The 57671-nt window shown below is 52.6% G+C and carries 57 protein-coding genes, 2 pseudogenes and 2 riboswitches (2 of these 61 cut by a window edge); of the genes and pseudogenes, 36 read left to right on the top strand and 23 right to left on the bottom strand.

Translation table 11 applies throughout. The features are described 5' to 3' along the window. The 3 genes from VMX96_03895 to VMX96_03905 all read left to right on the top strand — a co-directional run. A protein-coding gene (locus VMX96_03895; protein HUU63046.1) for a site-specific integrase crosses the window boundary here: on the top strand, positions 1-248 show its final stretch. The gene continues 349 nt to the left of window position 1, outside the view; only the last 248 of its 597 coding nucleotides appear in the window; the start codon falls outside the window, past its left edge; its stop codon occupies positions 246-248. Positions 249-317: 69 nt separating this feature from the next. After that, positions 318-1352, top strand: coding sequence for a hypothetical protein (locus VMX96_03900; GenBank protein ID HUU63047.1), 1035 nt, complete (start codon positions 318-320; stop codon positions 1350-1352). Between the two features lie 307 nt (positions 1353-1659). Further along, a complete protein-coding gene (locus VMX96_03905; GenBank protein HUU63048.1) occupies positions 1660-2043 on the top strand; it encodes a hypothetical protein in 384 nt (127 codons plus the stop codon). 37 nt (positions 2044-2080) lie between these two features. Here the strand turns inward: VMX96_03905 and VMX96_03910 are convergent, their stop codons facing one another. The 4 genes from VMX96_03910 to VMX96_03925 all read right to left on the bottom strand — a co-directional run bounded on the left by VMX96_03910 (position 2081) and on the right by VMX96_03925 (position 4669). Continuing rightward, positions 2081-2275: a hypothetical protein gene (locus tag VMX96_03910; protein ID HUU63049.1), complete on the bottom strand. Its 195-nt coding sequence runs from the start codon at positions 2273-2275 to the stop codon at positions 2081-2083. Positions 2276-2534: 259 nt separating this feature from the next. Continuing rightward, entirely contained in the window at positions 2535-3011 is a 477-nt protein-coding gene (locus tag VMX96_03915) for a hypothetical protein (GenBank protein HUU63050.1), read from the bottom strand. 205 nt (positions 3012-3216) lie between these two features. Next, positions 3217-3690: a hypothetical protein gene (locus VMX96_03920; GenBank protein HUU63051.1), complete on the bottom strand. Its 474-nt coding sequence runs from the start codon at positions 3688-3690 to the stop codon at positions 3217-3219. Positions 3691-3943: 253 nt separating this feature from the next. After that, positions 3944-4669 (bottom strand): hypothetical protein, encoded by a 726-nt coding sequence (locus VMX96_03925; protein ID HUU63052.1) that lies wholly within the window; start codon positions 4667-4669, stop codon positions 3944-3946. 461 nt (positions 4670-5130) lie between these two features. Here VMX96_03925 and VMX96_03930 point away from each other — a divergent pair, with 461 nt between their 5' ends. Together VMX96_03930 and VMX96_03935 are read left to right on the top strand one after the other, a co-directional pair. Then, positions 5131-5271, top strand: a complete 141-nt coding sequence (locus tag VMX96_03930) for a DUF5679 domain-containing protein (GenBank protein HUU63053.1) — start codon at positions 5131-5133, stop codon at positions 5269-5271. Between the two features lie 257 nt (positions 5272-5528). After that, the gene (locus tag VMX96_03935) at positions 5529-6023 is read left to right on the top strand and encodes a hypothetical protein (GenBank protein HUU63054.1); all 495 of its coding nucleotides are present in this window, start codon (positions 5529-5531) and stop codon (positions 6021-6023) included. A gap of 349 nt (positions 6024-6372) precedes the next feature. Here the strand turns inward: VMX96_03935 and VMX96_03940 are convergent, their stop codons facing one another. From VMX96_03940 to VMX96_03960, 5 genes are all read right to left on the bottom strand, one after another. Continuing rightward, complete coding sequence (locus VMX96_03940; protein HUU63055.1) at positions 6373-7929, bottom strand: lamin tail domain-containing protein; 1557 nt, start codon at positions 7927-7929, stop codon at positions 6373-6375. A 133-nt stretch (positions 7930-8062) separates the two neighbouring features. Then, positions 8063-8770, bottom strand: a complete 708-nt coding sequence (locus VMX96_03945) for a hypothetical protein (protein ID HUU63056.1) — start codon at positions 8768-8770, stop codon at positions 8063-8065. Positions 8771-8878: 108 nt separating this feature from the next. Continuing rightward, positions 8879-9139 carry a hypothetical protein gene (locus tag VMX96_03950; protein HUU63057.1) on the bottom strand — a complete coding sequence of 87 codons (261 nt, stop codon included), beginning with the start codon at positions 9137-9139 and terminating at the stop codon, positions 8879-8881. An 87-nt stretch (positions 9140-9226) separates the two neighbouring features. Then, positions 9227-9385 carry a hypothetical protein gene (locus VMX96_03955; protein HUU63058.1) on the bottom strand — a complete coding sequence of 53 codons (159 nt, stop codon included), beginning with the start codon at positions 9383-9385 and terminating at the stop codon, positions 9227-9229. A gap of 39 nt (positions 9386-9424) precedes the next feature. Beyond that, a complete protein-coding gene (locus VMX96_03960; GenBank protein ID HUU63059.1) occupies positions 9425-11374 on the bottom strand; it encodes an NHL repeat-containing protein in 1950 nt (649 codons plus the stop codon). A 526-nt stretch (positions 11375-11900) separates the two neighbouring features. Here VMX96_03960 and VMX96_03965 point away from each other — a divergent pair. The 8 genes from VMX96_03965 (at position 11901) to VMX96_04000 (ending at position 17794) form a co-directional block, all read left to right on the top strand. Further along, positions 11901-12023: a hypothetical protein gene (locus tag VMX96_03965; protein ID HUU63060.1), complete on the top strand. Its 123-nt coding sequence runs from the start codon at positions 11901-11903 to the stop codon at positions 12021-12023. A 215-nt stretch (positions 12024-12238) separates the two neighbouring features. Beyond that, positions 12239-12646 carry a hypothetical protein gene (locus tag VMX96_03970; protein HUU63061.1) on the top strand — a complete coding sequence of 136 codons (408 nt, stop codon included), beginning with the start codon at positions 12239-12241 and terminating at the stop codon, positions 12644-12646. 233 nt (positions 12647-12879) lie between these two features. Beyond that, positions 12880-13107, top strand: coding sequence for a helix-turn-helix domain-containing protein (locus tag VMX96_03975; protein ID HUU63062.1), 228 nt, complete (start codon positions 12880-12882; stop codon positions 13105-13107). A gap of 54 nt (positions 13108-13161) precedes the next feature. After that, on the top strand, positions 13162-14760 hold the full coding sequence (locus VMX96_03980; protein HUU63063.1) for a recombinase family protein: 1599 nt from the start codon (positions 13162-13164) through the stop codon (positions 14758-14760). A 169-nt stretch (positions 14761-14929) separates the two neighbouring features. After that, positions 14930-15091 (top strand): lmo0937 family membrane protein, encoded by a 162-nt coding sequence (locus tag VMX96_03985; protein ID HUU63064.1) that lies wholly within the window; start codon positions 14930-14932, stop codon positions 15089-15091. Positions 15092-15148: 57 nt separating this feature from the next. Further along, on the top strand, positions 15149-15289 hold the full coding sequence (locus VMX96_03990; GenBank protein HUU63065.1) for a DUF3096 domain-containing protein: 141 nt from the start codon (positions 15149-15151) through the stop codon (positions 15287-15289). 281 nt (positions 15290-15570) lie between these two features. After that, complete coding sequence (gene uvrB / locus VMX96_03995) at positions 15571-17538, top strand: excinuclease ABC subunit UvrB (protein HUU63066.1); 1968 nt, start codon at positions 15571-15573, stop codon at positions 17536-17538. Between the two features lie 118 nt (positions 17539-17656). Beyond that, positions 17657-17794, top strand: a complete 138-nt coding sequence (locus VMX96_04000) for a hypothetical protein (GenBank protein ID HUU63067.1) — start codon at positions 17657-17659, stop codon at positions 17792-17794. Between the two features lie 6 nt (positions 17795-17800). On the opposite strand, the gene VMX96_04005 is transcribed toward VMX96_04000, so the two are convergent. The 6 genes from VMX96_04005 to VMX96_04030 all read right to left on the bottom strand — a co-directional run bounded on the left by VMX96_04005 (position 17801) and on the right by VMX96_04030 (position 24560). Then, a complete protein-coding gene (locus VMX96_04005) occupies positions 17801-19624 on the bottom strand; it encodes an acetyl-CoA carboxylase carboxyltransferase subunit alpha/beta (GenBank protein HUU63068.1) in 1824 nt (607 codons plus the stop codon). A gap of 25 nt (positions 19625-19649) precedes the next feature. Next, positions 19650-21950: a DNA translocase FtsK gene (locus tag VMX96_04010; protein HUU63069.1), complete on the bottom strand. Its 2301-nt coding sequence runs from the start codon at positions 21948-21950 to the stop codon at positions 19650-19652. Positions 21951-22034: 84 nt separating this feature from the next. Beyond that, complete coding sequence (locus VMX96_04015; protein ID HUU63070.1) at positions 22035-22607, bottom strand: uracil-DNA glycosylase; 573 nt, start codon at positions 22605-22607, stop codon at positions 22035-22037. 29 nt (positions 22608-22636) lie between these two features. Further along, positions 22637-23002, bottom strand: coding sequence for a sulfite exporter TauE/SafE family protein (locus VMX96_04020; GenBank protein ID HUU63071.1), 366 nt, complete (start codon positions 23000-23002; stop codon positions 22637-22639). 15 nt (positions 23003-23017) lie between these two features. Beyond that, positions 23018-23392, bottom strand: coding sequence for a sulfite exporter TauE/SafE family protein (locus tag VMX96_04025; GenBank protein ID HUU63072.1), 375 nt, complete (start codon positions 23390-23392; stop codon positions 23018-23020). 436 nt (positions 23393-23828) lie between these two features. Further along, complete coding sequence (locus tag VMX96_04030) at positions 23829-24560, bottom strand: hypothetical protein (GenBank protein HUU63073.1); 732 nt, start codon at positions 24558-24560, stop codon at positions 23829-23831. Positions 24561-25162: 602 nt separating this feature from the next. Then, positions 25163-25266, top strand: a riboswitch (TPP riboswitch). A 128-nt stretch (positions 25267-25394) separates the two neighbouring features. Here VMX96_04030 and thiC point away from each other — a divergent pair. The 10 genes from thiC (at position 25395) to VMX96_04080 (ending at position 34454) form a co-directional block, all read left to right on the top strand. Then, positions 25395-26690 (top strand): phosphomethylpyrimidine synthase ThiC, encoded by a 1296-nt coding sequence (gene thiC / locus VMX96_04035; GenBank protein ID HUU63074.1) that lies wholly within the window; start codon positions 25395-25397, stop codon positions 26688-26690. Between the two features lie 36 nt (positions 26691-26726). Continuing rightward, positions 26727-27521, top strand: a complete 795-nt coding sequence (locus VMX96_04040; protein ID HUU63075.1) for a sulfide-dependent adenosine diphosphate thiazole synthase — start codon at positions 26727-26729, stop codon at positions 27519-27521. Between the two features lie 13 nt (positions 27522-27534). Continuing rightward, positions 27535-28785 (top strand): competence/damage-inducible protein A, encoded by a 1251-nt coding sequence (locus tag VMX96_04045; protein HUU63076.1) that lies wholly within the window; start codon positions 27535-27537, stop codon positions 28783-28785. Positions 28786-29313: 528 nt separating this feature from the next. Continuing rightward, a complete protein-coding gene (locus VMX96_04050; GenBank protein ID HUU63077.1) occupies positions 29314-30015 on the top strand; it encodes a hypothetical protein in 702 nt (233 codons plus the stop codon). A gap of 98 nt (positions 30016-30113) precedes the next feature. Then, on the top strand, positions 30114-30302 hold the full coding sequence (locus tag VMX96_04055; protein HUU63078.1) for a helix-turn-helix domain-containing protein: 189 nt from the start codon (positions 30114-30116) through the stop codon (positions 30300-30302). A 53-nt stretch (positions 30303-30355) separates the two neighbouring features. After that, a complete protein-coding gene (speD, locus tag VMX96_04060; protein HUU63079.1) occupies positions 30356-30829 on the top strand; it encodes an adenosylmethionine decarboxylase in 474 nt (157 codons plus the stop codon). Positions 30830-30977: 148 nt separating this feature from the next. Beyond that, positions 30978-32000: a deoxyhypusine synthase family protein gene (locus tag VMX96_04065; GenBank protein HUU63080.1), complete on the top strand. Its 1023-nt coding sequence runs from the start codon at positions 30978-30980 to the stop codon at positions 31998-32000. Then, positions 31997-32884 (top strand): agmatinase, encoded by an 888-nt coding sequence (gene speB, locus VMX96_04070; GenBank protein HUU63081.1) that lies wholly within the window; start codon positions 31997-31999, stop codon positions 32882-32884. Before VMX96_04065 ends, speB begins: the two co-directional genes overlap by 4 nt. A 178-nt stretch (positions 32885-33062) precedes the next feature. Beyond that, positions 33063-33251 carry a hypothetical protein gene (locus tag VMX96_04075; protein HUU63082.1) on the top strand — a complete coding sequence of 63 codons (189 nt, stop codon included), beginning with the start codon at positions 33063-33065 and terminating at the stop codon, positions 33249-33251. A gap of 84 nt (positions 33252-33335) precedes the next feature. Further along, positions 33336-34454, top strand: a complete 1119-nt coding sequence (locus tag VMX96_04080) for a site-2 protease family protein (GenBank protein ID HUU63083.1) — start codon at positions 33336-33338, stop codon at positions 34452-34454. On the opposite strand, the pseudogene VMX96_04085 reads toward VMX96_04080, so the two are convergent. Together VMX96_04085 and VMX96_04090 are read right to left on the bottom strand one after the other, a co-directional pair. After that, positions 34444-35322, bottom strand: a pseudogene (locus VMX96_04085) (ADP-ribosylglycohydrolase family protein). The gene VMX96_04080 and the pseudogene VMX96_04085 sit on opposite strands and share 11 nt — an antisense overlap. A gap of 445 nt (positions 35323-35767) precedes the next feature. Beyond that, complete coding sequence (locus VMX96_04090; GenBank protein HUU63084.1) at positions 35768-39787, bottom strand: PAS domain S-box protein; 4020 nt, start codon at positions 39785-39787, stop codon at positions 35768-35770. Between the two features lie 296 nt (positions 39788-40083). Then, a riboswitch (cyclic di-GMP riboswitch) is annotated at positions 40084-40173 on the bottom strand. A gap of 850 nt (positions 40174-41023) precedes the next feature. On the opposite strand from VMX96_04090, the gene VMX96_04095 reads away from it, so the two are divergent. The 5 genes from VMX96_04095 (at position 41024) to trxB (ending at position 45444) form a co-directional block, all read left to right on the top strand. Beyond that, positions 41024-42184: a M20 family metallopeptidase gene (locus VMX96_04095; GenBank protein HUU63085.1), complete on the top strand. Its 1161-nt coding sequence runs from the start codon at positions 41024-41026 to the stop codon at positions 42182-42184. Then, positions 42171-43145 (top strand): acyl-CoA dehydratase activase, encoded by a 975-nt coding sequence (locus VMX96_04100; GenBank protein HUU63086.1) that lies wholly within the window; start codon positions 42171-42173, stop codon positions 43143-43145. The genes VMX96_04095 and VMX96_04100 overlap by 14 nt, the downstream gene beginning before the upstream one ends. Before the next feature lies 1 nt (position 43146). Further along, the gene (gene plsX, locus VMX96_04105) at positions 43147-44121 is read left to right on the top strand and encodes a phosphate acyltransferase PlsX (protein ID HUU63087.1); all 975 of its coding nucleotides are present in this window, start codon (positions 43147-43149) and stop codon (positions 44119-44121) included. Positions 44122-44136: 15 nt separating this feature from the next. Then, positions 44137-44463, top strand: a complete 327-nt coding sequence (gene trxA / locus VMX96_04110) for a thioredoxin (GenBank protein ID HUU63088.1) — start codon at positions 44137-44139, stop codon at positions 44461-44463. 75 nt (positions 44464-44538) lie between these two features. Further along, complete coding sequence (gene trxB / locus VMX96_04115) at positions 44539-45444, top strand: thioredoxin-disulfide reductase (protein HUU63089.1); 906 nt, start codon at positions 44539-44541, stop codon at positions 45442-45444. Positions 45445-46616: 1172 nt separating this feature from the next. On the opposite strand, the gene VMX96_04120 is transcribed toward trxB, so the two are convergent. The 5 genes from VMX96_04120 to VMX96_04140 form a co-directional block, all read right to left on the bottom strand. Continuing rightward, a complete protein-coding gene (locus tag VMX96_04120) occupies positions 46617-46877 on the bottom strand; it encodes an acyl carrier protein (GenBank protein HUU63090.1) in 261 nt (86 codons plus the stop codon). Positions 46878-46881: 4 nt separating this feature from the next. Beyond that, positions 46882-47355 carry a transcription antitermination factor NusB gene (gene nusB / locus VMX96_04125; GenBank protein ID HUU63091.1) on the bottom strand — a complete coding sequence of 158 codons (474 nt, stop codon included), beginning with the start codon at positions 47353-47355 and terminating at the stop codon, positions 46882-46884. A gap of 76 nt (positions 47356-47431) precedes the next feature. Further along, positions 47432-48364 carry an ACP S-malonyltransferase gene (fabD, locus tag VMX96_04130; protein HUU63092.1) on the bottom strand — a complete coding sequence of 311 codons (933 nt, stop codon included), beginning with the start codon at positions 48362-48364 and terminating at the stop codon, positions 47432-47434. 30 nt (positions 48365-48394) lie between these two features. Then, the gene (gene rpmF / locus VMX96_04135) at positions 48395-48586 is read right to left on the bottom strand and encodes a 50S ribosomal protein L32 (GenBank protein HUU63093.1); all 192 of its coding nucleotides are present in this window, start codon (positions 48584-48586) and stop codon (positions 48395-48397) included. Between the two features lie 51 nt (positions 48587-48637). Further along, positions 48638-49114 (bottom strand): DUF177 domain-containing protein, encoded by a 477-nt coding sequence (locus tag VMX96_04140; GenBank protein ID HUU63094.1) that lies wholly within the window; start codon positions 49112-49114, stop codon positions 48638-48640. A 126-nt stretch (positions 49115-49240) separates the two neighbouring features. Between VMX96_04140 and VMX96_04145 the strand changes: the two genes are divergently transcribed. The 7 genes and pseudogenes from VMX96_04145 (at position 49241) to VMX96_04175 (ending at position 56420) form a co-directional block, all read left to right on the top strand. Further along, a complete protein-coding gene (locus VMX96_04145) occupies positions 49241-50464 on the top strand; it encodes a homocitrate synthase (GenBank protein HUU63095.1) in 1224 nt (407 codons plus the stop codon). Between the two features lie 227 nt (positions 50465-50691). After that, positions 50692-51849, top strand: coding sequence for an acyl-CoA dehydrogenase family protein (locus tag VMX96_04150; GenBank protein HUU63096.1), 1158 nt, complete (start codon positions 50692-50694; stop codon positions 51847-51849). Continuing rightward, complete coding sequence (locus tag VMX96_04155) at positions 51846-52625, top strand: electron transfer flavoprotein subunit beta/FixA family protein (GenBank protein ID HUU63097.1); 780 nt, start codon at positions 51846-51848, stop codon at positions 52623-52625. The genes VMX96_04150 and VMX96_04155 overlap by 4 nt, the downstream gene beginning before the upstream one ends. A gap of 734 nt (positions 52626-53359) precedes the next feature. Next, positions 53360-53587: pseudogene (locus VMX96_04160) on the top strand (GIY-YIG nuclease family protein). Between the two features lie 427 nt (positions 53588-54014). Further along, positions 54015-55202 carry an FAD-binding protein gene (locus VMX96_04165; GenBank protein HUU63098.1) on the top strand — a complete coding sequence of 396 codons (1188 nt, stop codon included), beginning with the start codon at positions 54015-54017 and terminating at the stop codon, positions 55200-55202. 127 nt (positions 55203-55329) lie between these two features. After that, a complete protein-coding gene (gene tsaA / locus VMX96_04170) occupies positions 55330-55791 on the top strand; it encodes a tRNA (N6-threonylcarbamoyladenosine(37)-N6)-methyltransferase TrmO (GenBank protein ID HUU63099.1) in 462 nt (153 codons plus the stop codon). Then, positions 55761-56420 (top strand): endonuclease III domain-containing protein, encoded by a 660-nt coding sequence (locus tag VMX96_04175; protein ID HUU63100.1) that lies wholly within the window; start codon positions 55761-55763, stop codon positions 56418-56420. Before tsaA ends, VMX96_04175 begins: the two co-directional genes overlap by 31 nt. Before the next feature lie 9 nt (positions 56421-56429). Here VMX96_04175 and rsmG read toward each other — a convergent pair whose 3' ends face one another. After that, positions 56430-57164, bottom strand: a complete 735-nt coding sequence (gene rsmG, locus VMX96_04180) for a 16S rRNA (guanine(527)-N(7))-methyltransferase RsmG (GenBank protein HUU63101.1) — start codon at positions 57162-57164, stop codon at positions 56430-56432. Positions 57165-57436: 272 nt separating this feature from the next. Here rsmG and VMX96_04185 point away from each other — a divergent pair, with 272 nt between their 5' ends. Beyond that, positions 57437-57671, top strand: the 5' end (the start) of a protein-coding gene (locus VMX96_04185) for a 3-oxoacyl-[acyl-carrier-protein] synthase III C-terminal domain-containing protein (GenBank protein HUU63102.1). The gene runs 1184 nt beyond the window's last position; only the first 235 of its 1419 coding nucleotides appear in the window; the start codon lies at positions 57437-57439; its stop codon lies off the right edge, out of view.

Raw genomic sequence — 57671 nt, forward strand, 5'->3', positions numbered from 1 at the left:
GCTTAACTAGAACCAGGATATGGCAGATAGTTCAGAAGCTAGGCAGAGATGCAGGGATACCTCATGTTTACCCCCACGCTCTGAGGAGCACAGCAGCCACTATCATGGCCTATAAAGGAGTATCGGGACCCACGCTACAGTACGATTTCGGATGGGCTAGGTTGAGCAGTGCTGAGGAGTATGTCAAGTCAGACATGAAGCGCGCCCTGAATGAAACCAGGGAGATATATCAAAAGGAGAGTGTGTAGGATGTAACATTGTATATAGGAATGTTAAAACTGAACGTGATAAAGGGGAGTTTTGAATAGGGGGATTATATGACAGTAGAACAGTTAGTGAAACTCATCAACGAAGTATGCGGTCTGGTCGAAAAGTGGGCTAAAGCATGTATATATTACACGATGGCAACTCACAAACTAGCACTCATAGATTGGATGCCTGCGCTACAGCTATTAGCACCACCAGGATCAGGGAAAACCGAGCTCATGAAAGTTTTAGGGCGTATTTGTTATCGCCCACATTGGATTGCATGTTACGACAAAATGACCAGCGCAACGCTTAGAAACGAGTTAGAAAAGGCAAAGAAACGGACTGCTCTTATCGAGGAAGCCGACTTGTATCCGAATAGGACAGAGTTGGAGCGGTATCTAATTAATAGAGCAAGCACAGCTACATCTGCTCTCTCAATCACTCAGCAAAAGGCGACCTCTGCAGGGGCTATAAGATGGGTCACAAGCAAATTATACATACCGGGAGCTACTATCATACACGACAGGCACGGCCTTGACGATTTGGCATCCGAGCGGAGGGCTATTGTCGTAAATATCAGGAAACAGAAAAGGGGAACCTTTCTAAAGCCAGACGCGACGCAATTGAAAAACTTATCACTACCGGCCTTTGATTATGGCACCATCCCATCTGAATTTCATTCGCCAGAGACGACAGGTAGCGGGTTGGATACGTGGGAACCGTTGATAAGGATTGCCAGCTATTTAAAAGACGATTCATGGCTTCAATGGGTATGGAATGAGGTTGCTGACTTCAATGAACGCCTTGCCGATGGGAATCAGTACGAGCTAGAAATGACGGTTTTTAAGGCTGTCATTGGAGCCTTCAATAAGAACACAGGAATGCTGATGGTAAAAGACCCACTGCCTCTGAAAGATGTTACCGAAATTGTCAAAGAAGAATTCCCTTGGGTCAAGGGGAAAACTGTAGGTACAACACTGCGGAAACTCGGTTTTCATAAGGATGATTTTAGGACTATAGGTGGCAATACAAAACTAATCACGACGGCTGAACAGTTGAAGGAGATAGCTAAGGAGATTGGCTATCAGGATGACCAATTATGAGAATATTAGAAAATGCCGAAAAAATATGTATATATACAGATATATATAGTTTTATTCTCATATTCTCATGCAAAGGAGTGAACAGTGAAACGAATAGTATGGGGCTGCGAAGTTTGCCACAAGGAAGCAGAAGGAGCTAGCCCCCCGCCTGGATGGATCGAGACTTCATTTTGGGATAGAAAAGCTGAAAAATACCGGCGACAGGCTTTCTGTTCGAACGAATGCGCAATCCAGTGGCTCTCCAACAACCAGGAAAGACTGAGGTCGAGAGGATAACCAGAGCCAAGAATTCGAAGAAGGCATTAGTATGAGACTGCTGATTATTAGCCCTGAAAAGTTCGCTGCCGAGTTCAATCAGGTAGTGCCCGGCGCATATCGGAGCATAACGGTTCAAGATATCCGAGACCTGACTGAGTGTGGCCTGATTGGCAAATATGGTTATTATGGGCGTGCAGATTTGGAAACTGTCAGGGCTGTCCTTCAGTATGAGCAACTGAGGCAGAATCGCCAGAAAAAAGACGAAATCAGGGACAGTAACGGTGCCATTCACTGCCGTCGGTGCGGAACACTATTAACCGCTAAACCTAATGGCAAGAGGGGAAGACCAAGCGAGTACTGCACTGATTGTGAACCTTTTCGAGGAAGAGAGCGGAACAGGAAATGGCAAAGAAAAATGCTAGCATTGCGGTGAGTAATGCGGATTTTCAGACCACTTAATGACACTAATTCTAAGCCTCCTTCTTAGTCTGCTTTGAGAATCTCGCTACCCACTTACGACTGAGCTCCCATCCGTGATTCTCAAGCCCTTCGTATTCCCAACCCTCATGCTCAGCCTTGGCAATTACTTTAGCCAAATCCTTTTCGTTAACATGGCCTGACCACCACCTTTTCTTCACCGGGACATGTTTGACCTTCTTTGGCACAATTCACCCCCTTATCGGTGAGATCTTGAAGCTTAACAGCATCGGTTGTACTTTAAACACATTCGTCGCTAACTGTCAAGAAAACGTGATATTAGGAGCGAGAACAGCTATCAAGCTCTAGGACGCGGCGCTGGCATGATGCGGCATGTAGGACAAGTAGGAAAGCCTAGAGATTGTGCAGAGGTATACCAGGTCGGTTACCTTTGAGGATAGCCTGAAGTTTTATAAGCCACCGTTGGAGTGAAAGAGTGCTATAACATCATTTGCAATCTTGTAGTATTTCATCCTTATATGTAAACACAAAACTCCTCACGCTTTGAAGTTCAGGGTCTTGAATATCGCCAATTTTTTTCTGTAGTCTTTTGTCTTGCAGCATGTCCTCAATGCTTACTACAACTTCAGGAGTCGCCTCTGTTAGCCACCACTTTATATAGTCCAAAATATTATGTAGATACCAAGCTCTTACGAACTCTTGACCTTTTTGTCGTAGGAATTTAAGCTGGATTGCTCTGATATTCTTATCAGTTCTACTAGAGTCATGTCTTGTGAAATCAGCCGCAGTCATGCTAGTGGGTCTACCTTTACTATAAATCCTAGCGTCCGACTCCATCTCACAAAAATTTATATACTCCTGACATTTCTTAGGAAAATCTATGAGATTATTAATGAAACTGGAGATTTCACTCGGTATTCCCATTCGTTCAGCCCATTTATCATGGATTTTCCATTCAGGCATTTTAATCTCCTATTCCTTAGCGCTTATTGATAGCCAAGTTTGTTTATTGCGACGATACTCTGATAGGACTTGCTAGTCAATAAAATGTTAATAACAGAGGGGCCACACATTCTCGGATAGCCCCCTGTAATCCGCCGCGCTAGTCTTAGATTGCCTTACAATGGACTCCTATCAGCCAATTTCTAAGCCGACTACTATAAGTGTGCTAGATTGGTTCAGTTGATGCTGTTCCTTCTGGGTTCACTTTACCCTTCCCTACCCACGCCTTTCTATAAAGATTAAAACTCAGGAATCCGTGGAACACTTGTATTTGAGGTATCCCAATATCAGCCTCAAATTCTTTTTTATTGGGACTTATTCTATTGGTGCGATGCCCCCCGTACCCCCCCATTCCCCTTTCAAATAAATCCTTAATATTAGCTGTAACCCCCTCAATATCCACATCCAGTGCATCAGCCTTTTCATCCCATCGAAACCAAAACCCTGGCAGTGACTTCTTACGAGGCTCTAACTTTGCGACAACCAGCAATCCAGTAGGTGTTATCTCATTTTCTTGACATGGCTCTAGGTTATAGTTTTCATCGCAAAGATAATCAATCTGTATATTTAATCCGAAGCACCTAAAAGCTATTCGTTCATAACCTTCACCTTCTTGTCTTGAACCTTTCCAACCACCCATGTGGCTTCCTCCTTGCACTCTTAAAATGCGCCTAGATGGACCTACTTCTTTTTTGTTGCAATTATCACATAGTTCCGTATCAATATCTTTCCATTTGCCACACTTAGGACACTTATCAAGCTCAATCTGTATTTCGGCATTACGCTACGGGTTAAGCTTTATGCCATTTGTACTAGTCTTTTGCGGTGTCTATCTAGTAAAGCAGATGGAAATTCAACGGCGTCGCGTATAAGGACTGAACGCTAGGACGGAATCATAAACGATCATTTGCCAGGCTAGCAATGAATTCCTTGAGGCGACTTGATAAAACGAGTTGTCGTTCTATCTCAGCCTCCAATTCATGCAAGCCTCGTATGTTACCGAGGGCCTCCTTTACATCTGGGTCGTCCAGATCCCCGGGTGAGGATTCAACTATCAACTTGTGGCATGTAGCCAGTATTAGAGTGGTGATGTCCTGGAAGATCTCGATGCACTTTCTGTACTCTTTCTCGTTAAAAGATACACATGAGGGACAGGATGCGCAGTCGGGTCTGCTAATGTCTGTTGCCTTGAAATTAGGGTGTAAGAAATTGTTTAATTTTCTGATCTTTTTCTGTAGATCCGCTTTGTATGTTGGATCTATTACTTTTTTGGCAAGTAGCCATGCCAATAGGAAATCCTGATCAAGGTACTCCTTCTTTCTCTTATCGTCGCTGATAAAGGCTTCGTTTCTATCTTCCTCCGGCACAACGTATCTGTCCTGTTTCGTAAATTTATTGTACTCCTCTTTTACCGTCTGTCGGGCTTTCTCATCGTCACCGGACTGTAGCAGTTTCGCGTCCCAATATAGCCCGGTCAGGAAGTTCTCTATCACCGGCCTAAAGATTTGCATTGCATTTCTATAGTGGCCAGTAAATACTAGGAGTAAAACCGCCTTCAGGTCTCTTATACACTGATTATACATTTCAAATGATAATTCATCCGAAATCTTTACTAACAACTTACAGAGACATTGAATCAGTACACCGAATTCGCATGGAAGATGAACCTTATTCTTGACTGTTGATTCGTAAAGGTAGAGCTCGCCACTCTCGTTGCTATCGACTTCGCGATAGAGATTCGTACATGGCACAACGCCACACTTCAGGCAATTGTGTCTGTTGCCACTTCTCTTTAGGATTCGCAGCCAGCTTCCCATATCACGATACCTGTGTCTACTCAATCTGAATATATAGAGGAATGCCTAATGACTGAACTTGACCTGCCTCCGATCATTATAACATTGTGGAGACTTAGTCAAACGGGAATCATTAGAGATGGTGCAGTGCTATACTCGCTCAGTCAGCTTTGAGGATAGCTTGAAGTTTTATAAGCCGCTGTTCGATATAATTTAGATACAGGTAGGCTATTGACATTACTATAGTAATCACATATGCTCCCCCACAGAAAGGCGGTGGATTAATGCAAGCATATTGTATGAAGTGCCGAAAAAAGGTGGATATCAAGGACCCGAAGTCAATCACGATGAAGAATGGCCGACCGGCCACTCAGGGCGTGTGCCCGAAATGCAACACCAAAGTATTTAGAATAGGGAAGAGTTAAAGCTGGTATTTGAGTATCTATAGTATGTAAGAAGTATGTAAGAGGCTGCGGCTGCCCGCTTTGATGATATGGTGAATCCAAGCCGTGAAAGGGGCGTTTGATAGTGCCCGCAAGTTGGCTTATAGTGCGAGTAGCCACCGTTATGTTACCAGAGAAAGAAAAACCGAAAAAGGGAAGACAATGAGCATCAGTAAGATAAGGGGATGCCTCTACAAGACAGCCCAGCTCCTGGGTGATGACTTTTGTAAGGGGGTCATATGGGATTCTTAGATGCTTATGATAATAGAAAAAGAACATTAGGAATTCGGGACAAGCAGATTCTATATAGGAATGCCAATGGAATCTGCGACAACCCTAAATGTGGTAGAAAGATTGATTTTGATGAGATGGAGGTAGGGCATAAGACGGCATTTTCAAAAGGAGGAAATATCACTCTCAAAACCGCGAAATGTCTCTGCCATCGATGTAACAAACTCCAGGGTACTGACAGTTGGGATACTTTCTTAAAGAAACAGCGAGTTATCGTTACAAACCCTAAAGCAGAAATGAAGGCCTCTTTGGCCAAATTAAAACTTGGCGAACTGAAACAACTTGCTAAGAAGCATGATGTCTCGGTCAAGGGAAAGATTGTTGAGTATTGGTTTCACGACGAGCACAAAGCTCCAACTAAGGCAGAGTATATTAACAAACTTTCAATTATTGTTACTGAAAAAGAGATAAAAACACTTTTAAAGGATAAACGGGAAACCTGACTTTCGGCACCCCTAAATAGGCTTCGCTTTGACTTCGTATCCTAGAGCGTCTCTTATTGTAAAGTAACGCTTTCATGATAGCTCCACGCTCACGGGGAAGCTACCAAACGCATCAGTAAGGCAAAAGAGCATCTGTGGACTCTCTTATTGTGAGCCAATGACGGGTGTGTAGTTCAAAATGCCATAAGATATGTCGCAGCCCATTGCGTTTGTTCAGCCTTTCTCATTTCCTGCTTCCTGCCCTTTTTGGATGCGATGATAATCCTGCGGGGGATAGCCTGTAAATAATTGCTACTGTGTGCTAAATAACAGAATGGGCCACTATGAAGACACCATAGAGCCACTGAATTCAGCAGCCAGGTGGGTAGCTCATTCTGGATACCTCGTGCAACTCTGAATCATACAGCGCCGCACAATCTGGGCTGGTATTATTCCAAATGGCCGTTCCATAACCAAAACTGAAACCTCCCCATTCTGGATGATACTCATTAGTGTAAACTCGGATAGTTTCACCAGGCCCCAGAATATAGTGAGGGAATGTAAAAGAGGGATAACCTTCATCGATGTCTTTCAATACCCACCCAAGAAGGTCTTGAGAGGCATCACCTAGGTTTTTTATCTCCACATATTCATCAGATTCTGTCTGGTAAACAACCCCGTCATAGAAGATACAAGTTATTTGAACACCAGACGTTGGAGTTGGAGTCGGCGTAGTAGAAGGTGTAGGGGTAGGTGTAATAGTTGGGGTTGGGGTTAGTGTAGGAGCGCATTCCGATACTTCATATTCAGTTCCGTCAGTTATTATGGTAATAGTGCCACACACATCTGTTCCATAAATCTCAGCACCTATCGCCTCCAAGGCCATAATAGTCTCCGAATGCGGATGCCCGTATGGATTACCTACGCCAGCCATGTATATAGCGACTTCAGGCTGGACAACATCGAGGAACGCTTGAGAGGAGGAACTATTAGACCCGTGATGTCCTACCTTGAGAATGTCAATATCGACGAGTATGCCTGCTGCTATCATGCTGGCCTCGGCTTCTTCCTCAGCATCCCCGGTAAATAAGAAGTCTATGTCGCCATAGCTCAGCATAAGGACTATGGAGTTGTTATTTATATCGTCAACCAAAGGCTCTACTGGGTGAAGCACATTAAAAATCAAGCTATCCACTGTAATAGTGTCTCCCCTCCTCGCTTCGTTGACACTAGCACCCTCAGCGTTGACCTTGGTCATAAAATCACTGTAGGTATTGGAGGTCGAGGTATCGCCATTAAGCCAGATTTCTTCGACATCGAAATCTTCCAGGACTCTAATAAGCCCACCAATGTGGTCAGCATGGGGGTGAGTAGCTATCATCACTTCAAGGCTACCATTCACGTAGTCCTCAAGATATGCTGTGACACCAGGTGATCTGCCACCCCCATCGATGAGCACCTCGGTATCGCCTAAGTCAATCAGGATGGCGTCGCCTTGGCCTACATCGATGAAGTGAACTGTCAGCGGAGTAGGTGTAGGTGTGGGTGTAGGCGTGGGTGTAGGTGTGGGAAACTCGATAATAGTCCCAACAAGGTATTGCGCTACCAGCTGTAGGTCCGCCGAATCAACTGTGCCACTGTCGTTGACATCAGCAGCGAGGAAATCATTGCCAGTCAGCGTTATTGTTCCAACTATATGCTGGGCTATTAGCTGAAAGTCTGCCGAGTCGATGATTCCGTTGCCACTGCCCAGCGGGTGAACGTCACCTTCCAGTCTTGGTGTTGATATAGGCATTGGCATTGCAGTAGTCGTAGGGGTAGGTGTTGGGGTAGGTTCTTCGTCAAACCCACCTGTAGCACCAATTGCAGCAACCCCAGCGACAGCAATTATTGAGATAGCTATTATCACAACAAGCGCAATTTTCATTGTCTATCACCTACTACTGCGGGTGTGATAATACTCTTGGGGCTAAGGGCTGTCGCACTGGGGAACTTCTGGAAATATTTGCATATTAGCCTTACTCTTCCGTACTACTAGCGTAACCTGACAGCAGGAATGACTAATCCTTTCTTATGACCCTGGCATTTGGGTAGGTGTTTTCTAATCCCTTTTTCCATTCGTAGTAGCGTTTTTCTGAAACATCAAGTTCAAACAGAACAATTATTGGTCCGTCAAAGTGTTGTCCATAACGTATGCATTTATCTGCTATAGTTACTAAATCACTTGTTCTAGTTGGCCCCTTGACTTCAATCGCAATATTGTCAACAATAATATCTGGTCGTGATGAACCCCTTTGTATTTCTATTTTAGTAGAAGGAAATTGAGCTATTAACCAACCATGCAAATCAGTTTGATAGGGAAACTCATCTCTATACTTTCTTGCTGGTGGGAATCGCTCAATAGCACCCGTTATTCTATTGATTAGTTCCTCTGCTTTAGCCTCGTCGTGTGTTCCCCACCGTTCACGTCCAAATCTATCAACGAATTTGACTAGACCCTTTTTCATTTGTTCCTGTTCATAAGCTCTCTTTTTTGCTAATAATACTTCATTCCTCTTTGCTCTATAAATACGATAAAAAACAAATACAGTTACTAATACAACGATTATGACTCCAGAGACAACAGATACTGTTACAATGTTTAGCTTTACCCACTCAATGAATGGTTGTAGTATAAATATCCATGCAAGAATACAGACAAAGATAACCCAAAATAGAATTTTCGCCCAACGTGGGAAACCTTCATCATCAAAATCGCTATTATCCATGAATTGCGGCGACCTCCTTATCTCGCCAGCTATATTAACTACCGGCAAACTTCAGGGTTAAAAGCGGTCATCTGCTTATTTCAGGTTAATGCACTTGTCTTGCTACTGTTATCGATATTCTGGAGGTGGTTCTGCCCAGCCAGTGCCTTTACATCTCTTACAACGTCTTACATCCGGGACAAATTCCCCTACATCTTTTTTGCCAGCTCCACCACAATCAGGACATTTTCTATAATTACTAGGAACACGGACTATACCGTGTCTTTTGCATATGGGGCAAGTTGCCTCTGACTCTACGAAATCTCCCTCGTATATTATCCCTGTACCGCCGCAATATCCACAAGGCCTATCTACAATCCTAGCACCCACTTAACACCTCCTCTTTTAAATAAGGAATCGCCTTACCGTAATGATTGTTATGACGGAATAGACTATATGCTGATATATCGCTTCGGCCTAGCCTGTGCTGCGCTCCAGTTTCATCTGCTTGTATCCAGCCTTGCAATCAGGGTGACGATTGCAGCCGTTTCCTGAATAGAATCCATCACGACGGGTTTCAATCTTCGTATAGCCTATCTTTACCCTTACCTTCTCTTCTTCAATAGTCACTTTCACTGTTGCCCCTCCCACTGTGCAGCATGTAAGGCCAGTGCCTTAATCTCCCCAAATAGCCTCCGTGGCTTCTACTAACGAAGCAATTGGGTCAACCACTAGCTCCCTCACAACAGTCCTCAAAAGGCTGTTTTTCGATATGAAGTCAGCCACAGGCGGGCTTGCCTGGTAGTACAACTCCACAAGTTGAGAGCCTAATGTGCTTTCAAGCAGCACTTCATCCCTGAACGCTCGGAGAGTGTCGATTTCCTTGGCTGTCGATGTGCCGTAGGCTGCGGTGGCTATGAAGCAGCCGCCTTCTTCTTCGAGAGGACTGCCGGGACCTCCCTGGTCTATGATCATGCTATCGGCAACCCACCAGTCATCCCCTAAACCGCCGTCGGTTAGGGTGATTGTGATTACGTTGTCCCCATCATCGCTGCCCATGACTATCTCATACCAGTGCGGCGTATGGTTGCCGGGGGTTGGACCGTACTTCCAGTACTGGGTCCCCACGGGGACAGGGTCGGGAAGCGTGATGGTAATATCTACCGACTGGCCTAGTGTCAGCCCCGTCACATTGAAGGAGAAGAACCCATGGGGGAAGACAATATCTGGCATAGTATCAGCCGCTTCAGGAGGTAGGTCATCTTCAGCTATGGCTGCTAGGTCTTCGATTGTGCCTGAACTAGACGAGAAGTAGGCGGTGCCTGTGCCAGTGGCTGTATCTACTGAAGTGCTAGGCGTAGGCGTTAGTGTTGGGGTGGGTGTGGGGCCGCCAGTCTGGACATACTTGATAGTAGCGTAGTCAGCAGAGTAGTAACCGCCAGTACCGACGCCATCGCTCCAGCCGGTGACGTAGACATTTCCTGAATCATCCACGGCTATGTCATAAGCCTCGTCACCATCGCTTGCGGAGCCGTCGTAACGTGCAACCCACAGCTGGTTGCCATCGCTATCGTACTTTACAGTGACGTAGTCGTCGGAGTTGGGGTAGCAAAAGCTCAAGCCGGTGACGTAGACATTTCCTGAGTCATCAACGGCTAGCGCTGTAGCCACGTCTTGACAGTATCCCGGGCCTTCGTAGCGTGCCTCCCAGAGCTCGTTACCCTCGCTATCGTACTTCACAGTTGCGTAGTCGTCGGAGCTGATGTCGCTATAGCTGAAGCCAGTGACGTAGACATTTCCTGAGCCGTCCAAGGCCAACGCATAAGGGTAGTTAAACACGCTTCCCGAGCCATTGTAGCGTGCAACCCACAGCTCGTTACCCGCGCTATCGTACTTCAAGGTTGCGTAGTCGTCGGAGCTGACGCTATTGCTCGAGCCAGTGACGTAGATATTTCCTGAGCCATCGACGGCTACATCCCGAGCTTCGTCGTTACTGTTTCCCGGGCCGTCGTAGCGTGCAACCCACAGCTCGTTACCCTCGCTATCGTACTTCACAGTAGCGTAGTCGCCGGAGCTGATGTCGCTATTGCTCGAGCCGGTGACGTAGACATTTCCTGAATCATCCACGGCTATGTCCCAAGCCTCGTCGTTATCGTTTCCCGGGCCGTCGTAGCGTGCAACCCACAGCTCGTTACCCTCGCTATCGTACTTCACAGTTGCGTAATCCTGGGACATGTCGTCACCGTAGCTGTAGCCGGTGACGTACACATTTCCTGAGCTGTCCACGGCTATGTCCTGAGGTTCCTCATCGTAGCTTGCTGGGCCGTCGTAGCGTGCAACCCACAGCTCGTTACCCTCGCTATCGTACTTCACCGTGACGTAGTCTTCGCAGGTGTCATCGCCATAGCTGAAGCCAGTGACGTAGACATTTCCTGAGTCATCAACGGCCAGCGCTGTAGCCATGTCATTATCGCTTGCCGGGCCGTCGTAGCGTGCAACCCAGGCCTCTACAGCCGTTTCATCGGCATTGGCAGCGGAGGCAGGTATTATCATAGTCAATAAAGTCACTAGAACGACCGCTAGGGCCAAACCATAAAGAGAAGTATATACATGCTTCCTAATCATCACTTCCTCCTTTAGCTTATTTTGTCTTAGGTACTACTCTGATCAAGAGCTGTCCGAGAAGAATGCGACAAGTTTTAAGCAGAATATAAAGTGAAGTTTAAATAAAAAAACCTTCAGCGATAGGCTTATACGCCCCGCTTAAAGGTTTGTTTTGGGCAAAACCATAGATTCACCATACTTCCTTATCCGATATTCTTTTGTATGTGAATCCTCAGTTTTACCCGTCTGTGGCGATTTATAAAGAAGCGCCTATGGTTAAACGCTCATAGTAACGGTAACACAAGATGCGCCATTTGTCTGTCGGGAAAGTATGTATTTTTTGTGGGGAAAGTATGTATTTATTGTTGTGGGGAAAATCCTTACAAAAATGGGGATTATTGTAGGGAGGCTTCTCATGAGGCCTGTTTCGCTATCTGGGCATGCCTTCCAAGTTTAAGAAGGCCTTGATATTCACCTGTGACAAAGCGCTAACAGAAAATAAGGGCGTGTAAAATGTATTTGAAGCTTGAAGAAAGGAGGTCAAGACATGCCAACATTGAAACATTTGGTGGAAGATGTCGAGAAGCTCGGAGCTAACCCCGAAGACATCCATATTCCTGGTGTGGTCTTCGATGATTTAGTCGAGCAGGCTGACGAACAAGAGGAGTAACCTCGATCCCTTCAATGTTGAGCCTTGCTAGCGGGCTCAGCTTAAGGGATAAAGAACTCTTTTTAGTGTTTTCACCCTTTCATACGCAATTACGATTCATTATTCGTTGAAAAACTCATTGGTTATTACATTTATGGCGTTGGAAACCACGAATTTTACATTGAAATGTTGTTATTAAACTCAATATTTATAGGAAAAGTTACTAGGAATATTAAATGTGGATACCAAAGAAATACAAAAAGAAACTGGAAAAACGATATTCTAAGACAGAAATTGGCAGAAAACAGCTGAACTTTGCCTGTGATGTCGTCTTGATCGACCGGTTTAAATTTCTGGCTGAATATCTAGAAACTCCTCTCTACACTCTTGCCGAACATGCCTTAGAGTTGGGCTTAGGTGAACTTGCAATAACCTTGCAAGACAAGGCGTTAACTGAATTTCTACAAAGGCATCTGTTGAAAGAACATCTGTTAGTGGGACAGTTAAGCCCGGTAGATAAGCATGTATCAGATAGAGTCAGGAGAATTAATAATGCACTAAAATTCCTGAAATTTGTTGAGGTGAAAGCGGGTAATCCTGAAGCTGTTGAAAAAATCATTGACCGGATTATAAAAGAAGGATAGAGAAGTCATGGCTATCTCAGAAGCAGAGGCAGCCCATTAATCCCCTAGCAGATAATCTACTCCAATGCACCTATCCTCATCGACACACCAAAGCGTTTGAGAGAAAAACACTTGACTTTGTATGGCTTTTATGTTATTATAATCTTGTGAAGTTTATTATTACATAGTGCTCACAATTAGCCTCTTGCTATGTGCTTCACATATAGTATAATATAATGGTGGAGATAGATATTATGACACCTACTCAAAAGTTCAAAAGGAAGAAGAATATACTACAGAATATGCTGTCAGTCAAGCGTATAAGTAAGAAGTACGGCTTTCACCCGAATACGGTGCGGTCATGGGTTACTCGTGATGGTTTGAAGGCTGTTAGACATGGTCCTGGGAGGAAGATTTTTATTAAGCAAGATGATGTAGAAGCGTTTATCAAGCGGTGGTATGAGATAGATGAAGGGGAATGATTTCTATATTATCCACAAAATTTTCAATAAAATTTGAGAAGGGGGTAGAGAAAAATGAAAACAGTAATATACGCACGGGTCAGCTCCCAAGAGCAGGCAGACAACAAATTCAGTATTGAAACACAAATAGAAGATTGTCAAAATCACGCCCGCCGTCAGGAGGACGTTGTCGTAAAAACCTACGTTGATATTCAGTCGGGGCGTGATGCTCAAAAGGGCAGGCTACAATTTGAGCAGATGTTAAAGGATGCCAAGGCAGGGTTGTTTGAAAAAATCATTGTTTGGCGACCTGACCGATTGTTCCGAGGCTTGACCCCAGCGGCAAAATTAGCCAAAGTTTTAGATGAAACTGATGTCGATATCGAAGGCGTGCTTCAGCCTCTAACTAGACGGACGGTTGGTTTGTGGGCATGGGTAGCTGAGCAGGACGTCGAGAGCATGACGGATCGACTCGTCAGTGGTAAACGAGCTAACGCTAGGGAAATCGGTAAATGGGGTGGTGGTTTTGTAAAGTATGGGTATCGCTACAATTGTGATAAGACGTCACCGGACTATACTGGCAAATTGGAGATAGATGAGGCTGAGGCTGGCGTTGTTCTGGGTCTTTTCCAGTGGGTGGATGAAGGAAAAACGGCTTCAAGCTGGTGTAGATGGGCAAACGAGCAAGCCATACCTACTAAGCGAAGGAGTCAGGGCTGGACACCACAAGAGGTCTCAGAAATGCTGAGGAATAGATGTTACACAGGTAGCGGAGCTTATGGGAAATTGACACGGAGAGGCAATAGGCTTGTGCCTGCTAACAATCCCGTATCTTTGAGCTATCCCCGAATTATTGACGATGACCTGTTTGAACGTGTGCAACAAAGGCTTTTAGAAAACAAACGAGGAAACCGGGGCTCAACCAGGTCAGACAGGACATATATCCTTCAGCACATGGGCCAATGTGGAGTATGTGGCGGGCGGCTATGTTGCACAACCAACGGTATGGGTTATCGGTATATGTATTGTCTCAATCAGAGGCGCTTTCCTCATATTTATCGGTGCTATAAACCTCAAAACTGGCAGTTGGACTTGATTGAAGATTACATCTGGGACGAGGTTAACGGCGTGTTGTCGGGCTATGTTAATGGGAGTTATGAGGCGCTTATTGAGCGACTTGATAATGGGCGGGATGATAGGCAGAAAGCCATAAGTAAAATTAGTGTTGAGCTAGAACACTTCCCAGTGGAAAAGCAACGAATCCTGACCATTCTGCGGAAGGGATATATCAACGAGGCAGAAGCCGAAATCCAGCTTACTGTGATAAACTCCGAAGAAGCACACCTGCAACAAGAGCTTGCTCAGGCTGAGCACCTTCAAGCCAACTCAGTTGAGGTGTGGCAAGCCTTCAAGGCTCAGCTACACGAGCTTGACCGGTTCCGCTTCTTCGGCTTCCATCATATATCCGCCGACCAGAAAAAGCAGCTACTTCTTACCTTACTCCAAGGCTTTGTATTGTTTAAGGACGGCAAACTGGAAATCAGGTTCAAGTTGCCAGTCAAAGAACAAGTAGCCGATACTATTTTAACCCTATCAAGCAATGATACCATCTTCGGTAACAATAATTATGAGGCAATTCGGACTATTGACATTTCCATAGCAAATGTTCCATAATCCACGCGCACATATGGGAAAGGAGGTGAACTGATTCAAGCATATTGCATGAAGTGCCGGAAAAAGGTGCATATTTCAGGTAAAGATGACTCTGGTGGTACTAAGCTAGCCACCGGCTGTTGTACTTGGCTGAGTTCCTGCTATTTCCGTATAATGAAAGGAGGGTGATATGCTCTGGAATTTATTAGTATTTATCGTTGTTATTCTCTTGATTTTGTGGGTGCTGGGTTTTGTCTTCTCCTTTGGGGGTGGGCTGATCCATATATTAATTGTTGTCGCAATTGTTCTCGCAATTATCTGGCTGGCACAGCGAGTGAGAGTGAGAAAGTAAAAGCATTAGAGTTGAAGCAAAACCAATACAATAATAAAAGCGGAAAGGAGATATGCTATGGAAATTACTGGTCTTGTTGCGGGAATAATCGCTATCGTTGCTGGGGTACTGATATTGATAAAACCGAAGCTTCTTAATTGGGTTGTCGCTATTTACCTCATTGTTGTTGGAGCAATTGCTGTCATAGACGCATTGTAGACACTACGTAAAACATTTTTCTTACTGATGACAGCACATAGATAACAAGTAGTATCAGGGCAATTATCACTGTAAATATCGACAGATCTACATGCTGGCGCTTATATCGCACTGTTGTCGCATGATAACATAACCTACCTTATTTCTCTATAAAAATTGCTCCCCAAAATCGTCAACCATAACCGAGCAGAACCCTCAGCAAGTAGCAGTTGCCTTTATAACCGGCCGTGGCTAAAATAGTAAGGTGAGGCCTTTGAGTCATGCCGGAGCAAGCACAAAAAATGCCCTCGTTCAAGATCGTTTCCGATTTTCGGCCTACCGGGGACCAGCCCCAGGCGGTGGACAGGCTGGTGGAGGGGCTGGAGCGCGGCTATAAGCACCAGACGCTGCTGGGCGTGACCGGCAGCGGCAAGACCTTCACCATGGCCAACGTCATCGAGCGGGTTCAAAGGCCCACCCTGGTGATGTCCCACAACAAGACCCTCGCCGCCCAGCTCGCCACGGAGTTCAAGGAGTACCTTCCCGATAACGCCGTGGAGTACTTCGTCAGCTACTATGACTACTACCAGCCCGAGGCCTATATCCCCAGAACCGATACCTATATCGAGAAGGAGAGCGATATTAATGAGGAGATCGATAAGATGCGCCACTCATCCACCAGGGCGCTCTTCACCCGAAGGGATGTTGTCATCGTGGCCTCGGTATCCTGTATCTACGGCCTGGGCTCCCCCGAAGAGTACCACGGCTTCGTGTTGAGCCTCACCAGAGGCGAAAAGAGGAATCGAGACCGCATCGCCCGCCAACTGGTTAACATGCAGTACCAAAGAAACGATATAGACTTCACCCGCGGCCGCTTCCGCATCCGCGGCGACACGCTGGAAATTCAGCCAGCATACGAGGAGCTGGCGGTCAGGGTGCAGTTCTTCGGGGATGAGCTCGAGCGCATCGTGGAGGTCGACCCGCTGACCGGCGAGCTGCTGGCGGAGCGTGACTTCGTAGAAATCTACCCGGCGAAGCACTTCGTAACCTCCCCCGACAAGATGATGGCGGCCATCGAGGACATAAAGGCGGAGCTGGAGCAGAGACTGGAGGAGCTACGGGGGCAGGGGAAGCCCCTTGAGGCGGCCAGGCTTGATGCCAGGACCAACTATGATATCGAGATGCTCCAGGAGGCGGGCTACTGCACCGGGGTGGAGAACTACTCGCGTCACCTGTCACGAAGGGCAGCGGGGAGCCCCCCCTGGACGCTGCTCGACTACTTCCCCGATGACCTCCTCCTCTTCGTCGATGAGTCGCACATGACCCTGCCCCAGGTGCGCGGCATGTATCACGGCGACCGCTCGCGGAAGGAGACGCTGGTGGAGTACGGCTTTCGCCTGCCCTCAGCGCTGGACAACCGCCCGCTTAACTTTGCAGAGTTCGCCGAGCACGTTAGTCAGGCAATCTATGTCTCGGCAACCCCCGGCCCCTACGAGTATGAGCACAGCGAGCAGATCGCGGAGCAGCTAATCAGGCCCACCGGGCTACTGGAGCCCAGCATCGAGGTCAAGCCGACAAAGGGGCAGGTCGATGACCTCATGGAGCAGATAAGGACTCGTGTGGAGCGGGGGGAGCGCTGCCTGGTAACCACCATGACCAAGAGAATGGCAGAGCAGCTCTCCGATTACCTGAAGGAGATGGGGATCAAGACCCATCACCTGCACTCTGAGATCAATACCCTGGAGCGGGTGGAGATCCTGCGCGACCTGAGGCTGGGCGTCTACGATGTGGTGGTCGGCATCAACCTGCTTCGCGAGGGGCTCGACCTTCCCGAGGTGAGCCTGGTAGCTATCCTCGATGCCGATAAAGAGGGCTTTCTGAGATCGCGCGACTCGCTGATCCAGACCATGGGGCGCGCCGCCCGCCACATCGAGGGGAACGTAATAATGTATGCAGATACCATCACCGGCTCGATGAAGGCGGCCATGGATGAGGTCTGCCGCCGCCGCAGTATCCAGCTAGAATATAACCAGGCGCATGGCATCACCCCACAGGGGATCAAGAAGGCTATCAAGGATATCACCGACCGGGTGAGGGTGGTGGCAGAGACCCGCACCCCCTATACCGCTACCCCCATACCCAGGGATGAGATGCTGCGCCTGATAAAGGAACTGGAATCTCAGATGAAAAAGGCAGCCAGGGACCTGGAGTTCGAGAAGGCGGCGCTGCTCAGGGACCGCATCGTCGAGCTGAGAAGGGATATGGAGTGAAGAGCTGCCCCGATTATATCGGGGCAGCTTTTAAAAGTCCCCCAAGATTGGGGGATTAGGGGGTTGATTGATACTATTGCAGCAGTCTCCGAATAATAACTAGAGGCTCATTTTTCCCATGAACGAAAAGACCAGGCAGGAGCGGCGCGAGAATCGCCTGCGGAAGAAACGGGAAAGGATGCCAAAGCACGGCAAGAGCCTGGCGAGAGTATATCGGGATGCTGTCCTCAAGCGGCTGAGGGGCAAGGCGAAGTAAGCGAGGCTATCCGTCCCCCGGTAACGGTTCCTTCTCCTCTTCCAGGGGAACCTCCTCCGCCCTCGAGGGGAGATACTCCTTTAACTCCTCCAGCCTCTGTGAGAGGAATTCCTGAAGCTGAGCGCTCTCCTTGGAGATGGCAACGCTCACACGAGAGCTGTAACGCCCCATAGCGCGAAACTTGTTGGAGCGCGCCCTTACCAGCCTGGCAGCAGAGACCCCTTGCACCTGAACCAGCTCATTTAAGAGAAACTTCTTGAGCTGGCGCGCTGCCTCATCGGGGGCGACATGCGCCCCTCCCCGGGGCTCAGGCACCAGCACATCCACCACGCCGAGCTTTATACAGTCCTCAGAGGTGAGCCTCAGGGCAGGGGCTACCTCATCCGCCCTGCTCGCGTCTCGATAGAGCAGGACAGCAGCCCGCTCCGGAGGGATCACCGAGAAAATGGCATTCTCCATCATGAGGGTGCGGTCGGCAACCCCGAAAGCAAGCGCCGCCTCGCTGCCCCCCTCACCAATGATGGCAGCGATTATCGGCGTGGGCAGGTCAGACATCTGGGCCAGGCATTGGGCGATAGCGCTCCCTATCCCCCGCTCCTCAGCCTCCAGCCCGGGATAAGCCCCCGGGGTATCGATTAAGGTGATAACGGGGAGCATAAACTTGGCTGCCAGGCTCATCGCCCGCTGCGCCTTGCGGAAGCCCTCAGGGTAGGGCCGCCCCGATTTCCCCTGCTCACCATGGCCCCTCTCTTGAGCGATGATCACCACCGCCTCGCCACCGATGTCCCCCAGGCCACATACCACGGATTCATCATCGCCGTAGCAGCGGTCGCCGTGAAGCTCGATAAAGCTCGTGGTAATCCTGCCAATATAGTCCAGGGAGGTGGGTCGCTCCGCATGGCGAGCTAGCTGGACGCTCTGCCATGCCGACTCGCGCTCCGGAACTATCGGGGGATAGGGTCCGAACCTCCTCCTCCGGGTCAGTCGATACTTGGAAGAGAGCAGGTCGAGCAGAATGGCCAGTAAATCACGCTGCCTGGTGCGTTCCACGATACAGTCAATCATCCCATGCCTCAGGTGAGACTCAGCGGTGTGAGAATCCGGGGGAAGCTCCCTGCCCTCGGTCTCCATCACCAGCTTTAAGGGGGCGAAGCCGATAAGGGCATGGGGCTCGGCGATGATGATGTCGGCAAGGTTGGCAAAGCTGGAATAGACCTCCCCCGTGGTGGGGTTGGTCAGCACCGATATGAAGGGAAGGCCGGCAGCATATAACTGCTTGGCTGCCGCCGACGTCTTCGCCATCTGCATCAGGGAGAGCACCCCTTCCTGCACGCGGGCACCCCCACTGGAGACCACCGCCACCAGCGGAAGCCTCTTCCTGAGGGCATGCTCAAAGGCAAGGGTCACCTTCTCCCCCACTACGCAACCCATACTCCCACCCAAAAAGCCGAAGTCCAGCACTACCAAAACCGTAAGGGTGCCCTCGATCTGGCAAACGCCGGTAACCACTGCCTCGGATAGGCCGGTCCTCTTCTGCGCATCGAATACGCGCTTCTTGTAGGAGGAATCCCCGGAGAAAGAGAGGGGGTCAAGGGATGCCAGAGAGCGGTTTATCTCTATGAAGCTGCCGCTATCTGCCAGAAGCCCTATCCGCTCGTAGGCGGGGAGAAGATAATGAAACTGGCAACCGGGACAAATGCGATAGCGCTCAAAAAGCTCGGCAGAGGTAAGATCCATTCCGCAATAGAGGCAGTTCTCTATTTCAGCCAGCACCCCTCTCTGCGCCATTTCCCGGCGCCGGCGGCTAATCCGTTCGAAAAATCCCTTCATCAATTTACCTAAAACCTCCCTTCATTCACTCCCCCTGCACCTTCCGCGACTTCCCCGGCTCCCCCGGGGCAACCACGCCCTGCTGCTCCAGGATGTCCATAATCCGCGCCGCCCGCGGGTAGCCGATGCCCAACCGCCTTTGCAGGAAAGAGGTGGAAATACTGCGATGCTCCATGGTGAGACGCTTCGCCTTCTCCAAAAGGGGGTCCTCATGGGAGACGTCGGCAGATTCCTGACCCACTTCCTGAACCAGTTGTGAGACATAGGCCTCCTGCGGTTGCTGGCTCACCCAGAAGCTTACCAGCCTCTCTACCTCGGCCTCGGTAACAAAGCTTCCCTGGAGCCGCTTCGGTTTGGGAGCATCGGGGGGCAGAAAGAGCATGTCCCCCCGACCCAGTAGCTTCTCGGCACCGCCGGTGTCCAGGACGGTACGCGAGTCCACCTGTGAGACCACCGCAAAGCTGATGCGCGCCGGAAAGTTGGCCTTTATCAGGCCGGTAACCACATCCACCGAAGGGCGCTGGGTGGCGACAATGAGATGAATGCCGGTGGCTCGAGACAGTTGGGCAAGGCGGCACAGCATGCGCTCCACCTCCTCAAGGGCGGTAGCCATCAGGTCAGCAAGCTCATCGATGACCAGCAACATGTGGGGGAATGGCCTCTCCACCCTGGGACTTTTATTATAGGCAGTAATATCCTTTGCATTCACCGCAGCCATCATCTCGTAGCGATGGTCCATTTCACGGTTGAGCCACTTCAATGCCGTCACCGCCTTCTCCCGGTCCACGATCACCGGGGTAATCAGATGGGGCACATTGCTAAACGACACCAGCTCCACCCTCTTGGGATCGACTAGGATGAGGCGCACCTCATCCGGGCTGGCAAAAAGCAGAATGGTGATGATTACCGATGTTATGCACACGCTCTTGCCACTTCCGGTGGCACCGGCGATCAAGAGGTGGGGCATCTTGACCAGGTCGGCGACCACGCTCTCCCCCGAGACCCCCTTGCCCAGGGCCAGCGGAAGCTTGGTCTTGGACCTCAGCTTTTGGAAGGGAGCGCTCTCGATAATAGCCCTCAGGCCTACCACACCAGCTATACTATTGGGCACCTCGATCCCCACCATTGCCTTCCCCGGCACCGGGGCCTCGATCTTTATCGAGGGGGCGGACAGGGCTAATGCCAGGTCATTGGCCAGGGAGGCGATGCGCTCCACCTTGACCCTGGTCTTGGAGACCTCCTCAAGGCGAACACTGATATTGCCATCCCTGTCTTTTTCCTTTATCTGCTTGAACTTGCGATCCCAGCCAGGCTCAACGCCGTACTGGGTGACGGCGGGGCCAACATTCACCTGGACTACCCTGGCCTCAACACCATAGCTCGCCAGGGCTTCCTCAATGATCCGTGTCCCCCGCTCCGTGTCCACCTGGACCGGCTCGGCCTCCGGAGCTCGCTCCAGCAGGCTGAGGGAGGGAAATTGCCATCTCCCACCCGCTTCCGCCACCCTTTCAACTGTTTCAATCTTTTCGCCCGCTGCCCCAGCTGTAGAGGGAACGGCCTCGGCTATCCTGTCCTTCTCAGGTTCACCAGCTACGGAAGGCGTCGCCTTGGGCTCAACCGCCCTGGGTGCTCCATACCCCACCCCCGCCACCGGCGCGGCGGCAGGCCTGGCTGGGCGCTGCGGCGGGGAAATCCTGGTGCGCTTCAGGGGATGACGGCGGTAAAATGCCCGGGGCCAGCATGCCAGGCGCCAGAGGTATCTATGGAGCGGATAGCGATGATAGGAATCCGCCAGAGCACGGAAAAAGCGCACGGACATGCGCCAGCTCCCTCGAGGCGCCACCAGAAATATGCCCACAATAACGATGCCGGCAAGCCTCAGCGCACCGATGGCATTGGGAGTTCCGATAACTGCCCTGCCAAACCCTCCCCCCAAATCGAAGAAGGCAAGAAGCCCGAAAATAGCGACACAGAAGGCGATGGCCCCCAGCCATCGGTTCCAACGATGCAGTGCGAGTGAAGAAGCGATGGCCCTGAGCGACCGGTTCCCCCTTTGCAGAAACGCGGTAACCTGCTGCCGCCAAGTAATAAAGATCAGCAGCAATACCACCAGAACGGCTACAAGAATAACCCCGTAACCCAACGCCCCAAACACAGCATCCCAGGCGGTGCTAAACCCAGAGACTACTTGAGAACGGAAGATAAAAAGCAGCGCCAGCGCGATGAACAGAACCAGCAGCAACATCACCGGGCGCGAGAATAGATTGCGCCTGGTGCGAGAAGGCCCCCCCACCGCTGTACTCTTTGCCTGTTTAGCCCTTGCCATGCTCTTTACCCGGCACGATAGATGCGATAATTCTAAACCCAATAATCCCGCCCTAACGGCTCGAAAACTTCGCCATGTCTCTTCCTAGAACATGGATAACTGCTCCGGTTTATGCTCCTCTTCCACCACCTCCGCAGCCTGAGCCATAAGGGGAGGGATCTTGAGCATATCCTCCATGATGACCTGGCGCAGGCTCTGCTGGTGCAGCGCCGCCGCAGGGTGATACATGGCAAAGTAGATTATCCCATCCCTTTTTTGCGCTTTGCCGTGGACCTTCCCTATGGCATCGCCGGGGAGGAACTGAGCCAGCGAGTGGCGCCCCAGGGTAACGATCACCTTGGGGCTGATGAGTTCTATCTGACAGTCGAGCCACTTGCGGCACGCCCTTATCTCATCGGGCAGCGGGTCGCGATTTGAGGGCGGTCGGCACTTAATCACGTTGGCGATGTAAACATCCTCACGCCTCATTCCGATGGATCGGAGCAGCTCATCGAGGAAATGACCCGCAGGGCCCACGAAGGGACGCCCCTGCTGATCCTCATGCCAGCCCGGGGCCTCACCGATGAAGAGCAGGTCGGCATCCTCAGCGCCCTCGCCGGGCACCACCTGTTTCCTATGCCGGGATAGCTCACACCCCTCACAACGGGCGATTTCCATGTATAGCTGGCTCAACGCACTCACAACGCCTAACCCTCCGAACGCCAACCTCTAATCGCCATGAAAAAGCCCACCATGATTATGACACCACCCACAATCTGGCGCAAAATCGATGCATCCAGCACGTCCGCCACCATACCCCCGACAAAACTAAAGATGACTGCTGCGGGTATGATCCATAGAGCCATCCTGAGCCTGACATTATCCTGGCGATAATGGGTGACCGTGCCTACCAGTGCCATTGCACTTATCACCGCCAGGGATACTCCCTGTGCTGTATGCTGCTCAACATCCATTAAAAAAACCATGCCCGGAATCAAGATCACCCCTCCCCCTACCCCCAGCATCCCACCCAGCGTTCCTGCCAGAAGCCCAATCCCGATAGCTATGCCCATACTTAACCGCTCCAACTAGGGGTTTACGATCATAAAAGTGCCCACGACCACCAAAAAGATACCGAATATCCACCTGAGCTGCTTAGCCGGCACCCTCATCATCAATCTGGCTCCCAAAACCACCCCCACTAAGCCGCCCAAAGCCAGCCCCAGGATGACCCCCCAATCCACTTGCCCCGGAATATATCCATGGACAGCATAGGTGATTGCGCCGACGAGGGCGATGGGAAACACTACGGCTAGAGAGGTGCCATGTGCCTGATGCTGCACCATGGCCAACAGCCCCACCATCAAAGGCACCAGGAACACCCCGCCACCCACACCCGTCAGCCCAGCGAGCATCCCGGCAGCGGCGCCGATCAGGAGGGATATGAGGACCTTCCTTCCCAAGCACACCCACCTTTACCTTTCAAAGGATGATAGCACAGCAATATAGCTTAGTCAATTGAGCCTTATGCATAATATTATGTCTAGTATTTATAGCACTATTGAAACAACACAATGAGTACATGGAGGCAATAAGTCTGGTGGATGGGATATGTAAGCTAGAACTTAAGGCAGGGATTTGTCGGCATTCTTGTAGATAGTAGCACGAAGACCAACAAGGTGAATGATCATCTCATCTGAAGTACTGTCATAACTGTACACAATCCGGTACTTGCCTATCGTCCGTTTTAGAAACCCGCTTAGATTCTCGCGTAACGGGAAATGCACAATCTCCATGCGATGTTCCCACATCCAATCAATCTTCTTCATCAGACGCTTTGCATCGTGCCCTGTAATATCGTTGAAAGCGTCGGGGTCAAACAGGAGTGCCATTATATTGTCAAAAGTTTAGCTTCTTGAGAACTTCGTTGGCTGAGATAAGAGAACTATGTTTAAGTTTAGACGATCGTAATAATCTTTCTTCTACCTCTGGTCTTAGTTCAAGACCTGCATCTGGATCGGGCAATCTCTCTTCGAGTTCCTCAATTAGGGTGCTAAGGCGCAAGATGTCCCGTCGCAATGTAGGGATTTCAGCCAGACTAGTAGACCTTGCTTGAAGGATGTAGTTATATTGATCGGCGGGGAAATCATCCTGATCTTGAAAAGGGCCAGAATATGGAACCATGGCAGGCTCTTCAAGTCGCTGGAATTCGACGCTAAATAAGGGTTCATTTAGGGTAATAGGTACTGGCTCTGGTCCTACATTCAAGAGGTTTAGTGTTAATCGACCTCTATACCCAGGATCAAGCTGTATTCCACCAAAGGCAATAATACCACGCCGAGCAAAAGCAGAGCGTATTCCAAATCTCCCACAGATATATAATGGAACTTTGATTTTTTCAAGGGAGATAACGCCAACCATTTGCCCAGGCTGGATATTGTAACTGGGACCAGTTTTAATTAAATCAATTACCTCCCCAAGAATCGCTGGACTAATAGGAGCAGCGAGGACCTTAGAACCGAGGAGGAGATCATACGTTGCAGGTTGAACTAGATTCTCATTAAATGGATCTATTATCAAATCTCTACTTTTTACAATCTCAGCGATTTGCTTTCCGGATAGCGTACTCATATGCTCCTCCTTTTCGCCTCTGGTATTCTCTGATTGCTTCTATATGGACCTCACTATAAATTCTCCAACCCCTCCAATCTCTCTTTATGGAAGGTATAATGCCAAGAACTTCCCATTCGTATAGCGTCTTTTTTGATATATCGAGAAGTGTACATATTTCCTTAGGGCCATATTCGCTTGGTGATCTGTTAATAGGCATAATGTCTATCCTAGGATCTCATTTAAACTTATATATTTTACAAGGTTACTATATTTACAGTATTTTATATACTTAATATATTTAGTATACTTAATAGCATTAATTTTGTCAAGCCGATATTTGCGGAACGATAAACTCTGTCAGGCCACCTTCCTCACTAATCCACCGTTGCCTGTAGCTAGCACCTGCGCTTGGAATACAATCACAGACATGAGACAATGCACTTTTACCTTGCGAATACCACGAACCCGAATACTATTTAGTTTACGATGCCCCTTTAATCGCCCAAACAATCGCTCCACACTAGTACGGCGATTATAAATAAGCTGAAATTCAGGTGTTTCAGGATACGCATCAATTGAATATTCCCGTTGCAATTTTACTCGTTTTGTAGTACTATTATATTGCGCCGCGGGGGAGCGTAAGTGCTGAGAAGCCGATATATCGGCTAACCCCTCGAACCTGATCTCGGTAATGCGAGCGTAGGGAAGCGGGTTTATCAAGACCAAGGGTCTGGAACCGAGTACCTAGGCTCTTGGTTATTTTGTTTTAAACGGCATAAAAAACACAACCCCAAAGCGGGTAGAGGGTTTATGGGGCTGGCAAACAGCCAGTTCTAAAAGAAGGAGGATGAGGTGACGCAGTTAGAGTTAGCAAGGAGCGGGAGCATATCGCCTGAGATGAAACTTGTCGCCGAGGCGGAAGGTGTATCTGCAGAGTTCATTCGGCAGGGGATCGCCGATGGTAATATAGTGATCCCGGCAAATCTAAACCACCAGCTCAGCCGGTACTGTGGCATAGGTAAGGGGCTGAGGGTGAAGGTCAACGCCAATATCGGCACCTCATCGGACTACGGCGACATGGAGAGCGAGCTGGAGAAGCTGAGGGTCGCTATCGAGTATAAGTCAGATACGGTGATGGACCTCAGCACCGGGGGCAACATAGGTGACATCCGCCGTGCCATCACCAAAGAAAGCGCCATCCCACTGGGGACCGTACCCATCTATCAGGCGGGAATCAATGCCATCGAAAGGAGGGGGGCGATTGTAAACATGACCCCCGATGACCTGTTCGGGGTGATCCAGGAGCATGCCTCGGAGGGCGTCGATTTCGTGACGGTGCACTGCGGGGTCACCCGCGCAGCGATTGAGCGGCTGAAACGCCAGGGAAGGGTGACCGATATCGTCTCGCGAGGGGGAGCGCTCCTCCTGGGCTGGATCATCCATAACGGGCAGGAGAACCCGCTATATGAGCAGTATGACCGCCTGCTGGAGATCGCAAGAAGGTCCGATGTGACGCTGAGCTTGGGCGACGGGCTGCGTCCGGGCAGCCTGGCCGATGCCACCGACAGGGCCCAGGTTGAGGAGCTCATCATACTGGGAGAGCTGGTGGAGCGTGCCTGGGATGCCGGGGTCCAGGTAATAGTGGAGGGTCCGGGGCATGTACCGCTGGACCAGATTACCACCAATGTCCAGTTGCAAAAAAGCCTGTGCAAAGGGGCCCCGTTCTATGTATTGGGACCGCTGGTCACCGATATCGCTGCCGGCTACGACCATATCTCGGGCGCCATCGGCGGTGCCATCGCTGCCCTGGCGGGTGCCGATTTCCTGTGCTATGTAACCCCCTCGGAGCACCTCGGACTCCCCGACCGGGATGATGTGAAGGAGGGAGTGATAGCCTCCCGGATTGCCGCCCACGCCGCCGATATCGCCAAGGGGGTAAAGGGCGCCCGTGAATGGGACCGCAGCATGTCCCAGGCGCGTAAGAGCCTGGATTGGGAGGAACAGGTGAGGCTGTGCCTGGACCCGGAAAACGCACGGCTGGTGCACGGAGAGCACGCCACTTCAGGGAATGCCTGTAGCATGTGCGGCGAGCTATGTGCCATGAAACTGGCATCCGACTTCCTGGTTGTTAAATCAGTAAAGTGCTAGCTATGGATATACCAAACAGGACTTTTGGAGGAGCTTGTGAAGATTGATGATATAACCATATCCAAGGCGATAACAGAAAGCTTTATGAAAAGCTTTATCGATGCAATGGAGGTGGACGTGGCTATCGCTGGGGCAGGACCGGCCGGTATGACGGCTGCTTACTATCTGGCAAAAGGGGGGGTTAAGACAGCGGTATTTGAGAGGAGTTTGAGGGTTGGCGGTGGCATGCCGGGAGGGGGGATGATGTTTAACCGCATCGTGGTACAAGAAGAGGGCAAGAGGATATTGGATGAATTTGACGTCCAAACGACGGAATACCAAAAGGGCTACTATATTGCCGATTCTCTAGAGACCATCTCCACTATCTGTTCAAAATCAATAAAGGCCGGGGCAAAGATATTTAACTTGATCGGCGTCGAGGACGTGCTGATCAGGGAAGGCGATAAGATTACTGGCCTGGTGCTGAATTGGAGTGCTACTTCACTGGCAAAATTGCATGTAGACCCCCTGGCTATAAGATCGAGGATGGTGATAGATGCTACCGGGCATGAAAGCGATATCTGCCACATAGTGGTGAAGAAGCTAGGGGCAAAGTTGAGAACAAAAACAGGCGAAGTAATGGGAGAGAAACCGATGTGGGCAGAAGTCGGGGAGAAAATGTTAATAGAGAACACCAAAGAGGTGTATCCAGGTTTAATAGTCGCCGGGATGGCGGCTAACGCTGTTTTCGGCTCTCCCAGAATGGGGGCTATCTTTGGCGGGATGCTCCTCTCGGGGAAGAAAGCGGCGGAGGTCGCTGGGCAAATCCTTCAAAAGCCTGCCACATCGTAGAGGAGAGGAATAGATGAAGGCTGAAATAGTCTCCATCGGCACCGAACTCCTCTTGGGAGAGATTACCGACACCAATGCCTCCTACCTGGCCTCACAACTGCCGCTACAGGGAATCGACCTCCTCTGGGTCACCCAGGTGGGGGATAACCTCAAGCGGCTCACGGAGTGCCTGGAGCGGGCCTGGGGCCGCTCCGATATCGTGCTCACCACCGGGGGGCTGGGGCCCACCGATGACGACCTCACCCGTGAGGCCATAGCCGCCATGCTTGGCGAGGAGCTGAGCGTGGACCCGGAGCTGGAGCGATGGCTGAGGGAGCTATTCTCCTGTCTCGGCTTCCCCATGCCCGAAAACAATATCAAGCAGGCCACCCTCATCCCATCGGCCCGGGCCATCCCCAACCACTCGGGCACCGCACCCGGCTGGTGGGTGGAGAAAGGGCGAGGGGGGCAGGGAGAACCAAAAATCCTGATTGCCATGCCCGGCCCGCCATCGGAGATGAAGCGCATGTGGGAGACGGGGGTAGTGGGGAGGCTGAGGGAGCTGCTGCAAGGCGAGGTCATTCTGTCACGGACTATAAAGACCCTGGGCATGACCGAATCGGGCACCGCCGAGGTGGTAAAACCCCTGCTATCATCCAACAACCCAACCCTCGCCGTATACGCCAAGACCGACGGCATTCACCTGCGCCTGACCGCTAAAGCCCCAACGAGGGAGGAGGCGGAGGTTCTGATCGCCCAAAGGGAAGCCGAGCTCCGCTCCCTTCTCGGCGATATCGTCTGGGGCATCGATGAGGAAACACTGGAGGAACTGGTGGGGGCGCTCCTTGTACAAAGGGCGCTCACCCTCGCAACGATGGAATCGTGCAGCGGGGGGCTACTAGCCAGCACCATAACCGATGTTCCCGGAAGCTCGAGATACTTCAAAGGGGGGCTGGTCGCCTACACCAACGAGGCTAAGATCTCCTACGGTGTAAGTCCCTCACTCATCGCCCGGCACGGCGCCATCAGCCCCGAGGTGGCTGGGGACATGGCCAGGGCGGCACGGGAGCTGCTGGGGGCCGACATCGGGGTTGGTATCACCGGGGTAGCCGGCCCCACCGAGGATGAGGGGAAGCCTGTGGGCACCGTCCACATCGCCATCGACGATGGAAGGGAGAACAGGCCGGTCCTGGGACATTACCCCCCCATGCGACACCAGGTGAAGCGCCGCGCCACCTATCATGCCCTTTTTGAACTGAGGCGATCGCTGCTCTCCATGAAGTAGTCACCTATTAAGTCCCATGCACCCTTTTACCGGGACGCTAAGCACGCAAATGCTGCGGCGAACGCCGCCCCTCTATCCATTTTATTAAGGCCATAGCGGGCTCATAACTACTACTCGGTGAGCGGACCAAACCTCAATCCGTGAGGCCAGATTCAAAAAGCCTAATCATTGGTGCTAATCTAAGCGAATCAGCTTAGCTTTGCGTTCTACTCTTTATTAAGGGGTAATCATCCGGCAAGGGGTCATCATCCGGCTTGACCGGATGATCCAGGAAGCATGCTGAGCCAGTTTCTGGATTGCCTGATCTCCGAGCAAAGCATCGGAGTCCGATATTTCATTCGGACAAGTCGGGCAATGACAGGTACTGTAGCGATCGCCCTTGCCAGAGTCATCATCCTCTCCTCCTTTTTTCTTTTTTCTGGGGGTTAGGCTGGCCGACGTCGGCCAGCCTAACCGTGGATACACGGATTAAGGACCAAAGCGGAGGGCTTGTCATGCTCCGCGAGATCTGATATTTTAAGATTCTCGATGAGACCGGATTTTATCAGGCTGATGGTTTTGTGGCGTGTGGTTATCGCCTTAATTTTTATATTACCGCTTTGCCCAATCGGCTCTCTCCCGGCAGCAGCCTGGAGCGCGGAGGATTATTTCCAGATTAGCTATGAACCGGTTAGCTACAGTAAGACCGAAATCCACGGTGACGAGGTTTTCTATGCCACAATCCAGGGTAGCGCGACCTGTACCAATGACCTGCCACTACCGGTAAGTGAAGCCAGGATCAACGCCCGTGTCATAGCCGAACATACTGAGAGTGGCAACAGGGTGACGCTAAACTCCAGCTATACCACAACAATAGAGCCCTTCCCCGACAGTGCTGGTGAGACGATTGAAATAAGCAGGATTATCCCCCTGCAATTCCCTGCCCAGAGTGAATCGGGCGATTACCGTATCACAGGGGAAATCGAAGAAGCTAAAGTAAAGGCTATTTTGTGGTGGATTGACGTCCCCGGTGACATTAGCCAGGACCAGCCTATGGGCTCGCTAAGGTATATCGCCGAGGGTGAGTCGCCCACGCCCAGCTTGACCCCTACGGTAACGCCAACCGCAACGTCGGATCTTTCCACAGCAGCTGGCTTGGGTATAGGAACGTGGGTTGGCATCGGGATTGCGATCATTATATTCATAGCGTCGATTGTGGCAATCTGGCTTATAAAGCGGCGGAGGAAATGACAAGGTTGTAAAGTATTGCATTATGCTGAAAAGGATGCTATTATCAGCAAAACGTTGGTGTCCCGATATTAGGGGCAAAAAAGGGGGACTGGTTATTTGTGGACGAAGGTGAATTATTGTCCGTAGAGGAGATGACCAGAATCCTGAAGGTGAGTAGGCCCACCATCCAACGGTGGTGCCGCGACCGTAAGCTTCCTGCGGCAAAGATCGGCAAAGCCTATCGCATCAGGAGAGAAGACCTGGACAAGTGGTACGAGGGTAAGCTTATCGAAGCAGTGAAGCAATAGTTGGGCCTTTAAAATCTATTAAACTCCACTCTCTCCAGTAAATGGAGGGGTGGATGTGTTTTGTTTGTTCGTCCCAGTCGCTAAAGCCAAGGTTTCTTCCCAAAAGAACACCTGTTAAGGGCGAAAAAAGAAAGGGGGTTGAAATGCACCTGATTATCGATGGTTTTGGGGCCAATCGCAAGACGCTGGAGAGTGAAGACCTGATATTCGAGATCCTGGATAACTACCCATCCAGGATCGGGATGACCAAGGTGGCACCACCACAGGTCTTTAAATATATCGGCTCAAAACCCGATGATTGGGGGATATCGGGCTTCGTGCTTATCGCGGAGAGCCATATCAGCATCCACACCTTCCCCGATAGATGTTATGTCAATATAGATATCTTCTCCTGTAAGGACTTTGACTCAGAGCAAGCGATCAGGGATCTCAAGGACACCTTTGAATTCGACAAAGTGGACACCCACCTCCTAAATAGAGGCCTGGAATACACCAATATAGAAACGGTAGGCTCTAAGGCAACATAGCCTGCTGGCCCTATTCGACGTAACTGGAGAGTAACCAGACATCGTTTTAGGAGGCCAGGGAGCCGCGCCGGGCATAGTTCGAAAAACTGGAGCAACAGACTTAACGGTGGGGATTGTCTCTCCTTGAAGTAGCGACGAGGACGAAAAAGTGCATAAAAACGAAAGGCCGGTCACCCCTTTCCCCATCTCCCCGGGATGCTCCGTCACCGAGCTGGTTCAGCGGATGGCGGGGACATCCTTCCAGGCAAGAAATATAGCGCTCGGCGTTGAGATATGGTCGCAAATGCTGGAGGGGGAGCGCACTATACTTCTGGGACTTGCCGGAGCCATGGTACCCGCGGGCATGCGCCAGATTATAGTCCACCTCATCGAGAATCGCCTCATCGACTGCCTGGTATCGACCGGCGCCAACCTCGTCCACGACCTACACGAGAGCCTGGGAAGACTCCACTGGCAGGGAGATAGCTGTACCGACGACCGGGAGCTGGCGAACTCTAATGTCTATCGCATCTATGATACACTCCTGTCGGCTGAGGAGTTCGACCAGACCGAGAATTTTGTAATCGACTTTTCCTCCTCCCTGGAAAAGAACCGGGCCTACACCACCAGGGAGTTTTTCTTTCTACTGGGCCAAGCGCTCTTGAGCCAGGGGAAGGAGGCAGGTATACTGACCACCGCGGCCAAAGCCAACCTCCCCATCTACTGCCCGGCACCAGCAGATAGCGTCTTTGGCACCGCGCTCGCTGCGGCGCGGGTGAAAGGGAAAAGCAGCCTCCTCTTCGATGTGATTAAGGATACCGTCGAGTTGATCCAGGTCGTCTGCTCCGCTCCCTCCACTGGTGTGATCTTCATCGGCGGCGGGACCCCGAAGAATTACATCCAGCAGGTGGAGCTTTGCGGCGATATCTTCGGCAAGAAGCTTAAGGGGCACCAGTACGCCATCCAGGTCACTACCGACTCCCCACAATGGGGGGGCTTAAGCGGCTGCACCTTCGACGAGGCCCGCTCCTGGCGCAAGGTCACCACCGATGCGGCTACCGTCACCATAAACTCCGATGCCACCATCGCCCTTCCCATCATGGTAAGTGCCCTTAGCGAGAGCTGCGCCAGGATAATCCAAAGTAGAAAGAAGCCCTGTTTCATCCTGGGAAAAGAACTAGTAATCCGATGAGCCGTGAACCCTTTTACCCCCCTCGAAACTTCGCCGCCCTCCCCCCCCAATATACCGACTTTGAAACATCAAAGGTGGTGATCCTCCCCATCCCCTACGACAGTACCACCACTTGGCGGAGCGGCTCACGGGATGGCCCCGTGGCAATCATCGATGCCTCTCAACACCTGGAGCTCTATGACCATGAGCTTGACCGGGAGAGCTACCTGGTGGGGATTCATACCCTCCCCGAACTCCAGCCCTCCATGAAGGGGCCGGAAGAGACTGTGGAGCGGGTCTATGAGGTGGCCAGGGAGCTTGTTAAAGGGCGAAAATTTGTGATAATGCTGGGTGGAGAGCACTCGCTCACCGTGGGCATGGTGGGGGCATTCAGGGAGCGGTTCGATGGTCTCTCGGTATTACAACTGGACGCCCATACCGACCTCAGGGATGTGTATGAGGATTCAAGATACAGCCACGCCTGTGTGATGCGGAGGGTTCTGGAGTGCTGCCCCATTGTTCAGGTGGGAATCCGCAGCCTGAGCCAGGAAGAGCACCTTTTCCTTACTCAGAATCAAATGCACCCCTTTTTCGCCCAGGGGCTTCCTTTGGATGAAGAAGCTATCGTCTCCGCCCTCTCACCGGATGTTTATATCACCATTGACCTCGATGTCCTCGATCCGTCGATCATGTCAGCGGTAGGCACCCCGCAGCCTGGGGGCATGAGCTGGCACGAGCTATTGAGGGTATTGCGGCGGGTGGCGGAGCAAAAACACATCGTAGGCTGCGACCTGGTAGAGCTCTGCCCCGGGGAGGGGCCCTCATCCTGTGCCTTCCTCGCCGCAAAGCTAGCCTACAAGCTCATCGGTTTCCTGTCCCTTTCGCCCCAGCCCAAAGGCTACTAAAAGCCTGCCTCCACCTTCAATTCTATTCAAGGCTGAGGGTATGTGTTTAATAGCCATAAGCCATGAGCGGTTAGGCTGGCCGACGTCGGCCAGCCTAACCCCGGACCTCCACTTTTGGATTCTGCTCATTATTATTTGTTCTTGTTTCGGGATCTCAGGATTAATACAATGGACTATTATGAAACAGGGGATGCTGAAACAAGTTCAGCATGACAATTATGTCATGGAAGCAGGAACCCGGAGACCGATGGGCCTGGATTCCCGCCTGCGCGGGGATGACACGGGCTTTCAGCTTGTCCCGACATATCAGGGCGGGCGGGTAGAAAAAGATGAGTTTCTCCTCATTTTCTTCGTTTCTAGACTCTGACGAATGTACCGGACGATTACAGAAAATTGACACTGATTTACCGTTGATGTAGTGTGAACTGAAACCCCTGGGTTAGAGTGAGAAATGGGTAAGTCGATTCAACTGGGCAGGATATTTGGCATCCCCTTCCGGCTGGACTATAGCTGGTTTCTCATATTTATCTTTATCACTCTCCTCCTCTCACTATCCGTCTTCCCCAGTGGCTATCCTGACTGGTCTCCGGTCTCCTACTGGGTGGTGGGCATCGCCACAAGCCTGCTCTTCTTTTCATCGGTTCTGGCCCATGAGCTGGCTCACTGCCTGGTGGGCAGGAGAATGGGAATCCCGGCAAAGAGCATCACCCTTTTCTTCTTCGGTGGTATTGCCCACATCGGGAAAGAGGCATCCCGCCCCACCGCTGAGCTCAAAATGGCTATCGCCGGGCCACTATGTAGCCTGGCTCTCGCCGGTATATTCTACGGAATTTCCTGGCTGTGCAGCGGATTCAGCGAACACCTGACCGCCTTAACCGAGTGGCTTTACCTGATCAACGGAATCTTGGCCGTGTTCAACATGATACCGGGCTTCCCCCTCGATGGTGGAAGGGTGCTACGCTCCATCATCTGGCTTGTCACCGGAAACTATCTGCGGGCGTCACGTATTGCCACCATAGCGGGGTATGGGGTTTCATATATATTCATCCTCGGTGGCATTCTACTTCTTCTCCTGCTGGGCCGGCTCGATGGCCTTTGGTTCATATTCCTCGGCTTTTTCCTCAACAGCACCACCCGCACGACCTATCGCCAGGCCACGCTACGCGACTCGCTAAAAGGGTTCACCGCTCAAGACGTGATGACCAAGGATTTCCCCCGTGTTCCTCGCCACATCACCATCCGGGAACTGGTAAAAGGGCCACTTCTCACCTCCTCAAGCCAGTGCTACCTGGTTGCCGATGGAGATAGGTTGGCCGGGCTGCTTACCGTGCAACAGGTGAAGGAGGTGCCCCGGGATTACTGGGATCTCACCACCACCGGACAGGCGATGACCCCTGTGGAAAAAATGCAGATAGTCCAGCCCTCGGATAATGCCCTCGGTCTGCTGGAGAGAATGGATGAGGAGAACCTTGAGCTGGTAGCTGTGGTCAGGGAGGGCAGGATTATGGGGATTATTCTGCGCGATAACCTGGTTCGCTTTTCCCAGAGACTCCGTGAGTTCAAGACCTAGACTGCGCCAGCCCATAAATCCCGGTGGCCAGCTCGATTATCTCCAGCCTGCCGTCAAGCGGCTGCTGCCACCTCGATGGTATCTGCTCCAGACCGTAGTAGGCACCAGCAAGGGCGCCACATACCGCCCCGATGGTATCGGTATCGCCACCCAGGTTCACCGCAGATACAACGGCATCCTCAAATGAGTCGGTATTCATGAAGCACCATATCGCAGCCTGAAGGGTGTCCAGAACGAAGCCCGAGGGCACCAGGTCCTCCATTCTCATCCCCCCGACCCCGGCTACCGACTCCCTCACCTCGGGCTCCAGGATCCTGCCCACAAGCCGCTCCAGAAGTGCCTCCCTCCCCTCACAGAGTAGCTGGGCGATGGCCAGGTTCAGCGCTGCCGCACCCCAGCAAGCCCTGGGGTCCCAATGGGTGATCATGGAGCTATCGATGCTATCCCCTATCAACCGCTCCGCATTATTGGCATTCAGGAGGGCAATGGGGGCGCACCGCATGATGCTGCCATTACCCGCGGAGAGCCCCCCCAGCCTTTCATGGGCAATCCTCCCTGCTTCCCGTCAGGAGGCGCCTCCCCCAAGCGCATCAAGGGCGACCCAGGTGGTGCGCCCTATCCCCAAAGCCCCGGCTCTGAACCAGCCCAGAAACTTTTGCGCGACATCCTCGGGGTTAAAGCGCCCCTTTTCCACAATGCTGCGGGCAATGCAGAGCATCATTGCAGTATCATCGGTCCACTCCCCCGGTCCCAGCCCCAGCCAGCCCCCGCTAAAAAGATCCCGCACCCTACCGTACCGCCGCGCTATCTCCTCCCGCCCCATCCCCTCCACCGGGGCTCCCAGGGCGTCGCCTACGGCAACCCCCACCAGACACCCTCGAAAGCGCTCCAGAGTACAGCTCTCCAATCACTCCTCCTCAAACGGGCGGCGCAATTATACCCCGCCCCCAACATTGGGTCAACATCGAATCCCCCTATGAAGGGGAGTCCCCCGAGGCCGACAGGTCGGCCGACGCTTCGGCCCATATCCAAGCTCTATTTTCGTGGCAACGACAGAAAACAGCCTGCGGCGCTTTATGACAGGGAAACTAATTCGAAGTTACAAAGGGTTTGGTAGAGTTACACATGCTAAACTGTGTGTTCCATCTAAAACAGCTATGAAGGAGAGTCCAGAGGGGAGTCCCCCAAATAAAACATCCCAGGGCGGGCGGGTGGGAAAATTGCGTTTGCTTCGCCTACGGCTGGCAACGGCGATAGGGGTCGGAACGACAATGGGGATTCTGAAGGGTGTATTCGTCCAGGGGTGGGCGAGACTACTCTGAAGCCGGTTTCCCTTTCTTGCCCTGGCGGTTATCCCCATTCATGGCACGGCAAAACGCCTCCATCAGCTCGGGGTCGAACTGGGTGCCCGAGCACCGTCTGAGCTCCTCAGAAGCCTCCTTGTGAGATACGACTTCTCGATAGGGGCGCGCCGTGGTCATGGTGTCATAGGCATCGGCCACGCTTATAATCCTGGCAGCTAAGGGTATCCCCTCGCCCTTAAGTCCATCGGGGTATCCCGTCCCGTCGTACCACTCGTGGTGGTGCAGGATTACCGGTACCAGCGCCCCCAATCCCCTAACGTAGCCGACTATCCTCGCCCCTTCAGAGGAGTGCTTCTTAATGGCTACCCACTCCTCCGCAGTCAGTGCACCCGGCTTGGTCAGGATTGCGTCGGGGACACCCACCTTGCCCACATCGTGGAGGAGGGAGGCGGCGTACAGGTTCGCCAGTTCCTTTTCCGACAGCCCTGTGGCTCTGCCTATCTTTTGTGCTATATCGGCGACCCTCCCTGAGTGGCCGTATGTATAGGGGTCTCTAGCATCAACCGTGGCCGCCAGGGCGTAGACCTGGTCCAGCGTTGCCGTTCCCAGGATCTCCGGCGGGATCGCGCTCAGTGAAGCCACCAGTATATCTCTGCCTCCCCCCTCCTTCTTGGCGTAGTAGAGAGCTGAATCGGCCAGGAATACCAGGCCATCTGCCTTATCAGCATTCTCGGGGAACTGGGCAATGCCGGTGCTGAACCCGAGTGGAGTTTCCAGTGGGGCATACTGCGCTTCAACCAGTTTAAGCCATCTCGCTCTGATACGGTCCATGATCTGCCTGGCCCTGTTGGCATCCGTCTCCGGCAGGATGATAATGAACTCATCGCCGCCGTAGCGGAAAGCAGTATCGCTCTTGCGCAATGATGACTCGACGGTTTGGGCAAAGGATTGTAGCACGCCATCGCCGCTGGCGTGGCCCATCCTGTCATTGTATTCCTTGAACCCGTCAAGGTCGAGCATTACCAGGCAGAAGGAGCGGCCTTTACGCAGCGTGCGGTACATCTCAGGCTCAAGCATATGGTAGAAGTGGCGGCGGTTATAGAGCCCGGTCAGCTCATCGGTTAGCGATAGCTCTCTCGTTCTCTGGAGTAGCAGGGCGTTCTCTATGCCCACCGCTACCTCGTTGCCTATGCCCACGAGCAGTTCTACCTCATCATCGCTGAACTGGCGCTCACGTCGGTCGGCGAGCAACAACGCCCCTATCGGCATGTCCCTGGACCGGATGGGCACAGTGATGTGCGCTCGCATCCCTTCCTTTTCTATTGTCGCTGCTATCCGGGTGGCATTGGCCCCGGTGGACAAGCTGAACGGTGTCAAGACAGGCTCCTGCCATTCCAGGACACGCTTGATTTCCTTCTCCTTCAGCTTTATAAGTCCAATGCTGCCAACAGCATCCTCTGAAACCCCGATGTGGGCCTTTAGGGTAAATTCGCCAGATTGCAGGTCTAAAAGGTAGATGCCGCCAATATCGGTCTGCATGACATCGAGAACAGTTGCCAGGGACTCATTTAAGAGCTCGTCCAGTTCGAGGGAACGGTTCACTGCCTGGGCAACATCACGAAGGGCCTCCACCCGCCGGGCAGCGCTCTCGCGCTCCTCCTCCGCCTGCTTGCGCTCGGTGATGTCACGGTAGTTGATGACTACACCATTTACTCGACTATCTTCGAGAAGATTCCTTCCTATACATTCCATCCAATGCCATGAGCCGTTTTTGTGCCTGCTACGAATTACCACGGTTGCAGCCTCACCAGGATTGTCCACGACGAATTGATACGCTTTTATAGCTTCTGATACGTCGTCTGGGTGAATCGTTTCAAAGGCCGGCTTTCCAACCCAATCATCCGGCCCATATCCCAAGATCCGTTCAACGGAGGGGCTTTCGTAAAGTACGTTTCCGTCGGCACCAATGATGGTGATGCCATCTGAGGACTTCTCGGTAAGCGTTCGGAAACGTTCCGCGCTTTCCCGAAGTGCCTCCTCCGCCCGCTTGCGCTCGGTGATATCATAAGAAACGTTCTGAACAGAGATAACTTTACCACTTGTATCTTTGACAGGTTGAATATTCGAGTAGAACCATCTATTGCCGGTAGGAAGTGGAACCTCATCCTCAAATTCAAGCCGTACCCCTGACTCGAAAATACGGCGAGCCCTCTCTACGTAAACATCAGCCGTGTCAGGGAAGAAATCGTAGAGTGACTTTCCGACAACATCTTCAGGAATTGAACCAAGATTCTTGGCTCCCGTAACATTTATCAATAAAATACGACCATTGGAGTCATATGCTGTTAATGGCTCGATAAGATTATCGATTAGCAATCGGTACTTCTCCTCGCTATCCTTCAGCTCCTCCTCAGCCCGCTTGCGCTCGGTGATGTCTGTGACAACTTCAATTGCTTTAAGGACCCTTCCATCCGGGTCTGGCAGTGGTGCCGAAACCACTTCATAATATCTTCCGTTGACACCTAGCAATTCAACTCTCTCTATCTGTTTGCTCTTTATTGCTTCTATCATGGGACAGGGATCACAAGGCTTTTTCAATCCCATATAAGCCTCATAGCACAATCGTCCCATTAAGTCACCGAATCTCTGTTGCAGAGTTTCGTTTTGGAACAGGACTTTGTAATCAATTCCAACAATGTCAATGCCAATTTCTATAGTGGCCAGGCCATCCATAAGAGACTGCAACCTGTCTCTTTCTGAACGTATGGTTTGCTCCGCCCGCTTGCGCTCGGTGATGTCCACAAAGGAAGCGACCATGCCTTTAGGGTTGCCTTCCCCGTCAGTTAGCAGGCTGGCAGAAATCTGTGCATTGAAAGTTGAGTCATCTGCCTTCCGCGCTGTAAGTTCGCCAAACCAGTCCCTCTTTTCCAGCAAGGCCTTCTGAATCTCAGCAGCTTGCTCCTCCATCTGCCAGAATTGAATCGCGGGTCTGCCCAGAATCTCCTTGTCGCCGACATATCCCCACATCTGTAGGAAAGATGGATTGACATATGTCAGATTCCCTTCTATGTCACTGAGTGCAATAGCACTTAGCGAGGATTCGATGGCATCATCTTTTGTTTTTAATTCTTCCTCCGCCCGCTTGCGCTCGGTGATGTCTTCATAGGTACCGAGGACACCTATGACATTGCCCTCCGTGTCTCGCAGCGGCACCTTGTTGGTCCTGGCCCATGCTTGGGTGTCGTCAGCTCGGAGATAAGGCTCGATAATGTCGTATTCGGGAATACCTGATTCCATAACCCTCCTATCGTACTCCAGAAACGAATCCGCCTGCTCTTTTTCCCATGGAAGATCGAAGTCGCTCTTTCCGACAACCTCCTCTGAAGACTTCAGTCCTACCACCTCCAGCCAGGTGCGGTTGCCGCCGAGGTAAATTGAATCACGATCTTTCCAGAAGACTGCAGCAGGGATTGAGTCCAATACAGTCTGCAACATGTACCGTGAATTACGCAGCTCTTCCTCCGCCCGCTTGCGCTCGGCAACTTCTCTCTCCAGCTGAGCCACCTTCTTATCTAGCATGGTGATAAGGCGTTTACTATATTCGGCAAAATAGAGGGATGGCTCAAGAGGGGCAACCCCGGGAGGCGATGGGAGACCAGACTTAGCTTTTTCATATATTTCAGATAGTATCTGGACAAAGGCGTCAGGCCTAGCAGCCCTGCGGATGAAAGCGTTAGCCCCCAGGCTCCGGGCAAACTGCTCATCCTCGTCAGAGGTGTAGGTAGCTGTGTAGAATATGAATGGGATATGCCGTAGTTGCTTATCCCGCTTCCACAAGTGGCATAGCTGAAAACCATCCATGCTAGGCATCAGAATATCGGCTACAAGGATGTCCGGCTTTTCCTTAAAGGCTTGCTCCAATGCCTCCGCACCGTTGGCCACAGCGATTACCTCATGACCATAGACCTGGAGCTGTTTCACTAATAAATTGCGGCTGTCTTCATTACCTTCGGCTACTAACACCTTCATAACTACCACCTCATTTCATGGAGCGGTTAGTCTGGCCGACGTCGGCCAGACTAACCCCGAACCCCCGCTTTTGGATTTTGCTCATTATTTGTTCTAGGGAAGTACGAGCGACAGGCTTCTACAATTGCTCTCTGTGTTTTCCCAGTTCCTCCTCCGCCTGCTTGCGTTGGGCTTTCCCCTTCCATAACTCGGCGACCCGCCTACGCAGCTCTTTGGTCTCAGTCTATTTCTTCATAAGCGTGCCCTAACAAGCAAAAAGCCTTCCTCCTACGAGAAAGGCTTTAACCTTCTCAATCTTCGGTAGCCCGGCAGTCCTGGTCCGGTCTTCTAACATTGGTCCCATGTCTTTGCACCCCGCGAATTCTCGCGGTTTGCCTTTCCCGGAGCCTTATACTTATTTGTTAATCTGGGCTATTCGCTATTGAGCCTCCTTTTGGGAAAAAATACTACTTATTATGCTTTTTGTCAAATCTGCGAACGTGCCCAGCACATTGGTAATACATCACCGCTAGCCCATTTCTGTGTGAAGCCTCAGTTTTCCCGTCTATTAATAGATCATTGCATAGAGCGCCTCGGGCTAAACGCTCACATTGACGATAACATAAGATGCGCCTTTTGTCTGTCGGGAAAGTATGTATTTTTAGTGTAGGGAAACCTTGACAAAATTGTGATTTTTTTTGTGGGGAGGGTTTGATATTCTGGCCGCCCGCCGGCTTTCCCCCCCCACCTGCCTTGAGATGTGTTTAATATCGGGTAGCCTTGAGCATCCAATCCAGGCGTTGTTGGAACCGATGCTCCAACCTACCCAAATAGCCATAAGCCATGAGCGGGTAGGCTGGCCGACGTCGGCCAGCCTACCCGGCGGATCGAGGCCACGCGGCGGATATTGGGTCTCAATGTTGTTCTGTCAGGAGACGTGGGGATTGCCACGTCCCCCGACCCCAATCTATCGGGGGACACTTCGGCCCAAACCGTCCGATAAATCGGACTCTCGCAAGGCGGAGGGGTCCTCGCAATGACTGAGAACATAATTGTATTTGCTTATCAATAATAGAATTTATGAATTAATGTTGAAGAATCACCGTTCATCTGGTCGACCACAGGCGCTAGAAATATCAGCCTCGTCGGTTTATAATAATCGCTGGCGATATTTTGTTCACAGCGCTCCGTTATAAAAAACCTGGCTCTAGTTTCAACGGAGATTTTTAAAAGTGGGTTAAGGGTGAAAAATTGGCTATGGAGAAGCTGAAAGCGCTTACTATCGAGGGAGTGGATGCTCGCCGGGAGGAGCTTATCGAGCTGAGCCTGAGGATCCACAACAGCCCCGAGCTGGGCTTCCAGGAGGTAAAGGCATCCGGCTGGCTCACCGAATACCTGGAGAGAAACGCTTTCGAGGTCGAAAAGGGGATATGCCAGTTGCCAACCGCCTTTCGCGGGAGCTACGGCTCGGGGAAACCGACCATCGCTCTTCTGGCCGAATACGATGCCCTGCCAGAGGTGGGACACGCCTGTGGACACAACATAATCGCTACCGCTGCGGTGGGCGCTGCCGTTGCCCTGAAGGGTATCATCGACCAGGCAGGGGGTAGCGTGGTTGTTATCGGCACACCCGCCGAGGAGCTCTACGGGGGCAAGGTGCTCATGGCAGAACGGGGCGCCTTTGACGATATAGATGCCGCCATGATCGTGCACCCCAGCGTGGTGGACATGGTAAGCATCCAGGCACTGGCCTGTATCGGACTGGAGGTGGAGTTCAGGGGCAAAGCGGCCCACGCCGCCGCCTTTCCCCAGGAAGGGGTCAATGCACTGGAGGCGATGATCCAGGCCTTTAACGGGATAAATTCCCTCAGGCAGCATATCAGGGAGCGGGCACGCATCCACGGCATCATCACCCGGGGCGGCGACGCAGCAAACGTCGTGCCTGCTCACACCGAGGGGAGCTTCCTGGTAAGAGCCGTGGATGAGAACTACCTTGATGAATTGAAGCGTAAAGTGCTAAACTGTTTCGAGGCAGCAGCTCTGGCTACGGGGGCTAGCCTGGAGTATAAGTGGACCACATACTACGCCCCGCTCAATACCAACTCTGCCCTGGCAGAGGTTTTCACCCGGAACATGGAGGCCCTGGGGCGCAATCTAGCCCCCACCCTGGAGAGAGCACTTGGCTCAAGCGATGTGGGAAATGTCAGCCTGCTGGTGCCCACAATTCACCCCATGGTAAGAATCGCCCCGCTGGATGTCTTGCCCCACTCCCCGGAGTTCGCCGCGGCGGCAGCCTCGGCGGAGGGAAATCGCGGTCTCCTCGATGGGGCAAAGGCCCTGGCGATGACGGTGGTGGACCTGGTTACCAAATCGGATATAATGGACCGGATCAAGGGGGAGTTTCTTGCCACCGGTTAACGGGATATACCTGGGCATCGATGTGGGATCGGTGACCACCAAGTTTGCCGCGCTCGATGAAGAGGACCGGCTGGTCACCTCCCTCTATCTGCGCACCCAGGGCAGGCCCATCGCCATGATCCAGCAGGGGCTAAGGGAGCTGGCGACAAGGCTACCTCCAGGGGCACAGATAAAAGGCGTAGGCACCACCGGGAGCGCACGCTACCTGGCGGGGGTCATATTGAGCGCCGATGTGGTCAAGAACGAGATAACCGCCCAGGCGGTGTCAGCCCTCCACTTCGTCCCCGATGTGAAGACGGTTATCGAGATCGGGGGGCAGGACTCAAAGATGATTGTTATTAAAGAGGGGTTGGTTAGCCAATTTGGGATGAACACGGTTTGCGCTGCGGGCACGGGAAGCTTCCTGGACCAGCAGGCACAGCGCCTGAATATGCCCATCGAGGATTTGGGCAAGGAGGCACTTAAGAGCAAGAAACCAGTTAGCATAGCCGGTAGGTGCACCGTCTTTGCCGAGTCGGATATGATCCATAAGCAGCAAATGGGGCACAGCGTCGCCGATATTGCCTACGGACTCTGCCGGGCACTGGCACGAAATTTCCTTCACAATGTCGGCCTGGGAATGGAGATCCGGCCTCCCATCGTGTTTCAGGGGGGTGTCGCCTTCAACCGGGGCATGGTGAGGGCTTTCGAGGAAACCCTGGGAACCGGGGTAATTGTGCCCCCCCACCATGAGGTGATGGGGGCTATCGGGGCGGCGCTTCTTACCCATGAGGAGATGTCGATCGGCGGCAACGGGACGAGCTTCAGCGGGTTCGCCTTAGCGGAAGCCGATTTTCGTACCTCCTCCTTCGAATGCAAGGCCTGCCCCGGTGTATGCGAGATCTCCCAGGTCTTCGGGGACGGCAAGGTGCTTGCCAGGTGGGGTGGGCGATGCGACCTGTGGGAAGGCATGAGGACTTGAGATGAGAATCGCCCTGGATGCTATGGGTGGGGAAAATGCTCCCCGTGAGGTGGTACGGGGAGCGGTGGCGGCGGCCCGGGAGCAGGGCGTTGAGGTGGTTCTGGTAGGCAAGCGTAGCGCCATCGAGGCGGAGCTGGGAAACCATCGCACTAAAATCGCCATTGTAGATGCCAGCGAGGTGGTGGAGTTCGCCGACCACCCCGCTCAGGCGATTCGACATAAGCAGGATTCATCCATTGTGGTGGGCATGAACCTTCTGAAAAACGGCGAGGCATCTGCCTTTGTCTCGGCGGGCAGTACCGGGGCGGTGATGGCAGCCGCCACGCTTACGCTGAAGCGTATCAAGGGGATTGAGCGTCCCGCCCTGGGCTTCCTCTTTGTCCTCCCCTGGCACTCCGTGCTCCTGATCGATGTGGGAGCCAACGCCGATTGCAGGCCGAGCCAGCTTGTACAGTTTGCACAAATGGGAAGCGTTTATATGGAAAGGATCTTCGGGCTGTCGCGCCCCAGGATCGGACTCCTCTCTAACGGGGAGGAAGAGACCAAGGGGAACCTTCTGGTGAACGAGACCCACCGGCTGCTGAAGGACACCGGACTTAACTTCATAGGGAATGTGGAGGGAAACGATATACCCCGCAGTATCGCCGATGTTATCGTCACCGATGGCTTCACCGGCAATGTGGTGCTCAAGACTGGCGAGGGGATTGGTGAGATGGTACTCGAGTCGCTGCATAATGCGGTCATGAGACGCCTCTACACCAAGGCGATCGGCTTCACGTTGAAGCGTACCCTGCGCAGCGCCATCCAGTCCCTGGACTACGCCGAGCACGGTGGGGCGCCCCTCCTGGGGGTAAACGGTAATGTAATCATCGCCCATGGGCACAGCGAGGCCAAGGCGATTAAGAACGCCGTCTTTATTGCCAAAAGGTCGGTGGAGCAGGATATAGTGGAGGCAATAAAGACGGGGGTTAGCTAACGGAAAGGGGTAATTATGGAAAAACCAGTCGAAGTCGATGACAACACCTTCGACCAGAGTGTGCTTCAGGCTAAAACGCCGATGCTGGTGGACTTCTGGGCACCCTCGTGTGCCCCATGTAAAGCGGTGGCCCCCATACTGGACGACCTGGCAGAGGAGTACAAGGGGCGGCTGGGCATCGTCAGGCTCAATGTGGATGAGGGTCCACGAAGTGCCACCAGGTACGGCATTTCCGCCATTCCAACCATGCTCCTTTTTAAGGACGGCAAGCCGGCAGGTCAGATCGTGGGCTTCAGACCCAAAGCCGAGCTCAAGAAGGCTTTGGACGAAATACTCACCTGACGCCAGAGGGGAAATGGCGGCTCAAGCACCAATTAGTGACACCAAAGGGAGTTAGCTACGGATAGAGCCTATGATGTGATCATTGTCGGGGGCGGGCCGGCGGGGTTGACCGCCGGGCTATATGCCTCACGGGCCAGGTTGCGCAGCCTGCTGATCGAAAAGGTGATCTTTGGCGGTCAGATCACCAATGCCCCGCATGTGGAGAACTACCCCGGCTTCCCCGAAGGCATATCCGGGCTGGAGCTGGGCGAGCTCATGCACCGGCAGGCGATACAACATGGTCTGGAGACCATCACCGCCGAGGTGCACCGGATCGGGCGTGAGGGGGGTGGAAACACAATCGAAACCACCGAGGGCGAGTTTTCCGCAAGAGCGGTGATAGTCGCCGCAGGTGCGGAGCTCAAAAGGCTGGGGGTCCCCGGGGAGGAACGGCTCTCGGGCAGAGGGGTCTCCTATTGTGCTACCTGCGATGGCCCCTTCTTCAAGGATAGGGTGGTAGCGGTAATAGGTGGCGGGGACTCAGCGGTGGAGGAAGGGCTGGTGCTCACCAGATTCGCCTCCAGGGTAATCCTGATTCACCGCCGCGATCAGCTTCGCTCCTCAAGGCTGCTCCAGGAGAGAGCCTTCGCCAGTGAGAAAATGACCTTCCTCTGGGACAGCGTGGTAGATGAGATTCTGGGCGATGACCGGGTCACCGGGCTCGCCGTGCGCAACGTAAAAACCGGAGATTGCTCCAGACCGGATGTATCCGCGGCCTTTATCTATGTGGGACAAAGCCCCAACACCGACTGCCTGGGGAATCTCATCAAACTGGATGAAGAGGGACGCATTCCCACCGACGGGCGACTGGAAACGGAGATAGGGGGAATCTTTGCTGCGGGCGATATCCGTAAAAGCTCAGCACGACAGGCTATCACTGCCGCCGGGGATGGGGCTACCGCTGCCCTTTCAGCAGATAAATTCCTTGCCGAACAGAAATAATCCTTTCACTTCTCATACTCCGCACCCTTCTACTTAAGACAGAAGGTGGCACCTGCACCGCTTTCATCTCCTATCCATTCTCCCCCGCTACCATTACCTTACGTCTGTAATCGCCTAACCTATGCCCCACGGCCATAATAAGCCCAAAACGGGTACAGGCAGTCAGAGTTTAGGCTACAGACGTAGAAGACATCGCGCTTTACCAGGTACACATAACTGATCTATGAATATTCTCTTCAGCACCTCTAAGACAGCGCTTCACCGAATAGTCGGGCACTGGCAGAGGTACACTGTTATAGAAACCTTAAGCGACATGACATCGCATCCGCCCTGGCGGCATGCTCCATGCCATTGTAACCATCAACACTATATATTAATAGCTCTAAGGGCTAAATTTCTTAAATTTGGTGCGTTTTAAGGGAGTTTGGAGCGACGGCGCAGGCATAAAGTAGAGTCCTTAATGGTTAGAGGTATTAAAGCCTCCCCGCATCACTAACTCCGATGTGCCAGGTCGTATGAAAACTCCACCTGCTCCCCTTTCACAGAGACGGGTTGATAGAATCTTGATATAGCCTTTTGGACTATAATACTCTGGGATTTGCCACCACAAACGATTTCCTGAGGATATCCAGCAGGCTTCCCCATCTCCTGAAGATTAAAAAATGGAAGCAGGAACCTAAAGACCCATGGGCCTGGATTCCCGCCTGCGCGGGAATGACATGGGCGTTGAGCTTGTCCCGAGGCCAACAGGTCGGCCGACGCTTCGGCCCATATCAGGGCTCTATTTTCATGGCAATTACAGAGAAACACACCCCATATTGTCATTGCCACCCTGTCATGCTGAAACAAGTTCAGCATCCCCTAATGACGATTTTATTTGTGTCGACTGCGGCTCGCAATGATATATGGATACAACCAATCCTCGTGAGGTAATCGAAATGCCGCACCACCTCCATCACCACCATATACCTGTATTCACCCTCGGTGGTGACGTTGGCAAGCGGCATGATGTATTACGAGGTATATTTTTCTGAAGTTCTACACCGGGGTATTCGCTTTTCCTGATTTCCTCACAAAATCCACACACTAGGAAAAATTCCAGCCCAAACTATAGGAGCACCAGCAAGGGCCTGTTTAGGAACGGGGACGAGAGTTTAATTCAACCTGCTTAACTACTCGTCCTCTATCCCCAGTTCCTTAATATAATCGACAGCTTCCTGCACCGTCTTTATCCCCTCTGCTTCCTCGTCCGGTATCCGTATCTCCCTGCTGTCATCGCTGAACTCCTCCTCCATGGCCATAATAAGCTCCACCAGGTCCAGGGAGTCAGCGTTAAGGTCATCGACAAAGGAGACAGCGGGCTCCACCTGATTCTCCTCGACGCCTAGCTGATCGATGATGATTTTCTTCAGCCTTTCGAAGACGGTGGCCACCTTTTCACCCCCTTTCTCCACTTGACTGGGCACTCACCGTGCCTAAAACCCCGTTTATGAATTTCGGGGAATTGTCGCTGCCAAAGGTCTTGGCCAGCTCTACGGCCTCATTAATGGCCGCTCTCACGGGCACCTCATTATTGAATAAAATCTCGAAGATGGCAAGCCTCAGGATGTTCCTATCGATAGTCGCCAGTTGTGCCACCGGCCATGCGGGGGCATAGGTTTGAATCATGCTATCAATCCTGTCTTTGTTTGTCAACACGCCTTCCACCAGTTCCCAAACGAAAACCACCCCATCCTCAGGCAGCGACGACTCCGCCACCTGCCGCGATACCACCCCCTCGATATCATGGCCTACCGAGTCCACCTCGAATAGTGCCTGAAGCGCAATAACCCTCGCCTTTCTCCTGGTCCCCATCTTCGCCCTGTTTATCTGCTCGCCTGACCTCTGGATACTGGCCTTGGCCCCCAGCACACCCCGCCATTATAACAATCGTTCTAGCAGGCATACTCATGGTGAAATTAGTCTAGCAGATAATATGCAGGGGCCTCTAGATGCTCATCACCCTTAACGAGCTTGCATCCTCGACGTTTAAAATCTGCGCTTCCTGGTTAATCCTCTTGATCAGCCCATTCAAAACCTGTCCGGGACCGATCTCAACAAAGGTGGAAACTCCCGCGCTCACCATATACTCTACGCTCTTCTGCCATTGCACACAACTGGAGAGCTGCAGAAGGAGCTCCTGCTTAATTTCAGCAGCGTCGGTCACTGGCCGAGCGGTGCTATTTACCACGATGGGCACGCTGGAATCGCGGAAGTTAAGCTGGGAGATCTCCTGAGCCATCCCCTCAGCGGCGGGCTGCATCAGGTGGGAGTGGAAGGCACCGCTTACCCTGAGCGGCACTATACGTCGTGCCCCCATAGCCCGGGCCAGGTCCATAGCCCGAACCAGCGTTTCCCTGGAACCCCCGATCACGATCTGAGCGGGTGAGTTCAGGTTGGCGATCTGAGCCCCGGTCTCCTGGCATACCTCCTCAACGGATAACTCATCGAGCCCTATGATTGCCGCCATGCCCCCGGGGACCCTCTCCCCTGCCTCCTGCATCAACCTCCCCCTTTGCCTGGTAAGCTGAACTGCTTCCTTGAAATCGAGCACCCCGGCGGCTACCAGGGCGGTATACTCACCAAGGCTATGCCCCGCCATAAACGCGGGAAAGAGCAGCCCCCCGGCCATGCTGGAAGCGGCTTTCAGGCAGGCCACGCTCACGGTGAGGATCGCCGGCTGGGCATTAACTGTTTGCGCCAGCTCCTCCGCAGGTCCCTCAAAGCAAAGCCTGGATAGGGGTAACCCCAGCGCATCGTCTGCCTCCTCAAAAACCTCCCTGGCCGGAATAAAGGTATCATAAAGGTCACGCCCCATCCCCACCCGCTGCGAGCCCTGCCCGGGGAACACATAGGCAAGATTGCCTCGTTGCTCAGCCAAAGTCCACTCCTGAAAATGCGGTGCGCATATTTATTCCTTCTTCTTTGCCTTTATCTCGATCACTTCCCGCCCCTCATAGGTTCCGCAGGTGAGGCAAACATGATGTGCCAGCTTAGGGCTGTGGCACTGGGGGCAGTAATCGATGGGTGGCAAACGCAACGCCTGGTGCGCACGCCGCTTTCCCTGACGCTCCTTAGCCGTCTTCTTTTTGGGTAGCGCCATTCTTTCTTCCTTTAGACCAATCCTCTATTAAAGCTTAACTTAAAACTCCGGTTAAGAGCGCCCATCCTCATCCCGCAAACCGTAGACCACTACCGGCGCCAAACCGGCTTCGACGCCGCCATTGGGGCAATCACAGGGGCCAAGATTCAGGTTGTGCCCACAACGAGGGCATAGCCCGGAGCAATCCTTACGGCAGAGAGGTTTCATCGGTTGAGCCAGAAGTGAATACTGGCGCACCGCCTCATTCAGGTCAATCTCCTTGTGCTCATCTATGGTAAAAGCGTCTCCCTCAGCCTCCGATAAATACTCCTCCTCGATCCTCAGGGTCAAGGGCTGGCCAAAGGAACCGAGGCACCGGCTACAAACCACCTTAAGCGTGGTCTCGATGGTACCCCCGACAAAGATGCCGCGATCGGTGCGGTGCAGGCTCACCTCCCCATGGATGGGGGAATCGCCGCTTTCGCTTATACTGTAATGGCGCTCAGAGCCTACCTTCTCCTTAAGCTGCTGCGAGACATCGATTATCATGGCTCTTCAGTAGAGTTGGCTTATTATAGCTACAACACCACCACCTGTCAAGTGCGGTTGCCAACCATACGCCTGTATGCTAACATAAGGCATTATTACTTGGCAAGTCAAGCTAAGGAGGATTAAATGCCAAAATTGTATTTTCTTGACGTGACCAATCGGGATGCGGTACAGGCATCGCGCATCATCATGGCCAAGCTACAAAAGACCATGCTCAACTTCTACCTCGCGGAGATGGGTATCCATCAATCGGAGTTCGCCTTCCCCACGGTAAGACACGAGCGAAACTATATTCAGGGTAATCTAGAGCTAAAAGAGCAGGGGATTTTCGGAGACCTGGTGCTGGAGGGCTGGTGCCGTGCCATCGTTAGGGATGTGAAGGATTCACTTGCCTCCGGTGTACGCGACCTCAACATCTCCATCTCCACGTCGGATCAAATGATCCTTCACAAGTTCCGCGGCAAGCTGGACCGGGAGCAGGTTATCCGTGAGATGACGGAGGCCGCAAACTACGCCAAGAGCAACGGGGTAAAGACCCTGGGGGTGAATGCCGAGGACGCCTCACGCACCGATATGGGTTATCTCACCGAGTTCGCCCAGGCAGCCAGGGAGGCCGGGGCCGACCGCATAAGGTACTGTGATACCCTGGGCTACGATACCCCCATGAGCATTTATGAGCGGATAAAAGCACTGGCGGAAAAGGTGAAGATACCCATTGAACTCCATTGCCACAATGACCTGGGCATGGCGGTAGCCAACTCCATTGCCGGGGCTAAAGGAGCGCTCGACGCCGGCGTGGATAGCTATATCAATACCTCGGTGAACGGGGTTGGCGAGCGAGCGGGGCAGACGGACCTCATAAGCTGCATCCTGGCCCTCAAGTTTGGCCGGGATATGCAAGACTGTGAGATCGCCGACCCCCTCGATCTCACCGTGGCCGACAAGCTGGCTAAATATGTCTCCTATGCATTTGGCATCCCCATCCCCATAAACCAGCCCGGGGTAGGGTTCAATATCTTCGCCCATGAGGCCGGCATCCACGCCGATGGCGCCCTGAAGGACCGCCGCAACTATGAGCTTTTCGAGTACGAGATACTGGGGCGGGGGGAGGATGCGCGTATCCCAACCGGCCGCATAATCACCACCGGCGAGTTTGGCGGTATCGCCGGGTTCCGCCATGTCTGCGAGGATATTGGCATAACCTTACCCGACGACGAGAGTGCCAAACCTATCCTGGAACTGGTGCAGTTCGCCAGCGCCCATACCCAACTGCCGCTCACCAACGATGAGCTTTGCTTCATCGCCAGCCATCCCGAGGAGTCGAGGAAGATCCTTACCCTAAATCCTTAGGATGGCGGGGCTCCCCTATATAAAAAAGGGCTGCAAAACAACAAATGCCAGCCTCCGCCAAATATAGTGAATAGGGCCGATGATAGGCGAGCCCCCAGGAAAACCAGCCCCGCCGCCTAGGGAGCCGCCACCTTCGCCCCAAGGAGACGAATATCGTTCAGATAGATAATCGATAAGTTTAAAAAATAGGCTACAATATATTCTATCACCCATAAAGGAGAGTTAGCTTGGAGTATTTCTTAACTGAACAGCAAAAGCTCGTAAAGAGCCTGGCTCGAAGGATTGCCGAGGAAAGGATACTGCCGGTGCGGGCCGAGCTGGACCAGAAGGAGGAGTTTCCCTGGGCAATTGTCAGGGATATGGCCGATTCAGACCTGTTCAGGATCTTCATACCCGAGCAGTATGAGGGCCTGGGAGAGGGCAGCTTCGCCCTATGCATAGCCGTTGAGGAGCTGAGTCGGGCCTGCTGCGGCGTTGCCCTGATCTACGCTGCAGACGCACTGGGCTCTTTGCCCATACTGCTCTACGGAAGTGACGAACAGAAGCAGAAGTACCTCCCCGATATTGCCGCTGGAACCAAGCTTACCGGCTTTGGCCTGACCGAGTCCGGAGCGGGAAGCGACGCTGCTGCGATAAAGACAACCGCCACCCGCGATGGCGACGACTACATCATCAACGGTACCAAGCAGTTCATAACCAATGGCGGTGAGGCTGAGATATACACCATCATCGCGCTGACCGACCCCTCAAGGGGCAACCGCGGCTCCAGCGCCTTCATTGTAGAGAAAGGAATGCCCGGGTTCACCTTCGGCAAGAAGGAGCAGAAGATGGGAATCCGCACCTCTGCCACCTGTGAGCTTGTTTTCCATAACTGCCGGGTGCCCAGGGAGAATCTGGTGGGCAAAGAGGGACTGGGGTTTATCGTGACCATGAAAACCCTGGACGTATCCCGCCCCGGTGTCGGTGCCCTGTCGGTTGGGCTGGCCCAGGGTGCACTGGAAGCGGCGGTGGCCTATGCCCAACAGCGGAGACAGTTCGGGCAGCCGGTCTCCGCCTTCCAGGCAATTCAGCACATGCTGGCCAACATGGCTATGGAGCTGGAAGCGGCAAGGGCGCTGGTCTATGCTGCAGCTAAAACCATAGACAGCGGAGCCAGGGACTTCACCGAGGAAGGGGCTATGGCCAAGGTATTCGCCACAGACATGGCGATGAAGGTAACCACGGACGCGCTGCAGGTATTCGGTGGCGTGGGCTACATGCGCGACTACCCCGCGGAGAAGATGATGCGCGACGCCAAGATCAACCAGATATACGAGGGCACCAATCAGGTACTGAGAAACGTTATCGCCATCCAATTACTCAAAAGGAAGGCACAGCGCGAATGAATATCGTGGTATGTATTAAGCAGGTGCCGGGCACGACGGAGATCAAGATAGACCCCCAGACCAACACGCTGGTGCGGGAGGGGGTAGAGAGCATCATCAACCCGTTTGATTGTTATGCCCTGGAGGAAGCTGTTCGCCTGCGGGAAAGGTGCGGCGGCAAGGTCACCGTCATAAGCATGGGGCCTCCCCAGGCGGAGGAGGCGTTAAGGGAGACCATCTCCCTCGGCGCCGATGAGGCCATCCTGCTAAGCGACCGAGCCTTCGCCGGCTCCGATACCTGGGCCACCGCCTATGTCCTCTCCAGGGCTATGACCAGGATAGCTGACTACGATGTCATTATCTGCGGCAGGCAGACACTGGACGGGGACACCGGCCAGGTAGGTCCCGGGCTTTCCGAGATGCTTAGGATACCATTTGTCGCTTATGTGAGCAGGGTGGAGGAGATAAGGGACGGGTATATCAGGGTTCAGCGGATGGTCGAGGAGGGCTACGAGACCATCGAGATGGCCCTTCCCGCGGTGATAACCGTGGTCAAAGAGATAAACGTGCCCCGCCTGCCATCGCTGCGCGGGTCGATGAAGGCCAAGACAGCACAGATACCCGTATGGTCAGCTGGGGATATCGGGGTAGAGGAGGACAAGGCCGGCATCGCCGGCTCTCCCACCCGGGTGGTCAAGATATTCTTCCCCAAGAGAGAGAGGAAGAGTGAAATGCTAGACGGGAGCGTGGAAGAGCAGGTGGAACAACTCGTGCAGAAGCTGGAGGGTATAGCCTAGCCTCTATTGTATACCACATCCTCAAAATTGGGGGAACGCTTACGACAAATGATATCTTACTCTACATTGGCTCTACGGTAATCATTCTGTGGGGATTAGCTCACATTGCCTTTACTAAAGGGATCGTTAGCGGTTTTGAGCCCATATCAAGAGACAACAAGCTTGTTTTTACAATGGAGTGGATCGCAGAGGGTCTAACGCTTTGCTTCATAGGCATGCTCGTACTGCTAATCACCGCCCTGGAAGGAACTGAAAACTCAGTATCGATTTTTATGTACAGGGCATCCGCCGTGATGCTCATCTTTATGGCGGTATTAAGTTTATTTACTGGGGCTAGAACACCAAATATACCTTATAAGCTTTGTCCACCCATATTTACGACTGCTGCAATACTGTTTATCGTGGGTAGTGTGGTGTGAACAGGCGGCTGTGCAAAAAAGGGCGCTGACAGGTTGACATAGCACTAAACAGCTAGATGGCCGTCAGGACAGTCGCGGATACATATATCAAAGTGATCAACGCAAGCATTACTGACTCACCTACCCTCGTGGTCCAGGTCCTCTTCCCCGAGAGAGAGGAAGAGCGAGATGCTCCAGGGGAGCACGGAAGAGCAGGTGGAGCAACTGCTGAAGAGGATTATTTAGGAGTCGCGTATATAGGAAATGAACAGCTATGTTGAGATAAAGCGTAACGCTCCGAGGTCATCATCCGGCTTGACCGGATGATCCAGGGAAATGGATAAAGACTACTACGTTTACGTCCTGGCAAGCCAGAGGAATGGGGCTCTATATGTTGGGGTTACTTCAAATCTGCTTAAAAGGATATAGGAACACAAGAACAAGGCGATGGAAGGTTTTACACAGAAATATAGTGTTAATAAGTTAGTGTATTTTGAACAGTATAGTGATCCGGAGAATGCGATTAAACGGGAAAAGAGGTTAAAGAAATACAACCGCCAGTGAAAATTGGAATTGATAGAAAAAGAGAATCCAGAATGGAGGGATTTGTATACTGACTTAGTTTCTGAATTGCCCGATCAAGTCGGGCAATGACAGGTATGGTGGAAGTCGTGCAGTGATAAATATTACATGGGTAAGGTGAACATAGATATGTTGGATATAAAAAGGGGACAACATAACAAGATGATAACACCCCAAGGTCATCATCCGGCTTGACCGGATGATCCAGGAAGCATGCTGAGTCAATTTCTGGATTGCCCGATCTCCGAGCAAAGCATCGGAGTCCGATATTTCATTCGGACAAGTCGGGCAATGACAGGTTCGGTGGATACCGAGCAACGATAGGTAGAGACTGTTGAAGGGTGAGCCTATCTCCGCAATAATCACAGGGGTTGATGAAGTTAAGTACTAGCCCATTTTAGGTAGAATATTGACAATCAAGATCGACCTTGAAAAATGTACCGGCTGTGGCTCGTGTGAGCCTGCCTGCCCCTTCGGCCTGGTCGAGATAGAGAACGATAAGGCGCGTATCAATGAAGGCTGCAACCTGTGCGGCGCCTGCGTGGAGGCCTGCCCCGAGGAAGCCATAATCATAGAGGTGGTGGTGCAGGAGGTCAGCGAGGGCTTCAGCGGGGTTTGGGTATTCGCCGAGCAGCGGGATGGCAGGCTGAAAAGCGTAGCTTACGAACTGCTTGCCGAGGGCAGAAAGCTTGCCGACAAGCTGGGGACGGAGGTATGCGCAGTATGCCTCGGCCATAACGTAGAAGGAGCAGAACAGCTTGTTACCTACGGCGCCGACAGGGTCTATCTGGCAGACGACCCCGCGCTGGCAGACCACCAGGAGGACTACTACACCCGGGCGCTAGTCGATCTGATCCGCAAGCACAGGCCGGAGATACTTCTCGCCGGTGCCACCGCGATGGGACGTTCCTTCATCCCCAGGGTTGCCTCTATCCTCTATACCGGGCTTACCGCCGACTGCACCGGCCTAGACATTGACCCCGAGAGCAAGCTCCTGCTGCAGACACGCCCCACCTTCGGCGGCAACGTCATGGCCACCATCGTGTGCCAGGCGAGAAGGCCGCAGATGGCTACCGTCCGCCCCCACGTGTTCAAGAAGGGAGCGCCTGACGAGAATAATCAAGGAGAGGTAATAAAGGTGGACTTCGACAGGGAAGCCATCACGGCAAGGACCAAACTTCTCGATTTCGTTGAGGATCTATCCGAGAAGGTCAAGCTGGATGATGCCGATGTCATTGTATCCGGCGGCCGCGGGCTGGGGAGGCCGGAGAACTTCCAGATCGTGAAGGAGCTGGCCGATTCCTTGGGGGCAGCGCTGGGTTCCTCACGTCCGCCTGTGGACGAGGGCTGGATTCCCTATTCACATCAGGTCGGGCAGACGGGGAAGACCGTATGCCCCAGGCTCTACATCGCCTGCGGCATCTCCGGGGCGGTCCAGCACCTGGCTGGCATGCAGACCTCCGATGTCATTGTCGCCATCAATGAAGACCCCAACGCGCCCATCTTCGAGGTAGCCACCTATGGAATCGTCGGAGACCTGTTCCAAGTAGTTCCCATGCTGACCGACAGATTAAGGAAGTCCCGGGGGCTGGCGTAGCACAACCCACATCGGCTTTTCAATCGCCAGTGGAGCAAGCCCCTCACTCCTACGGCTCAGCACGCTGTTACTCCCACGCTGAAAAAGGGGATGCCAGAACCATGAATATAGTTCTCTGGAGAAAGCGATGACGCAGATAGTACTAAAGCCTATCGGGATAGTGCGCAGCGAGGTCAAGGAACACAAGAGGGGAGGCTGGCAGGAGGTGACCTCGGAGATCGTGATCGACGAGGAATGGACAGAGCACCTCGATGGCCTCGATGAATTTTCGCATATCATGGTGGTCTTCTGGATGCATCTGGTACCAAGAGAAAATCGACCTCCGACGAGAATCCATCCCAGGGGCCGCGCCGACCTGCCCCTGGTTGGCCTGTTCGCCACCCGTGCACCCTCTCGCCCCAATCCCATCGGCGTGAGCGTTGTGAAGCTGCTACGTCGACATGACAACATCCTCACGGTGGCTGGACTGGACGCCATCGACGGCACCCCCGTGCTCGACATCAAATCATACATGACTCCGGTCGATAAACCTGAGGACATAAGGATGCCGGATTGGGTATCGAAGATAAGGACACAGCCGCGGCCTTAATCGACATCTACAATCGCCTGTTTGACAGGTACGGCCCGCAGGATTGGTGGCCCGCCGATGGACCCTTCGAGGTGGTCGTGGGGGCGATCCTCACCCAGTCGGCAGCCTGGACCAATGTGGAGCAGGCTATCTCCAACCTGAAGGGGGGAAATGCCCTAACCCCGGAGGCGCTTCATGATCTCCCCGTAGAGAGGCTAGCATTCCTCATCCGACCCTCCGGCTACTTTAACGCCAAGGCTCTGAAGCTCAAATCGTTCGTCGAAAGGCTCGATCGTAAATACGGAGGCGACCTCAATAGGCTATTTACTCTCGATACCGCCTCGCTACGCCAGGAGCTTCTGTCCATTCACGGGGTGGGGGAGGAGACCGCGGACTCCATACTGCTCTACGCCGCCCGGCGGCCCAGCTTCGTTATCGACGCCTACACCAAGAGGATAGTGAGTCGCCTCGGCCTCGCCCCCTCAAAGGATAGCTACGGGGATTTCCAGGCGCTCTTTGCCCAAAACCTCCCCCGGGATGAGCGCCTGTTTAACGAATACCACGCCCTGCTGGTGCGCCACGGCAAGGAGGTCTGCCGAAAAACTCCAGACTGTCCCCGCTGCTGCCTTAGAACCCTCTGTCCCTATTAGATAATCCACTTACAACGGGCGCTTCCCCGGGATGCCGGGACGCCTAGGGTAGCGCTGGGGGGTGGGGGTGAGCTTATCAACGACCACCAGCGCCCTTTCCTCCCCAAGCTCACCCAGGCTAACCCGCTTGACCTCCCTAAGCTGGCCCCCGAGCATGCCTATTGCTCTTGCTGCCGCCGCGACCTCATCGTCTATCTCCCCCTTCTTCATGGCGATAAAGGCGCCCCCCGGGGTACAAAAGGGCAGGGCCAGCTCAGCGAGCGTGGAAAGCTTGGCCACCCCCCGGGATAGCACGACATCGAACCCCTGGCGGTACCTCTCATCATGAGCCAGGTGCTCTGCGCGCTCGGCCAAGACCTCCACCCCCTCGAGACCGAGCGCGCCGGTGAGATGATGGAGAAAGGCAGCCTTCTTATGGACGGAGTCAACCAGTGTCAGGCCTATATCAGGGTAGAGGATTTTAAGCGGAACTCCGGGGAGGCCGGCACCGCTACCTATATCGAGTACATGCGAAGGCACCCCTTCAAGGGCAAGTGCGACGGTGAGGGAGTCGAGGAAGTGCTTCAACTGCACCTCCTCGTAGTCCACGATGGCAGTGAGGTTCACCCTCCTGTTCCAGCGGATAAGCTCTTCATAGTAGAGTTTAAAACGCGCCACCTGTTCCGGGTTGAGGGAGAGCCCCAGCCTATTGGCCCCGTCTACAAGCCTTTCCACGATAGGTATTATATTACTCCGACCGAGCATGGGACACCCCCCTGTCCAGGCGTTTACAGCACGGGTCAATATTTAGGAGCTATAAAGGGGAATCCATAGGGGAATCCCCTCTAGCAGGGGTATGGGGGTGGGCCGAAGTGTCGGCCCATATCAGGGCTCAGTTTTCGCGGCAATGACGGGTAAAAGCGGGCAAACGGTGACGTGTGGCTAATGTACTGTACGATTACAGAGCGTTTGACCTGGCTGCCCGTATCAAGGTAAAATAGGGATGCTTTGCATCAGATAATAGAGAGGAGCGAAAAGTGATCGGTATTAAATCGTACGGCGCTTATATACCGGTGTATAGACTTAGCGCAAATGAACTCGCCCGAGCCTGGGGGAGAAGAGGGGGAAAGGGGGAGAGAGCGGTGGCCAACTACGATGAGGACAGCATTACCATGGCGGTGGAGGCAGCCATCGATTGCCTCAGCGGCATGGAGCATGGCATCGTGGATGGCCTTTACTTCGCCTCCACCACGCCCCCTTACGATGAGAAGC

This window comes from Dehalococcoidia bacterium, from assembly GCA_035528575.1.
Taxonomy (GTDB): domain Bacteria; phylum Chloroflexota; class Dehalococcoidia; order E44-bin15; family E44-bin15; genus DATKYK01.

What these genes read in the sequence shown, in the direction of transcription:
- VMX96_03900 (HUU63047.1), top strand. Translation starts at nt 318, where the DNA reads ATGACAGTAGAACAGTTAGTGAAACTCATCAACGAAGTATGCGGTCTG.
- VMX96_03905 (HUU63048.1), top strand. Translation starts at nt 1,660, where the DNA reads ATGAGACTGCTGATTATTAGCCCTGAAAAGTTCGCTGCCGAGTTCAAT.
- VMX96_03915 (HUU63050.1), bottom strand. Translation starts at nt 3,011, where the DNA reads ATGCCTGAATGGAAAATCCATGATAAATGGGCTGAACGAATGGGAATA.
- VMX96_03920 (HUU63051.1), bottom strand. Translation starts at nt 3,690, where the DNA reads ATGGGTGGTTGGAAAGGTTCAAGACAAGAAGGTGAAGGTTATGAACGA.
- VMX96_03930 (HUU63053.1), top strand. Translation starts at nt 5,131, where the DNA reads ATGCAAGCATATTGTATGAAGTGCCGAAAAAAGGTGGATATCAAGGAC.
- VMX96_03935 (HUU63054.1), top strand. Translation starts at nt 5,529, where the DNA reads ATGGGATTCTTAGATGCTTATGATAATAGAAAAAGAACATTAGGAATT.
- VMX96_03940 (HUU63055.1), bottom strand. Translation starts at nt 7,929, where the DNA reads ATGAAAATTGCGCTTGTTGTGATAATAGCTATCTCAATAATTGCTGTC.
- VMX96_03945 (HUU63056.1), bottom strand. Translation starts at nt 8,770, where the DNA reads ATGGATAATAGCGATTTTGATGATGAAGGTTTCCCACGTTGGGCGAAA.
- VMX96_03960 (HUU63059.1), bottom strand. Translation starts at nt 11,374, where the DNA reads ATGATTAGGAAGCATGTATATACTTCTCTTTATGGTTTGGCCCTAGCG.
- VMX96_03965 (HUU63060.1), top strand. Translation starts at nt 11,901, where the DNA reads ATGCCAACATTGAAACATTTGGTGGAAGATGTCGAGAAGCTCGGAGCT.
- VMX96_03970 (HUU63061.1), top strand. Translation starts at nt 12,239, where the DNA reads ATGTGGATACCAAAGAAATACAAAAAGAAACTGGAAAAACGATATTCT.
- VMX96_03975 (HUU63062.1), top strand. Translation starts at nt 12,880, where the DNA reads ATGACACCTACTCAAAAGTTCAAAAGGAAGAAGAATATACTACAGAAT.
- VMX96_03980 (HUU63063.1), top strand. Translation starts at nt 13,162, where the DNA reads ATGAAAACAGTAATATACGCACGGGTCAGCTCCCAAGAGCAGGCAGAC.
- VMX96_03985 (HUU63064.1), top strand. Translation starts at nt 14,930, where the DNA reads ATGCTCTGGAATTTATTAGTATTTATCGTTGTTATTCTCTTGATTTTG.
- VMX96_03990 (HUU63065.1), top strand. Translation starts at nt 15,149, where the DNA reads ATGGAAATTACTGGTCTTGTTGCGGGAATAATCGCTATCGTTGCTGGG.
- uvrB (HUU63066.1), top strand. Translation starts at nt 15,571, where the DNA reads ATGCCCTCGTTCAAGATCGTTTCCGATTTTCGGCCTACCGGGGACCAG.
- VMX96_04000 (HUU63067.1), top strand. Translation starts at nt 17,657, where the DNA reads ATGAACGAAAAGACCAGGCAGGAGCGGCGCGAGAATCGCCTGCGGAAG.
- VMX96_04005 (HUU63068.1), bottom strand. Translation starts at nt 19,624, where the DNA reads ATGAAGGGATTTTTCGAACGGATTAGCCGCCGGCGCCGGGAAATGGCG.
- VMX96_04010 (HUU63069.1), bottom strand. Translation starts at nt 21,950, where the DNA reads ATGGCAAGGGCTAAACAGGCAAAGAGTACAGCGGTGGGGGGGCCTTCT.
- VMX96_04015 (HUU63070.1), bottom strand. Translation starts at nt 22,607, where the DNA reads ATGGAAATCGCCCGTTGTGAGGGGTGTGAGCTATCCCGGCATAGGAAA.
- VMX96_04020 (HUU63071.1), bottom strand. Translation starts at nt 23,002, where the DNA reads ATGGGCATAGCTATCGGGATTGGGCTTCTGGCAGGAACGCTGGGTGGG.
- VMX96_04030 (HUU63073.1), bottom strand. Translation starts at nt 24,560, where the DNA reads ATGAGTACGCTATCCGGAAAGCAAATCGCTGAGATTGTAAAAAGTAGA.
- VMX96_04045 (HUU63076.1), top strand. Translation starts at nt 27,535, where the DNA reads ATGAAGGCTGAAATAGTCTCCATCGGCACCGAACTCCTCTTGGGAGAG.
- VMX96_04050 (HUU63077.1), top strand. Translation starts at nt 29,314, where the DNA reads ATGAGACCGGATTTTATCAGGCTGATGGTTTTGTGGCGTGTGGTTATC.
- speD (HUU63079.1), top strand. Translation starts at nt 30,356, where the DNA reads ATGTGTTTTGTTTGTTCGTCCCAGTCGCTAAAGCCAAGGTTTCTTCCC.
- speB (HUU63081.1), top strand. Translation starts at nt 31,997, where the DNA reads ATGAGCCGTGAACCCTTTTACCCCCCTCGAAACTTCGCCGCCCTCCCC.
- VMX96_04075 (HUU63082.1), top strand. Translation starts at nt 33,063, where the DNA reads ATGAAACAGGGGATGCTGAAACAAGTTCAGCATGACAATTATGTCATG.
- VMX96_04080 (HUU63083.1), top strand. Translation starts at nt 33,336, where the DNA reads ATGGGTAAGTCGATTCAACTGGGCAGGATATTTGGCATCCCCTTCCGG.
- VMX96_04090 (HUU63084.1), bottom strand. Translation starts at nt 39,787, where the DNA reads ATGAAGGTGTTAGTAGCCGAAGGTAATGAAGACAGCCGCAATTTATTA.
- VMX96_04095 (HUU63085.1), top strand. Translation starts at nt 41,024, where the DNA reads ATGGAGAAGCTGAAAGCGCTTACTATCGAGGGAGTGGATGCTCGCCGG.
- plsX (HUU63087.1), top strand. Translation starts at nt 43,147, where the DNA reads ATGAGAATCGCCCTGGATGCTATGGGTGGGGAAAATGCTCCCCGTGAG.
- trxA (HUU63088.1), top strand. Translation starts at nt 44,137, where the DNA reads ATGGAAAAACCAGTCGAAGTCGATGACAACACCTTCGACCAGAGTGTG.
- rpmF (HUU63093.1), bottom strand. Translation starts at nt 48,586, where the DNA reads ATGGCGCTACCCAAAAAGAAGACGGCTAAGGAGCGTCAGGGAAAGCGG.
- VMX96_04140 (HUU63094.1), bottom strand. Translation starts at nt 49,114, where the DNA reads ATGATAATCGATGTCTCGCAGCAGCTTAAGGAGAAGGTAGGCTCTGAG.
- VMX96_04145 (HUU63095.1), top strand. Translation starts at nt 49,241, where the DNA reads ATGCCAAAATTGTATTTTCTTGACGTGACCAATCGGGATGCGGTACAG.
- VMX96_04155 (HUU63097.1), top strand. Translation starts at nt 51,846, where the DNA reads ATGAATATCGTGGTATGTATTAAGCAGGTGCCGGGCACGACGGAGATC.
- tsaA (HUU63099.1), top strand. Translation starts at nt 55,330, where the DNA reads ATGACGCAGATAGTACTAAAGCCTATCGGGATAGTGCGCAGCGAGGTC.
- rsmG (HUU63101.1), bottom strand. Translation starts at nt 57,164, where the DNA reads ATGCTCGGTCGGAGTAATATAATACCTATCGTGGAAAGGCTTGTAGAC.